The organism is Helicobacter saguini (genome assembly GCF_000762875.2).
Classification (GTDB): domain Bacteria; phylum Campylobacterota; class Campylobacteria; order Campylobacterales; family Helicobacteraceae; genus Helicobacter_A; species Helicobacter_A saguini.
Genome location: NZ_JRMP02000018.1, coordinates 1 through 57,671, shown reverse-complemented (window position 1 = coordinate 57,671; position 57,671 = coordinate 1). Strand labels below are relative to the sequence as shown.

Below are 57,671 nucleotides of genomic sequence, written 5' to 3'. Positions count from 1 at the left end.
GCTATACAGGCTACTGCGATTGTGGCGATGTTGCTTTCTATGGTTATATTTTCTTCGCTTTTTGAGCAGTTTTATACGCCGCCTAGTGAATCTAAAATGATAGAATCTAGGTTAGATTCTAAAGATTCTAATGTGTCAAATGCTTTACAGAATCTAGATTCTAATCAAACGCCCACCCACCACCCTATTGAAGAAAATTCGCCTACCGCACAAGATTCTAATATAGAATCTAATTCACCCACCACCCAAATGCCCACCCACCACCCTATTGATGAGACGTCGCCCGCCCACCACCCTATTAATGATAGTGCTGGAGAGATTCTAAACTCAGTTAGCTTCCTAGCCGTAATTTTACTAATTTTTGCCATTTTAGAATTTGTCCTAAGTTTCCGCCTGCCAACCTTAAAACCTATACAAAAAATAACTTTTGATAGACAAAAATATCTAAAATTGCAACTTTTAAAAGAGAATCTAAAGCTAATAAAATCTCGCAAAATGATATTTTTACCTGTCATATTTGTCGCTATTTTTTGGAGTATTTCACAGCTTCTTGTCGATATTTTCCCCGTTTATGTAAAGCACACTTTAGGCATATTAGATACACGATTTGTAAATATCGCACTTGGCTGCACCGGGCTTGGCGTTATTTGTGGCTCAATTATAGCTGGGCGATATTCTAAAAACTATATTGAGACAGGCTTAATCCCGCTTGGTGCGTGTTTTATGTTTTTTTCTTTGCTTTTTATTACGAGTTTTGAATCTTTATTTATGCTATCCACGCTTTTCTTTCTTTTTGGACTTGGTGGTGGATTCTATATCGTGCCGCTGAATGCCTTAATGCAGTTTTATAGCAATGACAAAGATTTAGGCAAGATTCTAGCTGGGAATAATTTTATACAAAATATAGGAATGCTTTTAAGCTTAATTGTAGCTAGTATTTGCGCCCTGTGGCTACATGAAGTAGAGTGGCTTTTTTATTTAGTGATTTTCTTAGGCTTTATAGCGATGATTTATATGCTAAAACTTATGCCTTTTTCACTTGTGCGATTTCTTGTTAGCCTTGCGATTTTGCAGAGATACCGCTTAATTGTTGAAGGGTTTAATAACATTCCGCAGAAAAAATGTGGCGTGTTATTGCTTGGCAATCACATTTCATTTATTGACTGGGCGATTGTGCAAATGGCGTTACCTAAAAAAGTGTATTTTGTAATGGAGAGAAGCATTTATTCGCGTTGGTATATCCGCGTTTTCCTTGATTTCTTTGGCGTTATTCCTGTATCAAATATCGCTAGCAAGGGTGCAATAGAGCAGATTCAAAAGCGATTAAATGATGGTGAAATGGTCTGTCTTTTCCCTGAGGGCGTAATAAGTCGTCATGGACATTTAAATGAGTTTAAGTCTGGCTTTGAAAAGATTGCTATGGGCGTGGATAAAGATAAGGCTGTAATTTTGCCCTTTTATATTTGTGGTATGTGGGGGAGCGTTTTTAGCCGAAGTAATGAGCAATTTAGGGAGCGAAAACGAAGCTTTACAAAGCGAAGTGTTAGCATTGCCTTTGGCGAACCTTTAGATATTCACACGCAAAAGGATAAGCTAAAAGCAAAAGTCTTTGAGATGAGTTTTAAGGCGTGGGAGCATCAGTGTCAAAATTCGCCTACTTTGGCTGGTGGATTTATAGAATCTTGTAAACGCGGAGGCGGCGATATTGCCATTGTGGATACGCAAAGTGGCTCGATGTCTTATCGTAGGCTGCTTACGCTTTGCATTATGCTAAGTCAAGATATGAAAGAAATGAGTTTTAAGCCCTTGCCACCAAAAAAGGATTTTTGCTCACTCCCAAATGACTGCGTTGGTATCTTTTTGCCTAGTTCTACCGCGTCTGTGATATGCAATATTGCCACGACTATGGCTGGTAAAATTATGGTAAATCTTAACTTTACCGCTGGTGTAAAGGCAGTGAGAGCCGCGATAGATTCTGTAAATATTTCGCATATTTATACATCTCGCAAGTTTTTAGAAAAAATGAAAGATAGGGGGTTAGAGTTTGATTTTGGTGACGCGGTAATTCATTATATGGAAGATATAGTTGCGGATATTAAAAAGGCAAAGTTTGCGTTTTTAGCAAATCTAGTCTTTATGAGTGTTATGCCTACTTGGCTTTTGAAACTTTTATTTGCTAAAGATAGCAATATAGATTCAGTATGTGCGATACTTTTTAGTAGCGGAAGTGAGGGTAATCCTAAAGGTGTAATGCTAACTAATTTAAATATTATGAGTAATATCGCACAAATCGCGGATGTTATTCACGCACGCAACGATGATTGTATCTTAGCGAGTTTGCCGCCATTTCACGCATTTGGGCTAACCGTTACAACCCTTATGCCACTAATAGAAAATATGACAATGATAGCTCACGCTGACCCAACTGACGCTGTAGGTATAGCCAAAGCTATCGCGTTAAATAAGGTAACGATAATGTGTGCGACATCAACCCTACTTGGAATCTATGCTAGGAATAATAAGCTAGATAAGGTTATGTTTGATTCTTTGCGACTTACCGTAGCCGGGGCTGAAAAGCTTAAAGCTGAAGTGCGTGAAGCATATACGATGAAATTTAATAAGCCTATATATGAAGGCTATGGCGCGACTGAAACTACACCTGTTGCGTCTGTGAATCTGCCTGATGAGTTTGACGCGATAAACTGGGAAATCCATAGAGCTAGTAAAGTAGGCACGGTAGGAATGCCCTTGCCAGGCACTGCGGTGCGAATTGTAGAGCCAGATTCTATGGAAACTTTGCCTACAGGAGAGCAAGGGCTAATTTTAATCGGCGGACATCAAATAATGCGCGGATATTTAAATGATATGGAACGCACAAATGAAGTAATTGTCGAGCTAGAGGGCATTCGCTGGTATAAAAGCGGTGATAAAGGCTTTTTAGATTCTGATGGCTTTTTACATATCACTGATAGATACTCACGCTTTGTCAAAATCGGCGGTGAAATGGTAGGCTTAAGTAGCCTTGAAGATGAAATCGCAAAAGTGTTGAAGCTACAAGAAATAAACACAGATTCTAAAATATGCGCTGTTGGCTTAGAAGATTCTAAAAAAGGCGAAAAAATCGTATTGTTAATAGAATCTAAAGATGGCAAACACGAGGAAATAATCGAAGCAGTTAAATCATCTAATATTATCCCATTAAAAAAACCAAGTAGCTATTTTGTAGTAGAATCTATCCCAGTGCTCGGCAGTGGCAAAATCGATTTAAAAAACGCAAAAACCTTAGCCGAAACAATGGATAGAAGCTAGATTCTACCCCTTTATAGAATCTACCACAAATATTTCGCGGCGATGGTGAAAAGATGTAGCTGACCAAAGCCATTTCGCGACACAATAAAGCTTTTGCGATTGTCTTTCAGTGCTAAAGAATAGCCAAAGCCCAAATCTAGTTTATTACTAAAAAACCTCTTGCGACCGCCAAAGCCCACCATATACGCATTTGCATCTGGTATGCCAAACTTGCCTTGAGGTGCTGGTGTCTCATCATAGGCTAAGGAAGCCATCAACTTATAGCTTTTCCCAAAATATGTATAGCCCAAACGATACGCAGAAGCATCCTTCCAGCCATTGCCATAAGCCACCGCTGAGTAGTCGGCTGCACCCAGCATAGATTCTGGATTTACTTGATTTAGGGCGGTTTGGCTGCCTGTTAGATTGCTTTTATCAAATGTTTGATTTTTATAGCCAAACTCAAAGATTTGCGCACTGCCAAAAAATGTCCGCTCATACACAAACTCAATGCGATTATTACCAAAATCCTGTGCAATCCCCACATTTAAAATCGGTGGCAAATCCGCATAAAGCTCCAAATCCGCATTCATACCGATATAGCCCTCAACAAGCGTCAAACCGCTGCCTTGATAAATATACGACTTGGCTGAGAGACTGCCTTGCATATCCATATGCACATTACTCCTAAAAGTCGCGCTAAATGTCGTGCTTTTAAGGAAATTATCAAGCCCAGCAAAGGGCTTTACACTCAAAGCCAGATTATACCCAAAGCCCCACGCACTAGCATTTGAGGTCTGCTCCACACGCGTAGTGCCTTGCGTTTGCACGCTACCTAGCAAACCGCCCATATTAAGGCTCGTGGAATACGGCACATAAAGCGTATTATTAAAACTCCCAAAAGAATAAATCGCCCGAAATCCCGCACCAAAGCCGACATAATCGCCCCACGCAATGCTTACCACAGGATTAAACTCAAGCATAGCGATGCTTACATCATCCAAAAAGCCACCACCTTGCCCATCCCAGTCCATACTTAAGCCAGAAGGCGTGGTGAAACTAAAGCCATAATTCATTCGCAAATTTAGCGGCAGAGAATATGAACGCGATTTAAAAAAAATCTTTGGCACAGGCTGCAAGGTCGTGTTTGCCTTGCCGCTTACACTTTGGCTGTAGCAAGGAGTGTTAGGCTGTGCGGTATTATTGACTTTATTTGACTTAGCATTTAATTCACAAAAATGCCCATTGCCAAGTGCGGAAAGCCCCGTGCCTGTCACATTTATACCCATATCCCTATTTTGCGTGTCAAACTCAAATTGCGGTATAAAAATAAGCGTGCCATTTAGCTCAAACTCGTAATGTTCATTATCTCGCATTAGGCTCATATTCGCAGGATTATAATATGTAGAATCTGCACCATACGCACCAGCGATGTAGGCTGAGTTTAAAGCAGTGCCATTTAGGCTTTGCTCTGGCAGGCGAAAGCCAGAGGCGTAAATGCTAGTTGTTAGCATCGATAACAACATAAAGGTTTTGAAGATAGAATCTAATTTTTGGAATTTAGATTCTATCTTAGAATCTATTTTTATGATGTTAGAATCTAAACTAGAATTTATCATTGATGATTTAGATTCTATGTTGGAATCTATTTTTGTGATTTTAGATTCTATGTTTAGATTTATTGTAGTTCTAGTATTTTTTCTGTTTTTAGATTCTATATTAGAATCTATTTTCACATTAATATTCTTAGAATCTTTAGATTCTATATTATAAGATTCTATATTAGAAAGCCCCATAAACTTAGTATGTCCCACAAAACACCCCCAAAAATTAAAAAGATTCTTACATTGTAGCATAAAAGTTAGGGAAAGTGACATAAATATTACAATTTAACACGCAATAAAGCACAAATATTTAGACAATTTATCTATTGTAGATTGAGTTTTTTTATGTTCTTTAAATTCACTCCACTTCAAACTCTCCAAAGATACCAGCAAAGATTGCCATTTCAAAGATTCTATAAGATTGTATAAGCTTAAAATCAAGGTTAATATCTTTCGCATTTAGCGTAAAAGAATTTTCAAAAGTATCATCAAGCGTCCAAAGTAGCGAGTCCTCATTACTCAAAGCAAATTGCGCGATTTTATTATCACTATTGCCGATATACCACAAGCCATAACGCCTGTACGACATACCCAAAACATCGCTAAGTGCGCCATTATCGCCATCTACTAGCAAATTTTCAAGGTTTTTATCAAAATTATAAATTGGGATAAACGGACGCTCTTTGTCCTTATCATTAATTTTGCTAAGCACATAGTCCTTAAACCACGCACGTTTGCTATCCGTGCATATCAAAAAGCTACCTTCATTAAGAATGAAAGATACAGCGCGCATCACAAGGTGCGTCCAAGTATCCCGCATAATCTCAAGCCAATGCAGGGGCATAGAGCTAAGGCTTTCAGCATCTCGCCGCAATGTGTGTAGCATCCATTCGTTTATACTTTGCATATTTGTCCCTAAAAGTTTTGTGTGATTATAGTGTGATAATATGTGGATTTGGATACTATGTAGTGAGTGCATTTTCGAAATGTTGGACAAGATACTATCTTGTTCAACAATAATTATACAAATATCATTGCTTTATTTTAAGAATCATGCAAGTTATTTAAGATTCTATAAAACCTTTATTACTCTGCACTTTCCACTACGCGACCATTTAGCGGCTGAGGCTCTCTTGCGTTATCATGCAATATTGCGTGAAGTGCGTCAATTTGCTCTTTACTTGCATCAAGGGCATTTTTTAGCACGACAAACTGCACTTGCTCGCTACAAGGAGGCGTAGTAAGCGACCCGCTAAATGTGTAATACGCATGGCTTTTTGGCACAAGCGCACTCACATTCAAATTTTTCAGTGCATTAGTGCCATTAACCTCGCTAGGAGCGGTATTTACGACTTCTTGCAAGATAGGATTTGCTTTTCCTTCGTCAAAAAAGACCGCTACAACGACAAATTTATTATCACTACTTGCATGCACTAGGTGCATCTCAAGCGGATAAGCCTTGCCATCGACTTGGTTTTCACTAGGTGTGTGAAAGTGCAGCTGGACTAGATTGTATTTTGTTTTTTTGAAAGTAATGCTGCCTTGCTTGTCAAAATTCACCTGCACGCTATGCCCGTTATTTATAATGTCTTTAGAATCTGATTTATAGGCGAAACTTATCGCATTTTTGCCCTTTTTTGTGTCCTTTACGATGATGTTAATGGGCGATTGCGACTTGCCTTTTTGGCAGGTTTCAAAGCCTAGTTTGCCCCAGTTTTTAGGACCATTATCCTCGCCATAGCCCCAGTGTGCGCCATGTCCATCGTGAGCAAAGCTCACACCCACTAGAAACGCACTTAAAGCCACACTTTTTAGCACAAATTTTCGAACATTTGAAAACATATTTTCTCCTTAAAATAAAAATTACAAATGGAATGATAGCGAAATAATAATTTACTTTGATAAAATTATATGAATTATATAATTATCTTTGTTCTTCTATTATAAAAACTAGAATATATTAGCATTATATATTTAAATCCCAAATTCTTTTTCCACATCCATTTTACTTACAAATTCTTGTCCAAAAAGCGTTGTTTTTTGGCAGTGTAGCATTAATCTTTTTTTTATTTTAGAATCTTTGTTATAAATCACATCGCCCAAAATAGCGTGGTTTATACTTGCTAAATGCACGCGTATTTGGTGCGTTGCCCCGGTTAGAATCTGCACTTCTACTAATGTGTTTGCGCCGATTAAACGTAGGGGTTTTATTATGCTTATGGCAACTTTTGATTCTATATTTTCTAATTTTTTAGAATCTAAGTTAGGATTTTTAGAATCTTGTTTAGATTTAGGATTTTTAGATTCTATAAAACTCCTAGCTTTAGAATCTTTTTTGGTTAAAATTCTATTTTTTATAACTATTTCATCAATAATCTTACCCTGAACCAACGCCAAATATATTTTTTCAACATTTCTTGCCTTAAATTCTTTAATGGCTAAGTTACGAATTCCATCATTTTTTGCCAAAAAAATTAGCCCACTTGTATCCCTATCAAGCCGATTTATTAGTCTAAAAGGCTTGAAACGTGTCTCTAAGGCATAACTCTCAACGCCCACGCCCTTATCAAGAATAAGCAAATCGCTATCCTCAAACACAATTTCAAAGCTAGATTCTATAATATGAAATCGCGTATTTTGCGGCATTAGAGCCCGGGCAATCATCACACGTTCATTCTTCACACTCACCACGCCACTATCAATTAGCCTTTTTGCGTGATTTAGCGAAATATTTTCCTGTCTAGCTAGTAAAATAAAGGCTTTTTCTCCATTTTTTATATTAGATTCTAACTTATTAATATTAGAACTTTTATTATTTTTAATTAGCTTATTTGAAATTATTTTTTTAGAATCTCGCATAGATTTTTTAGTATCTTTAAAAGGGCTTTTAGAATCTTTAATTGCACCTTTAGAATCTTTAATTACGCCTTTAGAATCTTTTGCCACAAACTTAGAATCTCTTCCCGCGAACTTAGAATCTTTCAAGGCACGTTTAGTATCTAACTTTAAATTTTTCCTCCTTTTAGATTCTATAACTTTACTATTATTTTTTTTAGATTTTTTATAACTCATTCCACCACCTTTGATTGTATTTCTATGACATCTTCTGTGTGGTTTATCATATATTCTAGCGTGTGCATTTCAAGTAAAAAGTGCGTGATTATCAGCATTTGCCACACTAGCAAAAAGAGATTTAAAATGGGAATGTATAGCGGAATGAATATCAATAAATTTAGCGTGGATAATGGAATCTTGTAGTTTGAAATGATGTCACGTGCGGCATTTAGCGGCATTATGTTTAGGGCGATTTCATAATTTAGATTCACACTAAAAAAGCGAAAATACACAAAAATGCTTAAAATTAGCCCGATAAAGCCTAGCCCAACAAAGCTTAAAAGGTAGCAAAGAGCGCTCCACAGGGCAAATGGAATGAATGTTTTAAACAAAATTAGGCTTGAAATTTTGATAGATTCTATAAAATTTGGCGGGTTTAAGGGCGGAAAAGCATAGTGATTTTTATGCACAAAAGAGACGACAAATGGCGCAAGGCACGCAGAAATCAGCACATTGCACACGCCAAAAATGATGATTCCATAAAAAATCATCGTAACTATCGCAAAAAAATACAGCAAATAATACGATATTTTTGCGAAAAAAGTTTCAAAATTCATAGCATAATCAACCCAAATGTTAGGGAACTGCCCGATATAAAAACTAAAATTTGTGATTGAAAAAATAAAAAAAATCGCCCAAATTACAAGCGACAAACCCACAGGCAAAAGGCTTAAAAATATCATTTGCGGTCGTTTTAAATCGTTAAATGCTAATTTAAAATATTTTGTGATAAAAGTTAGGATTTTACTATCAGTAAAAACACGCATTTTTTTCCTTTAAAGTTATGAAATTTGTAAGTTTTTAAGGATTTAAGTTTTCTTATTTTTCATAAAACCTTTTTTTATTTTTTGTGTGTTATTACTATCTCTAGAGTTTTTCTTCTTGTGTAATTTATCCTTTTTAGAGTCTCGTGTATTTTTAGAATCTTTCCTATCCCTTGCCTTGTATGGCTTTTTGCTATGAGATTTCTCAACCTTTTTTGTGCGCTCATCACTCACAATCTCAATAAACAAGCGCGTGTCAATCGACTTAATCTTGCTAGTAGATTCTATCATATCAGCGATTTCATCCGCGCTTTTCTTAGATATAGAATCTAGCACGCCATTTACAAGCTTTGCAGCATCGCCGACATTAAATGTGCGCGTTAGCTCAATTGCCTCATTTATCACTACCGCATTATCCAAATTGCTCTCCAAAAGCTCATAGATTCCAAGCATTAGCACGCATTTCTCAACCACGCCAAGCCGCGTAATATCCCAGCTTTTCAAAAAACTAGCCATAACCTGCACCAAAATCTTCTCACGCTCCAAAACGCCGTGATACAGGCTCATCGCAAACTCGCCATGCTTATCCTTTAGCTTAAAATCATCTAGCACAATCTCACTTAGCTTTTCCATACTATCACAACCCATCTCACGCGCGTAAAGTAGCTGTATCACGGCTTCGCGCGCTTGCGTTCGTGTCGCCATTTTCTGCCCTTTCTGTCTTGAAAATGTTATAGAATCCTTAAAATCTAATCAAGCTGCCGATACACATCAAGCAGCTCAATCAAACTACTCATCGCCTCAAAGCCCTTATTACCAACCTTTAGCCCCGCTCTATCAAGTGCTTGCTCTATGCTATCAGTCGTCAAAATGCCAAAGCTTACCGCGCCGCCATATTTCAAAGTCACATTTGCTACGCCCTTAGTCGCCTCTGCTGCTACATAATCAAAATGCGGCGTCCCACCGCGGATAATCGCACCCAAGACACACACACCATCAAAGTCGCTATTACTTAGAATCTTCTCAAGCACAAAAGGCAGCTCAAATGCGCCCGGGACCTTTATCACGCTAAGATTCTCACTCTTACCACCATGTCGCAAGTAGCAATCACTCGCCCCCTCAATAAGCCTATCAGTCACCATACTATTAAACCGCGAACACAAAATCGCAATCCGCTCACTACCACTAAGGGCGATTTTTCCTTCGATAATTTTCATATTTTTACCTTTAGATTCTATAAAAATAAGCGAAATTGTAGCATTAAAATGTTTAGATTCTGTGATTTTCTTAATATTGTGGTAGCTCTTTTTGCAGTAGCTCCCTTAATTCCTTACTAAACTTCGTAGAATCGGGCAGTTTTGCATTCACTCGCAAGATTATATCGCCCTTTTTCCCACTTTTTAAATCCCTAAAGCCCATTTCTGGCAGTCGCATTTTCTTGCCATTTTGCATATTTTGTGGAATCTTTATGCTAACCTTTTTTGCCAAGGTCTCAATCTCGCATGTCCCACCAAAAAGCATATATTTTAGCGGCACTTCCACATCTTGGATAAGATTTAGCCCATCGATTTCGAAGCCCTCCATAGGAGCGATTTTAATCTCGATAATGGCATCCCCTTGCATCCCTTGCAACTTGCGTCCTTTGCCTTTGGCACGCAGTTTTGTCCCACTTGTGACCCCCTGTGGAATCTTTAGCTCAAAAGTGGAATTATTCAAATTTAGCTGAATAGTCCCACCAAGTAACGCCGTCTTAAGCGGAATGCTAGTAGTCGCTTTAATATCTAAATCAATATCCTCGCCGCCAAAGCCGCCAAAGCCGCTATTTCCGCCCATACCGCCGCCAAAAAAGCTATCAAATCCGCCAAATCCTCCACTGCTACGCGTGCGGCTGGAGCGATTAAAGCCCCCACTACGCCCAAAAATGCTATTTAAAATATCATTTAAATCGCTTTGGCTGCCAAATCCGCGTGAAAAGTCGCTAAAATTTTGCCCATTAAACATACTATCGCCGTAGGTATCGTATTCTTTCTTTTTTTTCTCGTCACTCAAAATCTCATAAGCAGCGTTAATTTCCTTAAATTTCGCCTCCGCTTCTGGCGTCTTATTAATATCTGGGTGATATTGACGCGCGAGCTTTCGGTAGGCTTTTTTGATTTCATCCGCGCTTGCATTTTCGCTAACATTGAGTGTCTTATATAAACTTTTTGACATCTTAAACCCTTTAAATTGTGGAATCTTTTAAAACTTTTAGTGTTATTATATCATAAAATATTAGCTTAACACTATAAACCTTTTGTAATAAAAAAAATATTATAATACGTTTAGAATCTTGTTTTTGGTTGAAGTTATGCGTGTTTTGATTTTTATTTTTTTGTGTGTTGTTGAGCTGAGTGCTATCGAGCTTACAAAGGGCGGATATAGTGCGGATTCTAAGCAGTTTGTGGATTCTAAGATTCAAAAAGAGCAGTTTTATGCGTGTGTGGAAAATGATGTGAGAGCCTGTGAAAATCTCGCAAATAGCGACATTTTAAGCGTGGATGAGTGTGAGAAAATGGCGTGTCTTGGCGTGGCACAGATTTTTGTGAAAGCGGGGAAGTTGCAAGATTCTATTGCGTATTATGAAAAGGCGTGTGGGGCGGACATTTTGCAGGCGTGCTTTGAGCTAGGAAATGTGATGGAGCATTTGGGCGATTTTAAGGGGGCGATGATGCGATACAACTTGGGCTGCCATTTTGGCTACTTGTCGGCGTGCAGGGCGATGGGCTTGATGTATGCGGATGGCGTGGGCGTTAAGGCGAATGAGCCAAAGGCGCGGCGAATTTTAAATGATAGCTGTCTAAATGGCGATGCAGCTTCGTGTTTTGAGCTAGGGAAAATGTATCGCGCAAATAATCGTTTGAAGGCAATGCAGCTTTTTAAACGCGGCTGTGAGCTAGGCGAATCTAGCTCGTGCAAGGAATTTAAACTGCTAGATTCAGCAAATTTTAACGTTCGAATTGAGGATTATGTGAAAGATAGTAAAAAAGATTCTAAATAACGAGTTTAAATGGTGGCTCGAGGCAGAATCGAACTGCCGACACAAGGATTTTCAGTCCTTTGCTCTACCGACTGAGCTATCGAGCCAAAATATACGGAGATTCAAAAAAGTGTTATTATATAGAATCTAAGATTAAATTTAGCTTAAAATAAACTTTTTTAAATATTTTTTTTATAAGAATTTAATCAATTAAAATCTTATGTTAAGATTCTGCAAAATTTTAACTTTTAAAGGGCGTGAATGTTAGTTGTGCGGCTTGATGGCGGACTTGGTAATCAAATGTTTCAATACGCATTTGCTAAAAAGTTGGAATCTTTGGGCTATAAAGTCGCCCTTGATGCGAGTTGGTATAATGATTCTAAAAATACAAATCCTGTAATTAATTTTACAAAAAGTTCTAAAAATACTAATAATATAGAATCTAATATTACAGAATCTAGTAAAAATATAAAAACTATTCGCAACTTAGAAATTGCATCTTATGACTTAGATTTGCCTTTGCTAAAGGATTTTAATGAAAAAGAATTTTTTGCAAAGCATGATAGATTCTATAATTTTAAACAAAAAATTAACAAAATTTTGCCACGACCACTTAGGTTTAAAGATTATAAATTTCGTAACTTTGATGATAAAAAGTTATATGAAAAAATGCGTGATATAAATACTAAAAGTTATGAAAATAATAACTTAAAAAATTTTAAAGTTCAAAATGATTCTAAAAGTAGTGTTATAGAATCTAAAAGCCTTGAAAATAACGATAGATTCAATGATTTTTCTTTTTTTTCTGGCTTTTTTCAAACCTTGGAGCATATTAGTATTAATGGGAAAATTTTTAGTGATTTTAGGCTTAAAGGAAGCTTAAATAAAGAAAATCAAAGACTTAAAAATGAGATTTTAGAATCTACAAATAGCGTATTTTTGCATATTAGACGCGGAGATTATTTAGCATTTTCGCGTTATATAAATTTAGATTCTATATATTATAATGAAGCCTTAAATATTATAAAAAATAGAATTAATAATCCAAAAATATACATTTTTAGTAATGATATAGCTTGGTGTAAGAGCGAGTTTTTAAACACTTTAGATTCTAAAATTATTCAAAATTTAGAGTTTAAATTTGTAGAAAATAATGATGAAGGAAATGCTATAAATGATATGGAATTAATGCGAAGCTGCAATCATGCAATTATTGCAAATTCTACCTTTAGCCTTTGGGCTGCATACTTGATAGAATCTAAAGAAAGTTATAAAATTCATAACTTAGAAAAAAGTGAAATTCAAAACATAGAATCTAAAAAAGATTCTAAGCATATAATTATCGCCCCACAACGCTTTTTCTACGACTCCACAACAAAGCGTATGCAAATGCTATATCCTAAATCTTGGAATATTATACAAGAGAGTTAAAAATCTTGTTTTGTAATTATTGTATCAATTAAAATACTCAAAATACAATCTATACATTTCCCTTAAAATACGCTTTTCTCACATAAAACATCAAAATCACCAACGCGCACAAGCTAAAAATTGCCGCGGTGAGCCCATTGAAATTCACATTTATCCCATGCATTACAAGTCCGCCGATGAAACTTGCAAGGGCAATGCCGACATTGAATGCGCCCTCATTCACTGCTATTGTGTCATTTTGCGTTTTGGGTGTGAAAGTTCGCGCAAGGTGGGAGCAGAGCATTTTCAAAGGCGAAATGCTTGAAAAGCCAAAAAATCCAAACAACATCACATTCGCAATTATCACATAATATGAGAAAATATGCGTGACGCTCATTAGTGTGTAGCACACGATTTGCGAGACTAAAATGATGACCAAAGCGTAGTATGAGCCTTTGTTGTCGGTTAATTTTCCACCAAAAAGATTGCCCAAAATCGCGGCGATGCCATAGTATAAATACACGCGTTTGATTTCAGCCGATGAAAAGCCATGCTGCTCTAAGAAAACACGCAAGTATAAATATATCACAAACATCGAGCCGCAGGTGAATGCGGTGATTAAAAAGCCCTGAATTAATGGCGGGAATTTGAATGCGATTAGCAAGTTTTTAAGATTGCCCTGCACGCCCTCAATGCGTGGCATAATGACTAGGGCTAAGGCGGCGACAAAAAAGCTCACAGCCGCGATAAATGCGAATGGGAAAAGCAATCCATAAGATTCTGAAAGGAAGATTCCAAGTGGGATTCCCGTTACTAATGCAATTGTAAGACCGCTTACCATAAGGCTTAGACAGGTGCTAACCTTCTCTTTTGGCGAGACTTTCAAGGCGACAAGCGTGGCGACCACGAAAAATAGTCCGTGCATTAGCCCTGAAATAAAGCGTGAAATAAGGGCTAGTGCGAAGCTATCAAATAAAAAAATGCTAAAATTTGCCGCGCAAAAGACTAAAAGTGTGAATGCGAGTTGAATCTTGTAAGTCCAGCGCGAGATTAAAACGCTTATGATGGGCGCGCCGATTACTACGCCTAGTGCGTAAAGTGTGGCTAGATTGCCCGCTTCGGCTTCTAAGACGCCATAGTGCAGGCTTAAGGCAGGTAAGATTCCAGAAACGATAAATTCCGCCACACCCATACAAAATGACGAAAAAGCTAGTAATATTATAACTTTCATATAGCCTTGCATTATGGATTTCCTAAGTTTTTGTTTTTACAATGAAATTATAGAATCTAATTTAAAATATTTAATCTTTTTTCAAGCAATAAATGTCATTATGGCGAAAATTTAGTAGCAGTGCAAAAAACGCAATGTGAATAAGCTGAATAGAAATATACCCCCACTGCTCAAGCAAACTAGAGCCAAAAATAAGCGAAATCATCGTCCCACAGCCAAGCAGCAGAGCAAAACGCACCCACAAACCAAGCAGCAGCATCACCCCAACAAGCAGCTCAACGCAAGGCAGAATATACCCAAAAGTAAGCGTAAAATAGCTAGGCAAAATGGTAGATTCAAAGTTTTTAGCCATCGCTTCTGCAAAGATAGTAAGTTTTGGCAGCCGCACAAATCCATGCCCAAACATACTCATCCCAACAGCCAGCCGCACCATTAAAAGCGAAATCGCATTCATTTTTTATCCTTAAATCTTAAGTTTAGATTCTAACATTATAGAATCTAATTTAAAATCGACTTTAAATTTTTGTTTTAGAAATATATTTTAGGTAAAATTTTGCACATTGTAGATTACAGAATTTATTATTTGAATTTTTGTGCTAAAAGTTTTAAAATATTTGTCTATAATTATTTGCAAACTTATTAGGAGTAATTTTGAAATTAAGAAGTGTATTATTTGTGTGCATGGGCAATATTTGTCGCTCTCCATTAGCAGAAGGAATAGCAACTAGCATTAGCAATAAAAATCAATGGAATTTAAAAATAGACTCTTGTGGTATTAGTGGCTTTCATAGTGGAGAGTCGCCAGATTCTCGTTCTATAAAAGTTGCAAAAATTCATGGCATTGATATTAGTAGGCAAAAAAGTCGCCAAATAAATAATAATGACAAAGAATTTGATTTGATAATAGCAATGGATTCTAATAACAAACGTGATATTTTAGCATTAGGTTTTCCAAAAGAAAAAGTTTTTAAATTAGGTGAATTTGGTAATAATGAAGATATCATAGATCCATATTATGACTCTATAGATAGCTTTTTTAAAGCTTATGAGTTAATAGAATCTTTACTAAAAAAAATGTTTGAGAAATATGAAGATTAATTAAAACATTAATTAAACAATACTTCTTGCTCAGTTATTTTAGATTCCGTAAGAATTCTACGCAGGAGCGAACACCTGCGCCACTTGCCCCGTGTGGATTTACCCCCCACTCTTTTTCCACGAACGCAGGACCTGCGATGTCGATATGTAGCCACTTTTGCTTATATTCTTCCCTTATAAATTCGCTCAAAAATAGCCCAGCTGTGATTGCCCCGCCATAACGTGAGCTAGACGTGTTAGAAACATCCGCGATTTTAGATTCTATAAGTTTTTTCAAATGCGAGTTAAAGGGCAGTGTGTGTGCTAACTCGCCGCTACGCAAAGCAGATTCTACAAACTGCGATTTTAAAGCCTCATTAAAGCCCATAACGCCACTTGTATATTCGCCCAAAGCGACCACACACGCACCTGTCAATGTCGCAAAATCGATAATATAATCCACATCCAAATCTTGCGCGTAGCTTAAGCAATCAGCCAACACTAGCCGACCCTCCGCATCAGTATTTTTCACCTCAATGCTTTTCTTTTCACGCGAAATAAGAATATCATCTGGGCGATACGCGCTTTTGCCTATCGCATTATCCGTGATACCCATAATGGCGTGCAGCTCGATATTTAGCCCTAACTCCACCGCACTTAAAAACGCACCCAAAACCGCGCACGCACCGCCCTTATCCGCTTTCATCGTAGTCATATAATCAGCTGGTTTAAGGCTCAAGCCGCCTGTATCATACACCAAACCCTTGCCAACGATAGCGACTTTTGGAATCTTCTTAGCCTTAGACTTAGATGTAGCCTTAAATTCTAATGGTTTATAACTCAAATGCGCTAGGAAAGCCGGGAAATTTGACGCCTGATTTACCGCCAAAAATGCACCCATTTTTTGCTCTTCTAAATATGAATTACTACGCAAAACTGCCTTTATATCAGCATTTTTAAACTTACGCGAGATTGCCACTACGCTATTTTGAGCTAGGCTTGATAGATACTCGCTATTTGCGATATTTGGCGGAGTATTTACAATGTCGCGGACAAAATTCACATTTTTACAAATAATCTGTGTAGATTGCAGAATCTTAGAATCTAGATTCAGCGCATTTATCGTAGCTGTAAGCTTTTCTGCGGAATCTTTTGAGTGCTTATACCCGCTAAACTCATAGCTCCCAAGCAAAAATCCTTGCAAAATCTGCTCTGTTTTAGCCAAATCAAAGCCCTTAAAATCAAAATAAGATTCTATAATTTTTAGCCCTTTTAACGCCCTTGCAGCGTGTGCGGCGGCGTGTGCGTAAGTGTCAATATCGCTAAACTCTTTAGAATCTTTTTTAACGCCGACATATAGAATCTTACTATTTTGCGCGTAAAAACTACCCTTAGCCTCAGCCCAAAGCTCCTTTAAAAGCTTAGAATCTTTAATACTTTTCTTACCCAAATCATCTTTGCTGACGAATAGAATCTGCGTCCCGCTCGGGGCTTTGGCTAGTCGAATATTCAAATTATCCATTTTTTTCCTTTAATAATGAGTTTTGCCTTTTGCGTTTGAGATATAAAAATAAGGCGATAAAACATAGAATTATAACCGATAAAATCGCAAATAACGCAGGATTTTGCTTTAAAGTGGCAAAAAATTTCGCTAAAAACTCTAAAATCTGCTCGCCAAAATACCACGCTGGCACAATCGTAATCGCCGCCCACACCCACGCAGATATAAGGTTTATAATGGCAAATTTTATCGCAGAATATCGCGTCAAACCGATACTTATAGGAATAATGGTGCGAAGTCCATACATATATCGTTGCACAAAAATTATAGGCCATCCATACTTTTGCATAAGTCTTGACGCCAACGCAAATTTGCGACGTTGTTTGCGAAATTTTTTCTGCACATAGCCCTTATTTAGCCGCCCGATGTAAAAGTAAATCTGGTCGCCTGTAAAGCCGCCAAGCCCAGCAATAAAAATGCAAAATCCAACATGCAAATACCCTTGATGTGAAGCGATACCAGCCAAGAGCAGCCCCCATTCACCCTCCAAAATGCTCCATAAAAATAAAATCAAATATCCCCAGTCTTCAACATGATTTTCCCACGCTTCTTTTATCGCTTTTTCAAATGAAATGTTAGAATTTTTTAGGTAAAAATAAAGGCAAAGTATTACGCACAGGACAATAATAGCGATTATGATATATTTAATCTTGCTAGATTTATCTTGCGTATCCATTTTCGGCCTTTTAGATTCTATAATTTGCGTATTTTATAGAATCTTTTTGAATTTAAGAAATTTTTTTTGTAATTTTAATAAAGTTATTAGTTACAATGTAATATTTATCAACGTTATAGTTTGTGTGGTTAGCTGCGGAGGGATTCTAAGCGTTCGTGGCGTGAGCCGATTTCTGTGATTTGTATGGCGAAGTTTCCATCCACTACTACTACTTCGCCCTTGCCTATGATTTTGTCATTGACTAGGATTTCTAGCGGGTCGCTTGCTAGTTGGTTTAGCTCGACTACGCTTCCTATATCCATTGAGATTACATCTTTCAACAACATTCGCTTTTGCCCGATGCGTACTTTCACATTTAAGCCGATGTCAAGTAGCATTCCTATGTTTCGCATTTCTTTAGCACTAAAGTCGGCTTTGCCACCGCCACCGCCGCCTGCGTGGGCTTCGGCTTTAGAATCTGCTTTCGCTCCATGCGTTAGTAGGTCGTTTGTGGTAAGCATTATTAGCTGTGATTCTACTGAATCTATTTTGACATCAAAGTGGCTTGCTTTTTGATATTCGGTTAATGCGCCACCTGATTCGACATTTTTTACTTCGGCTATGGAAAAGGCGAAATGCGGTAAGTTGCTGCTGCCCCCAAGTGCCGTAGATAGCGCACCTGTGATAGATTGAAAGACCTCTTTCAAGCCATCTTTATCATCATCATCCATCAAGTCCTTGCCTGTGTTGCCCTCACCCCCCATCATTAAGTCAGGCAAGGCGGTAGCGAGTAGTTCTGGCATAATAAAGCCTATGGAGCTGACTTTAGAGCCATTTAGCGTAACATCCACGCTTACCATACCAAAGGGATTTGGGAGCAAATCATCGCTTACATTGCCGTCCTCCTTGTGCGTAACGACCGCTGTGCGACCCATCATACCATCGATTGTGGCTTGCATTTCTTGTATGAAAAGCTGTATAAAATCATTCATTTTGTTTTCCTTTTGCTAGATTCTATTTTTGTAATTATAGAATCTAGATTCTAAGTTTTTTAAATGGCTATTAGTATTAAACAATTTTTATACCTTTTTGTAAGATAATTATAGAATCTAGATTCTATAAAAAATATGGTGGTGGGTGGGCGATTAGGAAAATCGCAAAGCGAAATAATAAAATCTAGATTCTATATTTTTTAAAATCTAATTTTTTATAGAATCTAGATTCTATATTTGCTAAAGATTCTAAAAAGTTTAGCTTTTTATTTTCCTATCATCCACCGCCCTTTTTAAGAATAGTTTATAGAATCTAAATTTAATTTTTAAATATTTTCTTTTATCTATTCCCGCCCAACCACCCTTAAGGTGAGATTATAAAATCTAGTCTCCGCCGCCGCCTTCATCGGCTAGGTCGGCTACGCGGCTTTTGCGTTGTGCTTCTAGCATTTCTATCATTTCTTTGACTTGGTCTTTTTCAGTTTTGATTTCATCAATTATTTGTATTGTCTTACGGAATCTTTGCAAACCGATTTTAGCGCGATACTTATCACGTCCATCTACACTCACGGTAACGCAATCATCAGCGACCCTATCTAGCATTATCACATCGCCAACTTTCAAATCTAGTATCTCTTTAAGCCCTAGCTCTGTGCTACCTAGCATAGCGGCAATATGCACGTCAGCGCCCCCGATTAATGCTTGTAATTCCCTATTACGAGATTTCTTACCGCTTGTTTCACTCATCATTAAATCGCGACTCGCCAAGCGGTTTAATATCGTCTCAAGCGAAATAACAGGATAGCAAATATTCATCATACCGCTACTATGCCCGATAACAATTTCCATAACAACCATTACGACAACTTCGTTTTGTGCCACGATTTGCACGACATTTGGGCTAGATTCCTTAGCATCAATGCTAGGGAAAATCTCTGCTACCGCCGACCAAGACTCTTTTAGATTCTGCATAATTTGTCGTAAAATCGTATCAAGCAAGTTCAATTCAATATTAGAAAACTCGCGCGTATCATCATACTGGTCACCCCGACCACCTAAAAGTCTATCTATCATAGGAAAGGCAATGCTAGGATTTATCTCTAAAACTCCTGCGCCATCAAGTGGCTTCATAGAAAAGACGTTAAAGCTAGTAGGCGTAGGCAATGACATCAAAAACTCACCATAAGTCATCTGGTCTACGCTATGTAGCTGAATCTCAACGATTGAACGCATAACTGATGAGATTTGATTAGCAAGGTTTCTAGCCATTTTATCATGTATGGAGCGAAAGCTTCTTAGCTGTTCGCGGCTCACACGATTAGGGCGGCGAAAGTCATAGACTATGATTTGCTTCTCAGGGGCAATATCGGCTTGCTCGGCGTCTTCTACCGCACCCTCTTCATCAACGACATTTAATAAAGAGTCAATTTCCTCTTGACTTAGAATCTTAGCCATTTGCTTCTCCTATTTCCTTGCGGATTTTTTTAATCACTTCTTTTGAGATTTGGGAGATTCTAGATTCTGTAATGTTTAGAATCTCGCTAATCTCATTTAAACTTAACTCCTCTAAATAATAAAGCTGGATTACTAGCTGGTCTCGCTCTGGCAATTTATGCAAGACTTTGTGGATTAAATCAACTAGCTCTTTTTGCTCGCAATACTGCAGTATATCGCCATCTTCTAACGCATTAAACTGCTCATCTAAGGGGACTACCGCATAAATATCTACGGCTAATTTTGCTTGTGCGATTTTTTCAATATCTTCATTCAAAACTTTTGCAAGATATTCATCGCTTGGCTCTTCTTCGTATTCATTAAAGTATTTTGAGACTTCAACTTCTATTTGCTTTATTAGCTTTCGGCTACTTCGTGAGACGACATCAAGGCTACGCAAATAATCTAGCATAGCGCCATTTACACGCGTTTTGGCATATCCCCAAAAGGAGTCATTTATACTAGCGTCATATCGCCTTGCAAGTTTGATTAGCTCCTCAGTGCCGATTGAGACTAAGTCATTCATATCAATGGAGCTAGGCAGCCGCTCTTTTAAGCGAAACGCCATAGCTTTTACCGCTGGTAAATACTGCAAGGCAAGCTCATCTTGTGAATTTTTCAAATACTCGCCATAAGCGCCCTGTGCTTTTACTTGTGTATTTAAAGCCTGTTGCATTAATATCCTTTGACTTTTTCTCTCAATTTATAGAATCTAAGATTCTAATCCGTGCTTTGCATACTTTTAATAAAGTTTCTAATGCTTTGAGCTTCCTGCTCTTTTCTATCAAATTCTTTACGATAATGCTCTAGGCTCTCTTCTAACTTCGCCTTATGCAAGATAGAATCATCATCGTTAGAAAACTTGTAGAAAATCGAAACACACACCTGAGTGATTAAGTAAATCCCCATAGTCGATAAAATCGTCCAAAGGACCATAAGCTCTGGCTCATCAAACTTAACCACACCAAACATAAGCCCTAAAAAGAAACCTACAACGATAGCAAAGCTAACATAATTATCTTGCCGTAACATTTTATAAATCCTTTTAAAAAAGATTCGTCTTCGCTTATCCTTCACAAAAACTTTTCGCCCACTCGCTGCGACAGACGTTTAGTCTAGTCTCGCATCGTGGGCAAAAAGGTTTTTGCAAAATATAGTCAAAATACTAGAATCTACAAAACCCCTAACTTTAGATTTTCCTAACTTTAGATTCTATAAATTCTAATATTTTGACTATACAAAAGAGAATCTACAAATATCCTATCATTCGCTTAAAGAAACTCTTAAAGCCACGCGACTCTAAAAGCATATTGTGTTCCATATCACTAACATCATGCACCAAAAGCGCGGCAATATCGCCAATGCCAACCGAAAAACTATTATAAGGCTCTGTCTTAGAAATTAACGCACGATTTCGTGTAGCCTTATTTACCGCAGGGCTATTTTCCAAGCCGCCCAAGTATTTTAACGTCAAATTTGGTATATGTTTTTTTGTAATAGATTCCATTCGCTCAAAGACTGCTAAGGCTTCCTTTTGACTTTTACACATATTTATTATCATAAAAATGGGCTGTTTTGAGTTCGCATTTAGCTTTATAGTCGCGTAAGCATCCGTGATGGCGGAAGGGTCAGGCATCGTAACCACGATAATATACTCACTAGCCTGCAAAATCGACTGATTTAGCGCACCAATCCCAGCGCCCGTATCAATCACAAAAAAATCAAGCGTATCCAAAATGCTACTCTCCTGCAGCACTTTCTCAATCACATTCATATTACTACCAGCATACTTTAGAATCTCTTCACCACTATCACCAGGTATCAAATACAAGTTTGGCTCAATCTCATACACCACATCATCAATGCTAACTTCGCCCTTTAACGCGTGCAGGATATTTTTATCAACCTTGATTCCAAAAATTAAATCAAGGTTAGCAAGACCAATATCCGCATCAAAGATTCCAACTTTAAAGCCTAGCTTATTAAGCTTATACGCCAAGTTCGCACTAATCGTGCTTTTACCCACGCCACCTTTGCCAGATGTCACCGCGATATACTTCGTATTCGCCTTAGTTTTCATCATAGATTCTAATTTTTTAGCTTGATTATCCACCATACTTTTTCCACATTTTGTTACATATTTTATAACTTTTTCCCTAAATATATAGCCCCAACTTCCTAGCTACAATAAAACTACAATTTTAACATATTTTTGCATAGAAAATCGTTAATTATGTAAAGTTTATAGAATCTAGATTCTGTATTTTTAGGTTAATAAATTTTACCATTTACAATTATATTTTATTTTAAACGATATTTTATAATTAAATGCTAACATTTTGCAATCGATTTTAGGAATGAAAATGATACAGCCAGCGCATTTACAAAATCTAATTAGCCAAATGGCGACCACAAAGGGCAAGGAGCTAAATGCCAACCTGCCGATGCTGCTTCGCATCCTTGATAAAAAGGGCGCGGACAAATATCTAGTCCAGCTTGGCAAGCTAATCATTGAGACGCAGAGCAATAAGGAGCTGAAAATCGGCACGAATTATTGGGCGAATGTCAAACAGGGCAAGGATGGGCTTATCATTAGCGACCTTATAAAGCAGCCAAAAATGCTTGAAACATTGAGTAATGCGCGGCTGAAACTCACTTCGAGCGATTTAAAAGAGCTAATGAGTGAAACGCAAAAGGGCGGGCGCGCTTTAGAGAGCGTATTTAAGGAGTTTTTGCTAGAGCGGCTGCCTTTGGCTACTTCTAAGCAGGAGTTTTTGGAGCTTTCAAACCTGCTTGTGGCGCTGCAAAATGGCGTATTTAGCATGGTGATACAAGATGAAAATGGCAAGGATAGCTTGGTGCAGCTTAAAAAGCAGGTTGATTTTTTAGAGTTTTATAGTTTGTTTCCGCACTTAGGCGAGATTAGCGGGGTGGTGTCGCGTGGGGATTTTACTTTTGATTCTACGGATTCTGCGAGTTTAGATTCTGAAAAATTGCCTGATTCTATAGAATCTAGCGATATAAATCTGCGAATGCAAGTGATGAGCAATCAAGTAAAAAATTTGCTATTAAAAAATATAGATTCACTAAAAGGCTTTAATGAAGTAAGAATTGACGTGGGCGAAACCACGCCACTATGGGATTTAAGCGCATTTGAGCCATCATATATTTTGAATTTGAAGGGGTAGGATTTTGGGGATTTTTGTTGCGATTTTAGCGCTAAGCTTTATCATTTTTTTTCACGAATTAGGTCATTTTTTAGCCGCTAGAATCTTTGGTGTAAAGGTGCTAATTTTCTCGCTTGGCTTTGGTAAAAAGATTTTTTCATTTGATTTTAAAGGGACGGAATATCGGCTCTCATTCATTCCTTTGGGTGGTTATGTAAAGCTTAAAGGTGAGATAGAAAATTCTAAAGATTCTAATTTTAGTGAATCTAAGTTAGGAAATTTGAAAGATTCTAAAATAGATTCTAATGTTACGCAAAATCTTTGCCAAAATATAGAATCTAGTTTGCAAGATTCTAAAGATACTAAGAATATAGAATCTAACTCGCAAGATTCACTAACAAAAAAGCACCCACTGCAAAGGATTGTTATTTTTTTATGCGGTCCTTTGTTTAATATTATTTTGGCGTTTTTGATTTATTTTTTCTTATTTGCAAATAATGGCGTTAGAATCTATAGCGAAGCTCCTGTTATAGATTCTGTAAGTAAAGATTATCTAGCATTTGGAATCTTAGAACAATATGATAAAATAATTAGCATAAATGATATTGAAGTAAAAAAATTTGAAGATATTACTAAGATTTTAAATTCAAAAGATTTGAAAGATTCTAAAGTGGCAAAAGTGAAAGTAAAAATTTTACGTCCAAAAGATTCTAAAGATTTTAAAATTTATTTTAATAAAAGTTGTGAAATTTCTAACTTAGAATCTTGTTATAAGTTAGATTCTACAAAGTTTCAAATTTTAGAAGTTTTTGTGCCTTTAAGTTCTATTGAATCTGGCGAAATGATAGAATCTAATTCGCAAGATTCTAATAAAGATTCTAAAAATATAGAATCTAACAAAAATTCTAATATTTCTAACTCTAAAAAAATAATACTTGGAATAACTGCATTTAATTATACTAAAAAGTTAGATTTTTCAGAATCTATAAAATATGCTACTAACACCACAATAGATTCTAGCCTTTTAATCTATGAAAGCCTAAAAAAGCTAATAATTGGCGCGATAGGCATTGAAAATCTAAGCGGAATCATCGGCATTACCGATGTTAGCGCGAAAGCGTATCAAAATAATTTCACAAGCTTCCTACTTATGCTATCCTTAATTTCCATAAATCTTGGCGTGATAAATCTCCTGCCACTGCCCATGCTAGATGGTGGGCAAATTATTTTCACACTTTATGAATGGCTTTTCCGTAAGCCGATAAATTATAAAGTTGCAAATATCCTAATTATTTTTGGTATAAGTTTCATAATTTGTATTATGGCAATTGGAATCTTTAATGATATTGTAAGAATTTTAACACAAAATTAAGCCTTTAACAAAATGAAAAATTATGCTAAAATACAAGATTTATTTTGCAAGTTAATCTAACAAAAAGTTTTTGATAAAAGTTGCAAAAATCCTAATAAAATGAAAGAAAAGTTATGAAAATCAGCCCACGATATGTCCTGCCAAATCTCTTTACTGCCGCTAGCATTTTTATGGGAATCTTAGCCATTTTTATGGCACATAAAGGTTTAATGAATGCCGATTCTAAGGCATTTACGACGGCTTGTTGGTATATTTTGTTTTCGATGGTTTTGGATGGACTTGATGGGCGTGTGGCACGCCTTACAAATACGGCTAGTAAGTTTGGCGTGGAGTTTGACTCTCTTGCCGACGTAGTGGCCTTTGGTGTCGCTCCTGCCGTGCTTGTTTTTTTTTATGTGGGGCATGAGTATGGGCGATATGGTATGGCAATTAGTGGGCTTTTTGTCGTGCTGGGCGCGATTCGCCTTGCGCGTTTTAACATTACTACAAGTCCAGAGACCAACTCGTTTATCGGGCTTCCTATTCCCTCTGCTGCGGCGATTATTTGCCTTTGGATTTTGGTGATTGAGTATAAAAGGCTTGAGTTTTGGGGGGTTTCTAGCTTTGTTAGTTCTCATAATTATCTCTTTTTAATTCTCACTTTTCTAGTGGCAATACTAATGGTAAGCAATATCCGCTATCCAAGTTTTAAAAAAATCAAGTGGAATTTGAAATATTTTGTGCTGCTTTTGCTAGTTCTAACCTGCGTGATAGTCCAGCCTAGCCTTAGTTTGTGCCTTATTTTTAGTGCGTATATTTTGTATGGAATCTTGCGCTGGTTTTTCATCGTGGTTTTTAAGATTATTTTTAAGAGAAAAATTAGCAATGAAAGTTAATTTTTTGCTATAATTCTTAGCTTATTTGTAATTGAAAGGTGGTGATGCGTATGCCGGGTGTTAAGTCAAAAGATAGCGAGAGCTTTGATGAAATGTATCGAAGATTCAAAAAACAAGCAGATAGAAACTTGATTGTGACAGAATGTCGTGCTAGACGCTTTTTTGAGTCTGCGACTGAAAGACGTAAGAAAAATAAAATTAATGCTAAGAAAAAAATGCTTAAACGTCTTTATATGCTTAGACGATATGAATCAAGATTATAGAATCTAGATTCTGTAACTTTTCGTAGCTTAGAATTATAAATATTCTAAGTTTTTTACTTCCGATTTATTCGTAATTGATATTTTATTTACAATCTTAACATTTAGATTCTAAAATATATACTTTTATCAAAGGGTAAGTTATGAAAATAGGTATTGTAAAAGAGATTATGAATCACGAGCATCGTGTGGGGCTTATCCCTAGCGATGTTAGGGCGTTAAAAGATTCTAATAAAAAAAATGAGATTATGGTGGAGAGCGGCTTAGGGGCTACTATCGGCTACAGCGATAAGGACTACGAAAAGGCTGGTGCGACAATCATAAAGGAAGCCAAAAAAGTGTGGCAAAACGCCGAAATGATAGTCAAATGCAAAGAGCCGCTTGAGTGCGAGTTTAAATATTTGCACAAAGATTTGATTTTGTATAGCTTTTTGGACTTGGCGTATAGCAAGGAGTTGGCGACTGCGTTAGTAGATTCTAAAGTGACATCCATTTGCGGTGAGACGATAGCTGGGGCGCGGGGCGATTATCCCATTTTAAGTGCGATGAGTGAAATCACAGGGAAATTCGCCTCACAACACGCCGCGACACTGCTTAGTATAAACTACGGCGGACGCGGGATTTTGCTCGGTGGATGTGTAGGCATCGCCCCTGCTCGTGCGGTCGTGGTAGGCGGTGGCGTGGTAGGGATGAATGCCGCGCGTGTGCTAGCTGGGATGGGCGCTGATGTGAGCGTGCTTGATATAAATGTCGCAAAACTTGCCACGCATCCGCTAGTAATCGACAATCGCGTTAAGGTTTTATATTGCGATGAAATCTCGTTAAATACGGCGTTGAGCGGCGCTGACATTTTAATCGGTGCGGTTTTAGTCACCGCAAATGCCACGCCAAAAGTGGTAAAATCTCGCCACTTAAAAGCGATGAATAAAGGCGGCGTGGTGCTTGATGTAAGCGTGGATTTGGGCGGCTGCGTGGAAGGCGCTCGTCAAACTACACACGATAAGCCAACTTATGAGCTAAATGGGCTGACTTTTTATGGTGTGCCAAATATCCCGGGCGTTGTGGCGCGCACTTCTAGCATTAGCTATTCTAGGGAATCTTTGCCTTATGTAATTGAAATTGCCAAAAATGGCTTTAAATCAATGCTTAAACTACCCGGGGCAATCGGGGGCTTAAACGCATTTAATGGCTACATCACACTAGAATCCATTGCAAAAGCTTTCAAGTTGCCATATAAAAACTCGTTTGAGATTATGGAAAGCTAATATGATTAAAATATTGTAAAATAACATTATTGGAATCTAAATTCTTAGATTCTATTGCTATAATTAAATCTTTATAAATTCTATAGGATTTTAGAATACACAATTTAAGGAGATTTTATGCTTGAAATAGGTATTTTTGGTGCGACTGGCAAGGTTGGCAAGGTGCTGGTGCAAGAGATTTTGCAGGATAAAAGTGCGCGTCTTGCGAGCGTTTATGTGCGTAACGAGCTTGATTACAATGTGCCGCCTGAAACGATGGTGACTGAGGATATGAATACTTTTGTGGAGAGTAGCAAGGTCATCATTGATTTTTCAAGCAAGGAGGCGGCACAAAAACTGCTAGAGCACGCCGCAGAACACCCTATACCGCTTGTGATAGGCACGACTGGGCTTGATAAGACGCACTTTGAGCTAATGGAAAAATGCGCGAAAAAAATGCCTGTGCTTTACGCGGCGAATATGAGCGAGGGCGTGGCGATTTTGAATGAAATCGTGGCGATGGTGAGTAAAAAATTACGCGATTATGACATTGAGATTTGCGAGATGCACCATCGCTTGAAAAAGGATGCGCCAAGTGGCACGGCACTGCATTTGGCGGAGTCTGCGGCCTCCGCGCGTGGGCTAGATTCTAGCGTGTTTAAGATAGGGCGAGATTCTAAGGACTGCGAGCGTAAAAAGGATGAAATCGGCATTTTGAGTATGCGTGGCGGCGATATTGTGGGCAAGCACACGATAGGATTCTATGCGGATGGCGAGTTTTTGGAATTTACACATACGGCGACTTCGCGTGTGACCTTTGCAAAAGGTGCGCTGCGTGCGGCTGAGTGGCTTATTAAAAAGGAAAATGGACTTTACAATATGCAGGATATTTTTAGGTTGTAATTCATTTTACATTGCGATATTACTATAAAAAGTGACAAAATATTCAATTTAAACTCATTGAATATTTATAGATTATAAAACTTGTTAAAATAGACTCTATGCTTTGTTTAAAATTTGCTTAAAATATTTATTTTTGGTAGATTTTTGTAAAAATAGATTCCATAAAGTAAAAATTTGTTTATTTTTAGAATCTAAATAGCATTGCTTAATTATTTTTAGTTAGAATACGCATTTTAGTTTATTAACGAAAGGGAGAGATGAGTAAGCAGGGCAAGGTCATAGCGATTACTTCTGGTAAGGGTGGCGTGGGTAAAAGCACGGCTACGGCAAATATCGGCGTTGGTTTGTCACAGCGCGGGAAAAAGACTATTGCCATTGATTTTGACATTGGGCTGCGTAATCTTGATATGATACTAGGCTTGGAGCGGCGGATTGTGTATGATGTAATCGATGTTATGGAGGGCAAGTGCAATCTGGCTCAAGCGATTATCAATCACAAAAAGGCGAAAAATCTCTACTTTATCCCCGCGTCTCAAACTAAGGATAAGACGATTTTAGACAAGGATAAAGTGCGTGAGTTGCTTGAGAAGCTAAAGGGCGAGTTTGACTACATTTTGCTTGATAGTCCGGCTGGGATTGAGGGCGGATTTGAGCATACTATTTTTTGGAGTGATATGGCGTTAATTGTCGTTACGCCCGAGATTAGCTCTGTGCGTGATAGCGATAGGGTCATCGGTATCATTGATTCTAAAAGTGATAAGGCAAGGCAGGGGCAGGAAGTGGAAAAATTTATCATTGTAAATCGCTTTAATCCCGAGCTAGTCGCGCGTGGCGAGATGCTAAGTGTGGATGATGTGTTAGAGATTTTGGCGTTGCCGCTAATCGGTATTGTGCCTGAAGATTCTAATGTAATTAAAGCCACGAATAGCGGCGAACCAGCGATATTTTCAAGAAGTAGTAGTGGTTTGGCGTATGAGCGAATCGCAGGGAGAATCGTGGGTGAAGATATTCCTTTTAAAGAATTTAGCACACAAAGTGGCTTTATGTCAAGCATTAAAAAGATATTAGGAATGAAAGGATAAGCAATGAAAAGTTATAAAATATGGAATTTTTTTATAGAATCTGGGTTGTTGTTAAAACTAGATTCTAAACGTTGTGGAGATTCTAAAAATATTATAGATTCTATAATTATAAAAATAAAAAATTATATATTATGGAAGTTTATAGAATCTAAATTTATAAGATATAAAGGTTATGGAATATGGAAGTTAGATTCTAAAGATTTTATAAAATCTGCGAATTTACAGAATCTAGATTCTAAAAATGCGATAAATTCTAAAAGCATTAAAGATTCTAAAGAAATTACAGAATCTATAACTATAAATTTTCAAACATTACAGAATCTAAAACAATTACAAAGGTAAAATTATGTTTTTTCTAAGATTTAAAGATAAGGGAACTGCGAGCACCGCAAAAAAGCGATTGCAAGAAACACTCGCAAATGATAGGAATGCGAATATCGCCTACCTTGATGATTTGAAAAATGATATTATCACGCTCATTCGCAAGTATTCGCCAAACTCCTGCGTGGATGTGAATGCGTGTGCGAATCGCAATAATACGCTAGATATTAAGGTAAATATCAAAAATATATAGATTCTCATTTTCAAAGGAAAGTATTTTAAAACGATAATAAATATTAGAAATTTTTTAAAATATTGTAACAAAAATGCTAATTTTAATGTAAAATATAAGACTAAGTTTTAGGATAAAAGGGACAAATTTATGAGTTTTTATAGAAATCTTTCGTTAAAAGTTAAGATTTTATTGTTTGCGAATGGGACGATATTTTCGCTATTTGTGCTAATGATTATCTTGTATCTTAGCAATAGGACTATTCAAGATTTAACCACGATTGAGACTTACAACATTCTAAAGACAGAGACAAGTGAGAAAATCCAGCTAGCAACGGATTCTACGGCGAGTATGCTAGGCGATTTGATAAAAGATTTGGATAATGAGCAAGATAAAATCGCTGTGATTGCTAAGGCGATTGAGAATTTTAGATTTGAAGATGATAAGTCAGGCTATTATTTCGCTTATAAGGCACACGTCCCTGTGGCGCATCCTACGCGAAAGGACTTGCTAGGCAAGGATTTAAGTGGCGCAAAGGATAAAAATGGCGTGGCGTATGTCGCAGAGCTTTATAAACGCGCACAGGCTGGGGGCGGCTTTGTTGAGTTTGTCTTTACAAAGCCCACGCCCAAGGGCTTGGTAGATACTGATAAACTTGCCTACGCAACTTTCATTCCAAATACTGATAATATTTGGATTAGCACGGGGACTTATATTGATAATTTGAGCGCGGATGCTAAGGTTGTAAGTAGCAAGATTGATGATATGCTAGAGCATGAAAACTACACGGCGATGGGCATTTCTTTCCTTGTGTTTTTGGCGATTTTCACCCCACTTTCTTTCCTATTTTACTTTAATCTTACAAATAGTATGAAAAGTATTTTGGAAGGGCTAACTAGCTTTTTTAAATTTTTAAATTACGAGACAAAAAGTGTGGAATTAATCCCGCTAGATTCTAAAGATGAGTTTGGACAACTTGCAAAACGCGTAAATGACAGCATTAATAAGACGCATAAAAGTTTGGAGAAAGATTCTATATTCTTAAATGAAATAGGTAGTATTGTCAAAGATATAAATAATGGGAATCTAGCCCAAGAGATTAAAGAAGTGCCGATTTCACCGCAGCTAAACGAGCTAAAAACGATGATAAATGAGATGCTTTTGTATTTTCAAAGCAATATAGGAAAGAATCTTAATGATGTAATGAGAATCTTTGAATCTTACACTGCCCTAGATTTTACGACTAATATTGCAGATTCTAAAGGAAAGCTAGAAATCGCCGCAAATGCTTTGGGTGCTGAAATTCGCAAAATGCTAACCGACTCAGCCCACATCGCAAATGACTTAAGCAATAGCTCGCAACTATTAGAAGAAGCCGTGCAAAATCTTACAAGTAGCTCACAAGAGCAGGCTAGCTCTGTCGCTCAAACCGCGCAAGCCACGCTAGAAATCACATCCACAATGCAAAATGTCAATGACAAAACGCACCAAATGACCGCTCAAAGCGAAGATATAAAAAATGTGATAGGCATAATAAGAGATATTGCGGAGCAGACAAACTTACTGGCCTTGAATGCAGCAATCGAAGCCGCAAGGGCTGGAGAACATGGACGTGGCTTTGCCGTAGTCGCTGATGAAGTAAGGAAACTAGCCGAACGCACACAGAAGTCTTTAGGCGAAATTGAAGCAAACACAAACATCTTAGTGCAGTCAATAAATGATATGGCAGAATCTATAAAAGAGCAAACAATAGGCATTGAGCAGGTAAATGGCACGATAAATCTAATCGAAAATAACACGCAAAGTAACCTTGCCATCGCCACCAAGTCCCAAGACATCGCCCAAGATGTCCGCAACATCGCCAAATCAATCCTTGATGACACTAATAAGAAAAAGTTTTAGAAACTTATAGAATCTAGATTCTAAAAGACTCCTTAAAACCTAAAAACTAAAATATTCCTAATAAAAAATGTTTTGGAAAAATTAAGAGAATGGAGTATCATAAATATGCAATTAAACTATTTGGCTTTGATGTTGGGAGACTAGATTCTAAAAATATCACTAAAAAGCCTTTTATTGCAAGGAAAAACTATGATATTACTTTGGCTAGGATTCTAAAAGGAGCGTTTAATAATAAAGAGTTTTTGGACGCTTTAAAAGAGTGTAGCAAAAAAGAGTATTTTTTAAACTTAGAATCTAGCTATGAAAATTGCCTAAAAGGTGAGCTAGATTCTACGCTTAGCGAAATTATTTTTAATAATGATTTAATTTTAGATTATAAAGATATAAATGAGTTTTTAATGGATTTATCAAGTCTTAAAGACTTTTATAGCGAATTAGAAATGCAAGAATATTTAAAAAATGAAAATATTAGCTTGGCTGAAAAAATCGCTTATATAGAATCTTATAGCGTTTTTTAGAATTTTTTGCCGATATTTAGCTATAATTTAGTATTTAAAGGTTGTTTGATTTATGTTTTCTTTAACTATTAGTGAAGTTGTTAGTCTTATGGGTGTTACTATTGCAGGGATAGGAGTATGTGCTACTTTAATTACAATCGGTGTAAGTTTATATGCGATAATAACGCAAAGAGCTTTAAGCAAAAGGCTTGAGAGCGAGTTTAAAACAAAATTTGATGATATGTTAATGAAAATTGCTGATGACCCTGTCAAATTAGAGCAATTTATAGAAATGGTTGTTAGTAAAGAGCAATTTAAAGAAAGATTTTTAGGATTAATGCAAATAGAGATAGAAAATATTTTAGATTCTAGAGAAAACTTTAAGCAGGATAAAAATGACGATAAAGAAACAAAAGAGTTATTTCAAGCAAAGGAGCTAAAATGAATATAGAGAGTTTAAATGCTATTCTTTTAGGTAAAGATGCTAGTGATTTACTGAAATATCTTAATATTGATTGCGCTCCTATTGATATAAAAACAATATTACGAAAAGATTTAAATATCGTTATAAAAGATGATATAGAGTGGGATAAATTAGCACTTGATGGTTCAGTGTATTTGAAAAATGGATACCCTGAAATATGGATTAATATTACTATGCCTGAATATAGACAAAATTTTACTTTAGCCCACGAGTTAGGACACATTATAAATGATATATTACCAAATATAGAATATTACGCAAATAGTGCTATTAAAGATAATTATGCAACACTTTATCGTGGTAAGAATATTAATTTTATGGAAAAAAGAGCAAATAATTTTGCTGTAAATTTTCTTATGCCAACAAAACTTATTGCCAAAGAAGCAAAGGAATTAAGCAAGACGAGTGCATTTAAAGAACTTACATTGCAACAAGTTATACAAAGAATGGCTGATAGATTCCGCGTTTCTTTTGAAGCGATGAAATGGCGATTAATCAATCTAGGATATATTCGAAATACAATAAAAAACTAATTTTTTGCTTTTAATTCCTTTCTATTACAAATACCGATATTTACTTTTTTTGCTTTATTTTATAAGATTTTGCAATTTTAAAAGGTTAAGTTATGAATGATTTAAGGGAATTAGATTTTAGTGTTGAAAAAGCAGTGTTAAAGTCTGCTTATGGCAGTGAAATTTGCACTTATGAAAATGTAAGTGAGCTGCCTATCAACACAAATCGCGATTATTACGAAACTAATTTAGGAATTCTTTACATTCATAAAGGCGAGGGTAAGTTGCCGCTAGAACTTGCTAGAAAACCTTTACTTTATCTAAAACAAGCCCTTTTACACGAAAATTTTCTAAAAGAGCTTGATAAAGCGTTAGTGGGGGATAATTATGATAGATATTTTACTAATGCGGTAAAAGAATTTGAGTTAATCAATGATTATGACAAAAAAATTAAACATAGCGAGTTTAACGAAGTAATTTCGCAGTTTTTGGCAAAAATATCTTAATTTAAAGGATTAATATGGCTGATTTAATAAAAGAAGATTCTATAGAATCTAAAGTCGAAACTAAGGCTGAAGCTAAGGCAGATTCTAAAGTCGAAACGCAAAAAGATTCTAAAAAAATAGAATCTAAAAAGCAAACTAAGGTAGAAGCTAAGGCAGATTCTAATACTTTAAGCGAAAAGCATAAAAACTTAGAATCTTTTATTGCAAGTTTGTCTCCCCAAGAAGCAAAAGCTATAAAAACATTCATAAATTCAAGCGTTTATGATACTTTTATGACTTATTTAGAAGGTATTTTTAGGGAAAAAGATACGCTAATTCATCGTATAAATTGCTATTGTTTTAGGGCGATTGATGATGTTAGCATTCGCATTTTAGGCAAGGTTTATAGCATAAAAAAGGGCGAAATTATCTATATTCAAAAAGATGCTTATGGTAATTCGCTTTTAAAAAATAATAAACTAGAAAGGATAATGTAATGGATGAGTTATTAGCACAACAAACACAAGCACAAGAGCCACAAACGCAAGATACGCCGCCGCCGCCACAAGATGCAGGACAAAATGCCCTGCAAGAGCAAGGAAATCCATTTGATACAAGCACGCAAGAGCAAGAGCTAGGCGCGCTGCAAGCGGAGCTAGACCAAAGCATTAGCGCTATTGATAGCGATTTTGCTACATATTATGCGGAAAATATGCCAGAAGAGGTAGAAGAGCTATTTTTTGAGGATAGAGTAGCCTTTTTACTTGAAGTGGAAAAGGAAAAGCAGCGATATGTCGAGGAAAAAATCGCGCCACTTAAGGCAAAAAGTGATGAATTAACACAATCTATCGAACAAAACAAGGCAAGTGGGGCGATTTGGGAAGCACAAAGTGAGTTTATAAAGAAATATCCGCAGGCTGATTTAGATGAGATTCTAAGATTTTATAACGAAGAATTAAGCCCAAAGCAAAAGCAAAGTTTAGAATCTGAAGGGAATTTATTAAAAATGTATGAAAAAATCTACTCATATATGCAAGGTGGCGGGGAGCAAGAATCTAAACCACAAAAGAAACTCCCAAAACAAACAAACTCACAATTTGGCACAATCGGCGGCTTAGAAATCGACTTAAGCAATAGCGACTTACCGATTAATCGCCGCTAATCTTACAGCTTAAACATTCAGCCATTATATCCGCACCAACTACATCTTTATAATCTTTTAAAGATTTTAGAATCTTTTGTAATTTATGTATATCAATTTTTAGATAAACACTTAAGAAATTCTCCATACTTATATCTTTATTGTAATCTTTTAAAGCTCGTTGAATATAACTATATTGCCACAAAATATTTTTACATAGAATCTCTTGTGGAGTTTGATTATTTTTTATAGCAGTTTTTATCTGCTCACTTATCTTTTTTGGAAATAACATATACTTCTCTCCCAAACTCTAAAATATCTTGCGGATATTTATACCCACCTGTAAGCTCAAAAAACTCTGCATCTAAAATACACTCTAAAATATGTTTAGTAGCACACAAATAATATAATAAATTCTTATCACAATCTAGATTCCTTAATATGATTCTAGCTTCGGCTTCGGTTATACACATTTCCACTACATTAAAAAAATCTTTTAAACTTTCTTTTCTATCATTATCTACTGAATCTAGTTTGCAGATTTGAAAAAGAAAAAAGTCTAAACTTTTAATCACTTTATTTGTAAGTAACTCATAATCTTTCTTTTTAGAATCTTTGTTTGTGTTATCCCATACGTGAATAGTTCTTTTGCTACTATCAATATTCACATTAAAATTCATAGATTCTATCGTGTCAATTACCGCTAATTCATTTGACATTGCCCTTTTCCTTTTTACTTTAAAATAGCGTATTATAGCACATTTTAGAATACCGATATTTACTTTTTTTGTGATTATTAATAAGATACGCTAATTAAAATTTGATATGAATTTTAGGGCAAAACATCGTATCAAGTGATAAAGATAGAAACTTATTCAAACAAAATTAACATAATTGTTTTGGAAGACGATATTAATAGAAACTTGCTTATAATAACGAAAAAATTCCCAAAAGAAGTGCCAAATCATTATATAAGAGCTAATGATATAAAGGTAGTAATTTTTCTTAAAATTTTGTGCGATTTCATATTTTTTTGTGCAAACAAAAAAGCTCCCCCTTTATTTCATTTAGTCCTTTATTTTCCACAAAATAAAAATTATTTTTAGAATCTAACTTTAAATCAAATTAGCAAGCCAAATTCCTAACATCAAGCTAAAATCACTAAAATGCTTTGCATATTTGAGGATAGTTTGCAGGGCGAGAGAATGAGCGATGAAGAATTTGACGCATTTTTAGAACGTCACGGGATTAATGCAAAGGAATTCCGTGAATGGTAATGATAAAGATTTAAACGATTTCTTTCAGTTATATAGTGTTTTTTTGACAATAGATAGCGTAGATTCTATAATCTATGGTCGCAATAGAGAATTAATACAATCTTTTTATAATTTCTATCTGCGAATTATTAATAAAGAAAATATTATAGAATCTAGAAAGAAATTAAGAGATGAATGTAAAAGGTATATGGAATTAAAAAGAGATAGTCGAATTGATTTAAAAATACCTACAATACAAGATTCTAAATATATAAACATTATTAAAAATCCTAATATTACAGAATCTTTTAAGGAATTATCCATTGCTGTTGCTACTTATAGAAGTTGGCGTGACTGCCTAAATAACGAACAAATCAAAACAATTTACATTGCAAATTTAAAAGATAGACAAAAATATTATTTTAGTGTGAACAAAATAATAAAATTCTAAAACAAACACTCATAGAATTTCATAATGCAATTTCACATTTAACCGAAGTGTATCTAGGTCGGCAACAACAAAAAGAGCAAGATTCTAACAAACAAAGAGCAATTAATCATTTTAAAAGGGGTGCGCTAGATTCTTATAAAGCAATTATAAAAGATTATTTCTGCCTAAAAAACACGATAAATACTGATATTTTAAATGATATTAAAGAAATAAGGCAATATGAGTATGATAGTATAGGTGATGACGAAAAAAGAAAATATATTTTTAAAAAATATAATCAAGTGGCAAATAAAATTATTTTATCTTTGAAAATTTAGAATCTTATGGTGAAAAATCTTAGAAATTTCGATATGTTGTAAGAATATGTCGAAAATTAGCTTATTTTTGGATATGCTCAATATTTTTAAGCTTAACGCCCCGCCGCTTGCTCGCTATGGCAATCTAGCAATGCTAGGAATAACCTTTAGCGTGGTATCACTTCTTGTGTGGGGCGTATTTTTCTCACTCTCTAAACTTAACGCAAACGCCGTCTTTATCCCGGAAATTAGCCTTTTACTACCATTATTTATACTATTTATAATCAGTTGTAGATATTACAAAAGGATAAATAGAATCTAGATTCTAATCAAACAACGTCCTTTCCTTGCCTTTCAAATACCAAAGACCATTTTTCTTTTCTGCTAAGTCTTTTAGTATATCGCTGATTAGTTTTTCATTGACCTGCACGCCATTTTTAAGCAGTGGAATGATTTGCAAGCATAATTTATCAAAATCTAGCCCTGTGTTTTCTTTTTGCGCGTTTAGCAATTCGCCTTGTATATAATATCTAGCACGTTGCTCCACAGGTATAGCGTAGTTTAGGATACTTGCCTTATCGCGTATATGATAAAGTTTGCTTACGCTATCTAAGTCAAATCGCTCATTTATCAAATCAATCACACTTTGAAAATTCGCCATAAGCAAGTGATAACCGCCCTCTAGCGCGGCTTTGATTAAATATGCGTGTATCATTTCTAAACTCGCACCATTATTTTGCACAATCAAGCTCTCCACATCTTTATAAAGCTGCTCTAGAGATTCTAATCCTGCCTGCACTTTTGCCCTTGATTTAGGCGTATCAATTTTTTTAAAATAGAAAATTAGTTGCCCTTTTAGCACACTGCTAGGGTTTTGCACCTTTTTAAAACTTGCTATGCCTGTGTCTTCTTGACTTACAAATCCAGCGTATTCAAAGCCGACATTTTCAGCAGATTCTACAATTATTTGAAATAATTTTACATCTTGATGTTGGAAAACAAAGGCAAGCCAGCGATTATATTTCAAAACGCGATACATTTCTTTTAAACTTTTTTTCATTAAATCATAATAGTCATATTTTGTCTTTTCTAGGCTGCCTTTTTCAATGCACTCTTTTTCTTTTAGTTTAGAATCTACAGGAAAGTCAAGCCACGCATTCCACATAGTGCTTAAGTCAAGGTATGGAATCTTATCTCCATAAGGCGGGTCAGTGTAGATAAAATCTATACTATTAGATTCTATCTCTACTAAATTTGTCGCATCTGCTTGGAGTATTTTTTCGCCATTTGCTATTGTATTATCATTATTTATTACCTCGCGTCCTTGCATTAGGGCAGATTCTATGTTAAATTCTTTGACTACATTTTGGGTTTTATGGAAGTATGAATCATAAAAGTGTGGGGAATCTTCTAATTCTTGTTTTCCTTTTATAGCCCGAGCAATTCGTCGTTTAAACACATCATAAACATCTAGTTTTGTAGGCTTTTTTGCAATACGATAGCGATAGTAACGCATCACACCGCTATCACCGCCGCCTGTATCAGATTTATGATAAGTAAGATTCACATCATTTATCGTGTTATAAAACGCAAGTAATAAAGAATATCGCATAGCCCTTTTTGCATGTCGGTATTCTATAGTCCTGCTTGGCGTTGTGTATTTAAAAATTAATCGTCTTAAAATTGCTAATTCTACTAGTTGCTTTTTAGTAAAAAGTTTCAATACAGAATCTACATCGCTTCCCTTTGGTAAAATTTCTTTTTTAGGTATCCATAAAGTGCTTTCTTGCTCTTTGATTGTAGCGACTTGCCCAAATTCTTTATCAATAGCATTTGGATAATATTTTGCATTTTTTAGAATCTCTTTGGCTTCTTTTTCATTTTTTGGTCGCAAAGATTCAAATTCTTTTAGAATCTTTTCACTTAATTCATAAAATTCAGCTAAATCAACCTTAGCACACAACGCCTTAACCATAAATACACTTAAAGGATTTAAGTCGGTGTGAATACCAACTCGACCATTTATCATTGCCTCAATCGCAGTTACACCACTCCCACCAAATGAGTCCAAAACCACGTCGCCAACATCTGTAAAATTTAAAATATTTTTTGTAACTATATCCCAGCTCTGCCTTGTAAAATACGCAAGATTCCCAAAATGTCTAGCTTTTGCTCTTTTTTTAGGATTTGGTATTACTCCAGGCAAAGGGCGATTTAGATACCACTCATCACTTTTTTTCACCCTTTTAGAATCTTGGCTCAAAACCTGCCTTAAAGACTGCAGCGGCGTGGTCAAATATTGCTTTAAAAGCTTAAGGTTAGAATCTGCCTTATCATTAAAACTAGATTCTAAATCAATATCCATTAAAACTTCCTGCGTATCCGTCTTAAAAAGCATAAATTTATATCCATTACATAACGCGTAGTAGGGCGTTTTAAAGGCGATGGCATAACTTAGCGCTTGTTTTTCAGCCTTAGAATCTTTTTGTATATTTTTGTCTGGCGACTTAGCATCCAAAATACAATGCGTTTTAGAATCTACATAAAGTGTGTAATCTGGCGTTAAATCCGCTTTAATTTCTTTATTGCTACCAACGACAATCTTACTACTTTGCGTTTGTGATAACACAATTTCTAATTTGTGTTTAGAATCTTTATTAGATTCTATTGCATTAAAAGGGTGGTGGGTGGGCGATAGGGTAGAATCTTTTTTAGATTCCATATTTTCCATAGAATCTTGCATTGTTTTAGAATCTATTTTTATAGAATCTTGCTTTGTAGATTCCATATTTTTTTTAGAATCTTTACTCTTAGATTCCATAGAATCCTTAACGCCCTTTAAGCTAAAGCCAAAAGATTCTAAAATCTTATCAATAATAAAACTCCGCACAGAATCTTCTTTAAAATCATCATTTTTTAACATACTAAAATCAATCATTTCTAACCCAAAACATAGAATCTAGATTCTATAGAATCTACATCACCCCGTATTCTTTCAAAAGGTCGCCAATTAATGTGTGGTCGAGTTTTGCTAGGGCTGCTTTTTCGGCTAGTTTCACAAAGAAAGGCATTTTCATCTCAGTTGGCTTTTTACCATCCATTAACCGCACACTTGACGCCAAAAGAGCGCGAATATCAAAGCGAGAGCCAAAGACTTCAGGCACGCCCCTATCTACATTAAGTAGCGTATATACCGCCTCCATCGCGGTTCGCACACTATACTCAGTCGTAAAAATCGTATCCGCATAAGTTTGTGCAAACTGCCCTAAAAACGCGAAATTCACACACCCCTGCGGCACGACATCAGGTCTATCACCCTTTGTTCGCGGCATAAAAAACGCCGTGATATAAGGCATCATACAAGGCACACATTTCGCGTGTTTCTCGCTATACTCGACAATCTTATCAGTTGGCACGCCGATGTGATATAGCCACTCTTGCACGATTTCTCGCCCGGTGCATTCTTTCAGCGGCTTTTTAACAAAATCGCCTGGCACATCGGTAAATAGCCCATAAAACCAAATCACAAGCTGCTCTTTTGGCTGACTTTTAAAATGCGGCTGCCGATTGATTGTCCAGCTAAGTAGCCACTTAGAATCTCGCGCCGTGACAATGCCACCGGTTACGACTTTTCCACTAAAAGGGTCGCGTTTGCAAATCTTTTTAATATATTCAGGGATAACATTGTCTAATGTCGTAATTGTCGCAGATTCCCAGTTTGTAGCCTTAATATTTGTGCAGAATTTCTCAGGGCGACCAAAGCTAGAATCTTGTTTGGCGATATTTTTCCACAAATGCCAGCACGCACCCTCGCTTGTGTTTAGCACGGGCGCGGTATTATCATCACCCAAAGTCGAATTTTCCGTGCAGCTACCATTTGTAACAAATACCAAATCATTTTCACTCAAAAGGATAGAATCTTCCTTGCCATCCTTTATCATTTCAATCTTTTTTGCCACCTTTTTGTTACCATTTTTCTCAAATATCACATTTGTCACACGCGTATTGTAGATAAAATTCACATTATGCTTTTTTAGAAACTCAACCATAGGCATAATTAGCGATTCATATTGATTATATTTCGTAAATTTTAACGCAGACAAGTCAGGCAGCCCATCTACGTGATGGATAAATCGCTGCAAATATAATCGCATCTCAAGGGCAGAATGCCAGTTTTCAAACGCAAACATAGTCCGCCAGTAAAGCCAAAAGTTAGAATCTAGCACTTCATTACTAAAAACATCCTCGATTTTTTTGTCATACAAGTCCTCATCACGCGTAAAAAATAGCTTTAAAATCTCCATTAAACCCTTGTCGCTTAAGCCAAATTTTTTGTCCGTGTGAGCGTCCTGCCCTTGATTTTGCGTTACGCGCATAAGTGAAAAATTCGGGTCGCGTTTATTTAGCCAGTAAAATTCATCTAGCACACTAGCATTCTCCACTTCAAGTGATGGAATGGAGCGAAACAAGTCCCACAGGCACTCAAAGTGATTTTCCATCTCACGTCCACCGCGGATAACAAAGCCCTTTTTGCTATCATTATAGATTCCATCACACGCACCACCGGGCAAAGCTAGCTCTTCTAAAATGTGGATTTTTTCACCCTTCATCTGCCCATCGCGTATAAGAAAGCAAGCCGCCGCAAGACTAGCTAGTCCGCTACCTACCAAATACGCACTTTTTTTATCTACGCCCTCTGGCTTCAAAGGTCGCGCAAATGCCTCATAATTCCCGTTACTATAATACATCGTTTCTCCTTTTAAAGATAAAATTTGTGAAATTTTAAAGACTAATTATTAATTTTTGATTTATAAATTATAAATTTTGTGTGTTTCTAACCAGAATCTTAGGAATGTAGGTGTTTTTGGTGTGGTTTAGAATCTAGATTTTAGATTTAATCTATAAATACTTTATTAAATCTCTAGAATCTTATCTATAAATATTTGGTAATTTTTTTTGCAAAAATGTATTTAATTTTTATAGAATCTAAACAAACAACAAACAAAGATTCTATAAATTGTAATAAATAAGTTATAAATAAGATAATTTTTGATAGAATCTAGCTTTTATCCATTTGTTAAAATAGGATGGTAAATGGCGAATTTAGATTCTATAATAAATTTAGATTCTATAATAAATTTAGATTCTATATTAAATCACAAAACCTTTCGCCCACCCACCACCCTATTTTTAAAAAGATTTTAAAACGGCAAAAGCAAGGAGCAAATATGTATAAAATCCAACGTCTCATTCGGCAGTATAGCATTTGTGTCGTCATTGTTTTTGTCATTTATGGCTTATCGATTAATGAGCAGCTTGGCAAACTTTGCGCTGGGATTGCCATTTTGCTTTTTGGTATGCTATTTCTTAGCGATGGGTTTAAGAGTTTTTCTGGTGGATTTTTAGAAAAGATTCTAACAAATTATACCAAAACGCCCATTCGCTCCATTATCTTTGGCACGATTGTAACTAGCCTTATGCAAAGCTCTAGCCTTGTTTCTGTGCTTTCCATTTCATTTGTGTCAGCGTCTTTAATCACGCTAGTGCAAGGTATCGGTGTTATGTTTGGAGCAAATCTTGGTAATACCACAGGCTCATGGCTCATTGCAGGGGCAAGTTCCATTAATATTTCATCATTAGCACTACCGCTAATTGTGGGCGGACTGCTTTTCAACTTTCAAAGTAATAATATTTACAAAGGCATAGGCAAGATTCTAGCGGGCTTGGGCTTTTTCTTTTTAGGCGTGTTTTATATCAAGGCTGGGTTTGAGAGCTTTCAGGGTGTGATGGATTTGTCGCAATACAAACTTGAAGGATACAAGGCTATCTTTGGCTTTTTACTTATCGGGGCGTTAGTCACATCCATTATCCAAAGCTCACACGCCACTTTAGCCATAATAATTTCTGCATTTATGGAAAATCAAATCGGCTATACTGAGGCGTTGGCGGCGACTTTAGGGACAAGTGTAGGCGGCGTTGTTACCGCACTTGTAGCAAGTCTTAGTGCGAATATGCAAGGGAGAAAGCTAGCCATTGCAAACTGCATTTTTAACTTTACCACCGTGCTTATCGTAGCAATTTTTTTCACATATTTTATGCGCTTAAATGATTTTATAGCCGATGCTTTAGGCTTTGATTCAGATTCTATACTTCGACTTGCGATATTTCACACGCTTTTTAATCTTTTTGGCGTTATTCTTTTAACGCCCTTTATCCCCAAAATCGCGGCACTTTTAAATAGAATCTTTAAGGAGAAAAGTAGCGAAGAAACCACGCCACTTTTCATAAATGACGCCCTTTTGCCTTATAAAGAGACGGCTATTGAAGCCCTTGATAACGAAGTAAAACACCTTTATGATAACGCATTTGGCATTATCGCCCACACGACAGGCTTTTCACGCGAGGACATCCGCTCAAATAAGCCCATAAAAGAGCTGCTAGACAAACGCGAATGGTTTAAGCAGGATTTTAGCGTAAATGACTTGTATAACGCGCAAATTAAGGTGCTTTTTAACGCGATAATGGACTTTAGCACGAAGCTGCAAACTTTTGTTAGCGAAGATTCTTACACACAACGAATCGTCTCACTGCAAATTGCATCGCGTAAAATCGCGGAGGCTACCAAAAATATCGCTATGCTGCAAAATAATATGAAAAAATTTGAGCTAGGCGATAACGCCGCATTGAAAAAAGAGTATGATGATATGCGGTATGATTTAGGCAATCTTTTGCGTATGATAGAATCTATAAAGTCCCAGCCACGCGATACTTTGCAAGATTCTAAAGCGGCACTTAAAAAGCAAAAAAAGTTTTTTAAAGATGAGGATAAACAAGCCTTTGTTGTGGTAGAAAAGCTAATCTCGCAAAATGCGATAAACGCACAGGAAGGCACTTCTTTGCTAAATGATTTATCATTTGTGCATAGCGTGGCAAAGGAGCTAATAATCGCTGCAAACCACATCTACGCCCTTGTGAATATCAAATCACTAGGAAAAGACTCCCCTGAATAATTAATTTGATTCTACAAATCCAAATTATTTCCCGCCAAAAATGCCAAAGTAAAAAATTGTAAGAATGATTAACGGCACGATGAATTTAACATAATAAAACCAGATTCTAACAAAAATGTTACGCAGGTTTCCGCGATTTGTGATTTCTTTAATGGCAAGAGATTTCATCACAAAGCCCACATAAATGCAACAAAAAAACGCGGTAAGCACGAAAAAAACATTACCAGAAATAAAATCAAAACTATCAAAAATATTCTTATCACCCACGATTGTCACATCACGCAAAGGTCCATACGTAAGGATACAAGGCAGATTCCCAAAGATAAAAATCACTCCCAAAGTGATATTAATGGCAGCCATTTTGCTGAATCTAAACTTTTCTTCTAGCACAGAAATAATGACCTGATATATCGGCAGGCTCGTAGTCAAAGCCGCCACAAGTAGCAGCAGTAAAAAAAACACACAAATTATAGAGCCAAAAGCGATATTTGAAAAGGCAATCGGCAGCGTCTTAAACACAAGCGAACTACCAGAATCAGGCGATAAACCAGCACTAAACAACGCAGGGAAAATCATAAAGCCCGCCAAAAATGCAATAAGAGTGTTTAAAATGCCCGTGTAGCACGCGGTTTTAGGCAGATTCTCATTTTTACTCAAATGTGATGAAAGCGTAATCATCACGCCAAAGCCAAGCGATAACGCAAAAAAAACTTGCCCCAAAACATCGATAAAAAGCTTAGAATCTAGCTTACTAAAATTAGGCTCAAGATAGAATCTAACGCCCTCCATTGCCCCATCCAAAAATAGATTCCGCACCACAACGACAATCAAACACAAAAATAAAAAGGGCATAAGCCATTTCACAGAACGTTCGATACCATCGATTATTCCGCGTTTCAAAATCACCCAATTTATCGCGACAAAAATGAGCGTAAAAATGCCAAGCAGTAGCGGATTATTCTCAATATTTGCAGCATAAAAAGATTCTGTGTAAGCCTTGTCAATGGGCTGTGCAAGGGAAAAATCGCCACTTAGAATCTTAAAAATATAAATCATCACAAAACCGCCCAAAACCATATAATACGCCATAATGCCAAAGCTGCCAAGAAGTCCCATGTAGCCGACAAATCGCCACTTTTTAGCGAAGCAATCCACGCTATTTTTCGCGCCATTTTGCCCGATAACATTTTCGACCAAAATCACAGGAATGCCCACAAAAATCATCGCCAAAATAAACATCAAAAGGTAAGCCCCACCGCCATTTTCACCCACCAAGTAGGGAAATCGCCAAGTCGCCCCAAAGCCTATTGTAGCGCCAGCAACCGTTAGAATGTAGGTTATGGTGTTGCTCCAAGTTTCGCGCTCTTTAGTAGTTATAGAATCTTGTTTATTAGAATCTTTATTAGAATTTTGCGTTTTAGTAGCCTTATTTTGCATTATTTACCTTTTTAAAAAGCCTTAATTTTATCATAAATTTTCATTAATTTTCACATATAAATTTTACATAAATTTTACAAAATGTGATTTTAGATTTTATACATATTATTTAGAATCTTGCGAAATAGACGCGATAAGGAGCGAAAAATGAGTGCGAATATCAATGTAAATGTGGAAGATTCTATAAAATCTGCAGCGAGTGATTTTAGTGCGATTAGGCAGGAAAATGCTAGTGAAAAGCCTACTTTATCCAAAAAGCAAAATGTGGATAATACGCTTAATTCGCTTGATAGGGAAAATGTAATCAAGGCTCTCAATTCTCTTGATAAAGACAATGTGATGAAAGTCGCCTTTGGCATTAGCTTTGTGGCTTTTTGTCTTGCCATAGCCCTTGTTGGCTCTTTACACCTTGGGTGGTAGAAACAAGATTCTATATCATCTAGTTTTATTTATAGATTGCAAGTAACTATTGCGGATTATTCGCGGCGTTTTGCACTTGCTGTTGCTGATTTTGCAGTTTTAGCATTTTTAGCTCATTTACGACATTTAAAATCGCAATTAACGCCAAATGATAGCTAAGCGGACCAAAGCCAGAAATAATACCAACGCTTACCGCACCTGTCACGCTCACACGCCGCTCAGGCTCACGCGCGTGAATGTTACTCAAATGCGCCTCAATCACAGGCACACCACTTGCCACAATCGCATCCGCAATGGAAATGCTAGTGTGGCTTAGCCCGCCCGGATTCATAATCACACCATCAAACTCGCCACCAATGCACTCCTGCAGCTTATCGATAATCTCGCCCTCAAAATTGCTTTGAAAAAACTCAAGCTCCAAATTCTCGCCATTTGGACCTTTTTGCTGGCTAGCAAAAGTTTTCATATTATTATGGATTTGCTCTAGCGTCATAGTGCCGTAAAGTCGCGGGTCGCGATGCCCTAAAATGTTAAGATTTGGTCCTTGAATCACTAAGATTTTCATACTTTCTCCTTAAAATTTGTGTGAAAAATAGCTTAGATTCTATCTTAAAATATTGTGTTTGTGGTAAATTTTTGTGGAATTTAGAACTAGATTCTAAAATATTGTTTTATTTTTTATAGAATCTAGTTTTGGATTCTATAACAATGTGGGGAAGGAAAAATGGGAGTGGATTTTTTAAAAAAACTAAGTGTCCTGTATATCGAGGATGAGGATAGTAGTAGGGAGCTTTTGAGCGAGATTTTACGAGATTTTGTCGGCGAGATTGATAGCGCAGTGGATGGGCAAGATGGCTTTGATAAGTTTAAGAAAAAAACTTATGACATCGTTATTAGCGATATTTTGATGCCGCGTATGGATGGCTTGGAATTTGTGCGAAATGTGCGTGAGGGCGACTTTAACGCGGATGTCCCGCTAATCCTTGCGACCGCATTTACTGAAACGAAATACTTGCTAGATTCTATCAAACTCAAATGCGATGGTTACATTTTGAAACCTATTGATTTGGACGAGCTGCTAGAGACGATGAAAAAGGCGTATTTACCGCGACTTCATAGCAAAAATTTGGAGGTGCAAAATCGCCTTTTGAAGACTTTGAGCGAGTTTTATGGTGGCAAAAAAATCGAGATTATTCAGTATTTGATTGAAAATTGTGATAACGAGCAGATTTATCACGGCAGTATTGAAAATATCGCTGATAGCCTTGATATAAGCCGCCAAACGATTGCAAAAGCCTTTAGCGAGCTAAGTGAAGCTGGGCTAATAAAAAAGATAAAAAATAAAACTTATAAACTTTGCGAGTATAAATAATGATAACTTTTAAGCTTAGAAAATTATGTATTTTGATATTTTTGATTTTTACTAATTTGGGGGCAGATTCTATAGAATCTAATTTGGGATATTTTAATCAAAATTTAGAATCTAGATTCTATAAAAGTATTGAATCTAATAATTTAAATTCAATAAAGTTAGTAAAATTAGATTCTAAAACAGATTCTAATAACAACCTATCACCCACCCACCACCCTATTAATGATGTAGATTCTATAGAATCTAAAGACACTAATAATACACAAGAAAAAGTTACAGAATCTAAAACAAAAGAGCAACTAAAAGAAGAAAAAAAGTTACAAAAATTAGAACAAAAACAAGAAAAAGTTGCAATAAAAGCACAAAAAAAACAAGCAAAAATAGATAGGATTGACAAGCGAAATAATCGCCGATATATCGTATCTTCTGGTCCTTTTTCTATTCCACTTCCCTTTTTCTATACGCAGTTTGGTGCTGGATTTATGCTTGGCAGTAGTGTCTCTAGTGCGTTTGGTCAAAATGTGAATGCGACTTTTAACTCAAGTGCACCTAATTTTGGCGTGGCTTTAGGATTTAATCAGCAAATTGATATATGGATTCTAAATATCGGTTTTAAAGTGCAAATGCAGTATGAAGTCGCACTAAAAGGTATCGCTGACAATACTAACTCATTTCAATTTTTAGGTATTCACTCTAGTTTGTATGCTGGGATTTATCGTTTTGTGGCACATTTTGATTGTGGATATGAAATGTTGTATTATACTGTTAGAGCGAGAGCTGATGTTAATGATATTAGCAAGGGATATGTGATGGCAAAAGGCGAAGATGATGGCTTTAGTGTGGGTGGTGGCATAGGATTTATCATATCAAAAAATAGTGCGATTGACTTATCATATAAAACATTGATAGGGAATAATCAAAACATTTCATACAATAGAGTTATGTTTTTTTATGAGTTTAGGTTTTAGCTACCTAAAAGTTTCAATCAACCTTTGCGTGTCAATGTAAATATTTAGCATTTGCTGGTGGGCGAAAGTGTTGTCTGCGAAATGTCCTATAAGGCTAAAGCGCGCCCTTAAATACGCATTTTTGTATTCATAATAGGCTTCCAAGCGGTCGTAAAATCGTGCCTGATAAAAGGGCAGCCCCCAGTAAATGCTTTCGCCATATTCGTCAAAATATTTGTATTGCCCCTGCCCGAAATACGCGCTATTTGCGATGCCAAAGCCTTTGAAATTTAGCTCAAAATTTAGCTCGCCGCCGATTTTGTGTGCGAAGGCTTCCGGTCCGCTGCTCTCAAATCGCTTTCTATCCACGCCGCCAAGGGCATTTATCCACATACTAAACTTATTAAAATTTGGGATTAAGCTAGTAAAATCCGCACCAAAATAAAGATTATAATAGAATCTATCAAGCAAAAAAACATCTAAATTTGTCGAGTTTGGGTTCAAAATATTAGAATTTTTTGTATGGAAAAGTTGGGCTTGTGCGCCGTAAAATAAAATATTTTGATTTTGTTTAGAATCTTTATTTTTGTGTTGCAAAAAGTCGTGCTGCATGGCGATTTGCACCATAAATTCATCAATTCTTTTAGCCAGATTCCCACCATACCAATCTAGCATAAATTCACTTTTAAAGTTATTATTTTTAGAACTTTTTTGCAATAAAATTCCATTAATAACGGGATTAAAAAACAAAAAATCATCCCTATAAAAAAATCGCGGATAATTAATAAGCCAAAATTTACGCGAAAAAATGCCAAAAAATCCATGAAATCCGCTATGCTGAATGTCATAAAAAAGGCTTAAGCCGATGTTTAAATCGCCCCTATTTAGCAGCTTTTCGCCCATATTATAGATAATAAAAGTGCCAACTCGTATATTTTGATTGTAAAAACTCGCACCAATTTCAGGGAAAATGCTAGCGGCAAATAGCGTGCGTGTGGGCGTGTAAGCAAAGGAATCCTCCAAATTATCCGCGAAAAAGCCAAAGTCAAAACCATAAATAAATTTTAGTTTGCTGTTTTGATTATTATTGTGAATAGTCGGTGTATAGGGAAAAGTTTTTTGTTTTTTGGTAGAATCTTGCTTATTAGAATCTTGTGTAATATGTTGTGTAAAATCTATTTTAGAATCTAAGTTAGAATCCGCTTTAGAATCTACTTTGGAATCTAGGGCAGATTCTATATTATTAGAATCTTTTTTAGAATCTAATATATTAGATTCTATGCGTTCCGCCCATAAGTTTATAAAATTTAATATTATAAAATATAGAATTATTTTTTTCAAAAAATGTCCTTTTTGTAATGTTATAGAATCTAAAGTTATAATAAACTAGCTAAATTTCCCACCCAAAAATTTTGTTACAATTCGCTCAAACAACACAAAAAATGTATAAATAATATAGCCTAAAATCCCTATAAGAAACATTCCTACGATTACTTCAGCCGTCTCTAGTGTGTTTCGCCCATTTTGCACGATGTAGCCTAGCCCACTTTGTGGTCCTAGCATTTCACCTGCGACAAGGTGTATCCACGCTACGCTAGCAGCTAGTTTTAGCCCACTTGAAAGATGCAAAAATGTGCTGGGTAAAATAATATTAAAAAAGATTCTAAAAGGACTTGCACCGAAATTTTTTGCCATTAGAATATAGTCGTGATTGACCTGCCGCACCCCCGTTATACAAAGGGATAGCACAGGGAAAAATACGGCATAAGCAATAATAAGAATACAAGGCATTTCTCCAATGCCAACCCAAAGCAAAAGCAATGGAATCCACGCCACAGGCGAAATAGGACGCAAAAGCTGGATAAGTGGCTCAAGCAAAATCTCAAGATTTTTAATCATTCCCAAAATAAATCCGCAAAAAATCGCAAGAACAGCCCCAATGCTAAAGCCAATAGCAAATCGCTGTAAAGAGACTTCCATGCTAGATAGCAAATTATTTTGCGACATTTCAATAAATGTATCCCACACCATACTAGGTGCTGGTAAGAGCTGAGTATTCGCATATTTCATCGCAAAAAACTGCCATAAGAATAATAAAACCACAATTAAAACTAGCGAATTTACCCGCCAAAACCATTTTTTATTTAGCATAAAAAGCCTTAGAATGTATTCTAGAATCTAACAAGTCTTAAGATTCTATCAATAAAATTTCAAGAAATACAATACACAAAGTATTCCAAACAACATAAAACTTAGAATGAATGTATGGCAATAATTTTATGAATAATATGGGAATCTTTATAATTTTGAAAATTCTAAAGATTTTATGGATATAATTAAAGCCGTTAAAAACAATATCAATAATAAAGAGAAAACATGGTCAATAAAATCCTATGCGCTACACAAGATGGGCTAGATTCCAAAGTCGTGGAAGTCGAGGCTACTTTCACGCGTGGGCTGCCTGCCTTTAACATCACAGGACTTGCTTCTAGCTCCATAAAAGAGGCGCAGTATCGCGTTAGCAGCGCACTTGTCAATCTAGGATTTGAATTTCCCGCATTAAAACTAAACATTAATTTATCCCCCAGCGACTTGCCAAAAAATGGCAGTCAATTTGATTTACCCATCGCCCTTTTAATCGCCGCTAGTAAGGAGTGTTTGGCGTTAAATGAGTGGTTTGCATTTGGCGAAGTAGGGCTAAATGGCGACATCAAAAATGTCACGTTAATCTATCCTATGCTCCTTGACATCGCCTTAAAATTCCCAAATGCAAAAGTGATACTCCCAGCCGAAGCAAGAGAGCTTTTTAGCAAGATTCCAAATTTAGAAATGGCGTTTGCATCTTCTATCACACAAGCCCTTGAAATCCTGCGTGGCAAGGCACTTCCAACGCGTCAAAGCAAAGATTTTGACTTTAAAAGTATTGAGATAGATTCTAAAAAATATTATTTTAGCGATGATTTTGAGAGTGATTTTAGCGAGGTGAAAAATCAGCCGGGTGCGATTTATGCGGCATTGATTTCTGCTTGTGGATTCCATAATATTTTGTTTGAGGGAAGTCCTGGGTGTGGTAAAAGTATGATTGCAAAGCGAATGCAGGATATTTTGCCCCCGCTTAGTCTAACCGAAATGATAGAATCTGTCAAGCTCCAAGCCTTTAACGAGCAGACGTTGGAATATCAGCCAAAGCGGAGTTTTCGTGCCCCACATCAAAGTGCGTCAAAAGCTAGTATTTTAGGCTCTGCATCGCAGTTTAAGGTTAGCCCGGGCGAGATTGCCCTTGCCCATAATGGAATGATTTTTTTTGATGAGTTGCCTTACTTTAAACGCGATATTTTGGAGTCGCTTCGTGAGCCGCTGGAGAATAATAAACTCGCCATTTCGCGCGTTAGTAGCAAGATTATTTATGATACTTCGTTTTTGTTTGTCGCGGCGATGAATCCCTGTCCGTGTGGGAATCTTCTCTCGCTTACAAAGGAGTGTCGGTGCAAGGAGGCTGAGATTCGCACTTATCGAAATCATTTAAGTGAGCCGTTTTTGGATAGAATTGACTTGTATATCCAAATGCAAGAGCAGGTTAGCGAAAGTGGAACTTTTAAAGAGCAAAATTCTAAATTTAGCAATCTAGATTCTAAAAAAATGCAAGATATAGTATTTTGCGTATTTGAAAAGCAGGTAAAGCGTGGGCAGTTTGATAGCAAGGGTCGCGTGGTGTTTAATGGGAAGCTAAATGAAATGCAAGTGGATAAATTTTGCGAGTTAGATTCTAATTGCAAGGAGCTGCTAGAGCAAGCACGCACGCGTTTTTCGCTATCTTATCGTGGGGAGCAAAAGGTGCGGAAAGTGGCGCGAACCATTGCTGATATGCAAGATTCTACGCATATACAAAAGGCGCACATACTAGAGGCACTTAGCTACCGCAGGACGTAGATTTTAGGGTAAAAGTTATGAAAGATAATATTTTTACACAAGATTATAATGAAAAATTTGAGTTTAATGAGCTTGTGGCAAGTGTGTTTGATGATATGATTGAACGTTCTATCCCTTTTTATGATGAGATTCTAAACATTGCTATTTTTTTTATTTTACAGGATCTAAATTCTAAAAATGCTAACTTAGATTCTAAAGAAGTTATAGAATCTAGTATTATTTATGATTTAGGTTGCAGCACGGGGAATCTTTTATTAAAACTTATTGAAAGTTTAAAAACAGATTCTAAAAATTCACAGGACTTTATAGAATCTAGTAAAAGAGAAAATTCTAAAAATCATAACTTTGAAGATTCTAAAACACAGCCTAAAAAGTTACAAAATTTAGAACTTATAGGCATTGATAATTCGCCTGCTATGCTAACTCGCGCTAGACTTAAAGCAAAGGCAATGAGTGCAAATATTGAGTTTAAAAATGCGGATTTTTTAAGTTTTAATTTTAAAAAAGCGGACATAATTTGTGCGTTTTATACCTTGCAATTTGTGCGACCACTGCAGCGACAAGATTTGATAAAAAAAATTTATGATGCCCTAAAAAGCGGTGGAGTTTTTTTATTTGCCGAGAAAGTTATCACCACAGATTCTAAGTTAGAATCTCAAATGATTTCGCTTTATTATGAATATAAAAAAAAACAAGGCTACACACAAGGCGAGATTTATAAGAAGCGAGAAGCCTTAGAAAATGTGCTAGTGCCTTATAGCGTGGCTGAAAATATTTCGCTACTTAAAACTGCTGGTTTCACGCACATTGAGATTCTATTTAAATGGGTAAATTTCACCCTATTTTTCGCAAAAAAATAATTTTCACTCCAAAGTTAGTTCTAATTTGCCATTTGTGTTGTTTATCACTTTCACTTGGATTTTAGAATCTAGCTCTAAAGGAGATTGCAAAAGGGCTAGTTTTTCGGTGCGGATTAAGCCTTCGATTTCAGGGGCTATTTCCACAAATACGCCAAAATCAGTGATTTTTTTCACCACGCCAAGATAGATGCTATCAATCTTAAAAGTAGATTCTATATTTTCGCGTTTCTCCTTTTTACGCAACGAAGACTCCACGATAGAATCTATGTGCTCTTTAGCCGCCTTAACCCCCGCAAAATCCGCACCACTAAGCGTTACGATATGCTTGTCCTTATCCAAATTCACACTCACATTAAAGCGGCTAATGATGTCCTTTATCACGCGCCCGCCCTGCCCGATAATATCGCTTAAACTGCCCTGCGGCACGGCAAAACTCTCACTTTTGGGTAAAATCGAAACATTTGGCACAATTTTGACCTTTTCCATAATATCCAAAATATGAGAAATCCCGCTGCTGCCGCGCTCCAAGCACTCACCTAAAATCTTAAGACTTATAGAATCTAGCTTAATGTCAAGCTGCAGCGCACTAAAACCAGCGCGCGTCCCAGCGATTTTAAAATCCATATCGCCATCAAAATCTTCTAGCCCCATAATATCGCTCAAAATCGCGTATCGCGTATCGCTTTCAAAGACCAAGCCGATGGCGATTCCAGCGACCATTTCACGCATTTCAACCCCAGCGCCTTTCAGTGCCAAAGACGCCCCGCACACGCTAGCCATCGAGCTTGAGCCATTTGAGCTTAGCACTTCGCTTACGAAACGCAAGGTATTTGGGAGCTTTGGGATGCTAGATTCTATCGCTCTTAACGCAAGGTTGCCATGCCCTAATTCACGCCTTGATTGCGCTAAAATGGGAAAGGCTTCACCAACGCAAAAGGGCGGAAAATTGTAGTGGAACATAACGTTACTTTTTGTTACATTTGATAGCGAATCGCCCTTTTGCGCTTCATTTTCGCTACCCAAAGTGCAAGTGACAAGGACTTGCGTTTGCCCACGCGTGAAAACCGCGCTGCCATGGGCGTGTGGCAGGATGTTAGATTCTATATTTATAGGGCGGATAGAATCTAGTTTGCGATTATCAGCGCGTTTGCCCTTGCTTAAAATCATCTCACGCATAATGTCTTTTTTAAGGGCGTAGATGTGCGTTGCGGTGATTTGGGGGTCTATGTTTTCGGCGTTTGCAATAGATTCTATTAAGGCTTTCATTTGCGTTTGCCTTTCACTTTTGCTAAGTGAAATTAGCGCGGTTTTTATGGATTTTGTGTATTTTTTACTCAAAGTTTGCAAAAGGTTAGAATCTATTTTGTTACAATTTGTAATTTTATGCTTTGGTTTGGCAAATTTTTTAAAGGCTTTTGTGTAGATTTTGCTTTTAGATTCTATATCTTTGATGGCGTATTTTAGGGCTTTTAGTAGGTTTTCTTTGGTGATTATGGCGGGGTTAGATTCTGTTGTTTTAGAATCTTTTTTGGAATCTGTTTTAGAATCTTTGGTAGGGTTTTTAGAATCTGGCGTGTTTTTAGATTCTATAGAGTCTTTAGAATCCTTTGTTGTGCGGAGTTTCTGCATTTCAATCATACTAATTTTATTATCAAATCCACTCACAAATAAATCGAGTGTGGAATTTTTCAAATCATTAATATCACTTGTGGCAACGATTTTAGAATCTAGTTGCAAAATGCGACTAGCACATAGTAGTTTTTTATTTTTTATCGGCACAGATGAGAGAAAAAGTGAAATACTTGCAAGATTTAACGCATCTTGTTGCAAATCGCTCTTATTGTCATAGCTTAAAACCATAAGCGTCACCTGCAGTGTATAAGGGAAATCCTTTGGCATAATCGCCCTTAGAGAGCGGTCAATAAGACGCGAAGTTAGAATCTCACTATCGCTAGGCTTTCCTTCGCGCTTAATGAAACCCGCTGGAATCTTACCTACCGCATACATTTTCTCAATATATTGAACGCTTAAGGGCAAAAAATCTTCTTTATTCTCACTTTCATAATCGATACAAATCGTGCATAAAATCACGCTACCACCGACCTTTTGCAGCACCGCCACATCGCACAACCCAGCATATTTTTGCAGTGTATAAGTCTCATCTTTCCCATTAATTTGTAATGTTATGTCCATAAAAGTCCTTGAAATAAAGGCTTATTATACCCTAAAAAGTTTTAGAATCTAAAATATGCGGAGACTTTGATAAGGGCGGTGACTACATAGTAGCTTAGGTTGTATGAAACTTGTGCGTTGCCCTTAATTACAAAATGGCGAGACGCAGCCATTTCTATGCCAAAATCTACATTTAAATTTGTGGATTTTTGCCCTAAATAAAGCGCGTTATTTTGGATAGGCATAATAAGAAAAATGCCGCCACTAGGGCGTAAAAAATCGCGTGAAATGCTTACTGCAAGGTTACCTGTGGTTTTTTTATGGATATAAAAAGTATTAAAACCAAGATAGCCATTAATGCCGCCAAGTAGCCCACTTTTTAGGCTATCCATATTAAAAAAATAAAAAACACTGCCTAAATATGGGCGAAAAACAAAGTCATTATACACAAAATCAACGCCCGCAAAGCCATTAATCTCATTTATAGCACTCCCATCAATACCAGTGCTATAATTACCGATGCCATACTCACCGCCCAAAACAGCGTGTGCTACGACAAACTTACGCGTTAGTGGAATACTTAGTTGTGCACCGCCATTTGCACTAAAATATTGAGATTGTATACTTATATCCTGCAAAGTCATATCAGCTTTTCCCCAGCTTGCGCCACCATAGATATTTAGGGCAAAAATGCGAAGATTCAAAGGGAGCTGCGCATTTGCAAAAGCCGCATTAAAAATTAGCGTCTGCGTATCGCCAAGTGCTAGCATCGCGTGGTATCCGCCGCCTATTTGCGCCCTTTGAGCCGTAAAAAGCGGGTCTAAATCTAGCCGTTTTTTGATTTCCACATCGTGCTTTTCAATGGCAAGTTGCTCGTCATATTCTTGCTGGTCGATTTGGAGTGCTTCATCTTGGCTTTGTGCGGGGTTTTGCGTGATTTCTACATTTTCTGGGTTTGCTTCTTTGTTAATATTAAAATCATCGCGGAAATCGCGGATGTTTGGGGTTGTTTTTTGCTGTGGGTTTTTGGTGTTTTTAGATTCTATGTTTTTTTTAGAATCTTGCGTTTTAGATTCTGTGTTTTGGTTTATAGAATCTTGTTTTTTAGAATCTCCTTTATTTTCGTGGTTTTTTACCCGCCCCCCTAGCCCCCCTCCGCAAGGGAGGGGGGAATCATCCTTGCATTCCATATTTTGCAAATTAGATTCTAAATTTTGCCTTTGTGTTTGTGGAATGTTAGAATCTTTTAAAGGCGTTACATTTTTTATAGTTGGGATATATGGAGCTTTTTGTATTTCACTAGAATCTGCAAGTTTTATGCTTTCAAAGTTATTAGATTTAGTATTTTTATAGAATCTAGATTCTATATTTTGCAAGTTTTTAGATTCTATGTTGCTTGATTTTGGCACGTGGATTTCTGGGATATTTATATTTGGGACTTCTATGCTTGGGACGTTTATGCTATCTTGCTTTTTAGATTCTATCTTTTTAGATTCTATTTTGGGTGGCGTTGTGGGTGTTACTTTTGGTAACTTTGTCGGGGCGACTTTTGGCATTTCTACACTTTTTGTAACATTAGAATCTTTTTTAGATTCCATAGAATTTGGATTGCCACGCTCACTATCTTTCGCTCGCAATGACGGATTATTTTTAGATTCTATATCTTTCATTAATTTTTGCGCTGCTTTTGTAGAATCTTGCAAAATCTCGCCCCAAGAAGCATCGCTAGATTCAGCATTTAACGCACTAAAACATATCAAAAATAATATAATTTTTTTCATATTTTTCCCCACTTTATAACTTGTATAAACGCAAATTTTATTCCATAAATCTACTCTTGCCATAAATCTACTCACCATAAATTCTACTCGCGCCACCAAAAATAAAACGCGCTAAATGGCGAAGAATAGGGCGGATAAAGCAACTCACCCTTAGAATCTGTTGGAATCTTAACATCACTTTTTACCGCAATGCGAAAATTTGGCGAGTAAAAATGCGGCACAACATAAAATTGCCAAAGCAAGATTCTATCCATCGCCCTTAAAATCGCCACACGTGTCGGCAAATCCTGCGTTTTATTAAGTCTATCAATTAGCAAGTCAATGCTTTTCAAATTTACACCTGAAAAATTTCGCGACCCATTCATATCGCGGCTATGGCTAGAAAAGAAAAAATCTTGCTCATTTCCTGGGAACAAACTTTGCGGCACAACGCCTACGATTATGTCAAAATCAAAGTTTTTTACGCGATTTTCATACTGCGTAGAATCTACCAAAATGATTTGCAACGGAATGCCTAAAATGGCTAGATTTTTTTTAAATGGCAGGACGATGCGCTCAAAAAGTGGCGAATTTAGCAAAATGCTAAAACTTATCGGCTCATGTTGAGAGTTATAAAGTTGATTATTTTTTATGTAAAAACCTCTATCTTTTAGAAGTTTCATTGCATATTTTAGATTCTCTCTTTTGCTATGTGGTGGATTTGTTTGGGGTGGCGTATAAATTTGGCTTAAGATTCTAGAATCTAGCTCGTTAATGTAGGGCGTGGCAATAGTTAGATTCTGTGTTTTTATAGAATCTATATTAAAACCTAGATTTTTTAAATTTGTAGAATCTATGCAAGTGATAGATTCTATATTTTTAGATTCTATATTTTTTATAGAATCTTTTTTGTTTTCTAAGTTTTTTGTTTCGCTTCGCGAATTGACAAAGTCGCTAGATTCTTTAATATTTTTTGATAATCCTTTACTTTCTAATTCTACACGTTCGCAAGGGGGGGCAAGGGGGGCGTGAATTGCGAGGTTGCTCCCCCTTACCCCCCCTTGCAACCCCCCCAAC

57 protein-coding genes and 1 tRNA gene (1 of these 58 running past the window's edge) are annotated in these 57,671 nt (G+C 36.5%); 29 read left to right on the top strand and 29 right to left on the bottom strand.

Annotated features, from left to right (window positions below):
- A protein-coding gene (locus LS64_RS10010; RefSeq protein ID WP_034573822.1) for an acyl-[ACP]--phospholipid O-acyltransferase crosses the window boundary here: on the top strand, positions 1 to 3,309 show its 3' portion. It extends 423 nt beyond the left edge of the window; 3,309 of the gene's 3,732 nt are visible here — the last part of the coding sequence; the start codon falls outside the window, past its left edge; its stop codon occupies positions 3,307 to 3,309.
- 20 nt (positions 3,310 to 3,329) lie between these two features.
- On the opposite strand, the gene LS64_RS10005 is transcribed toward LS64_RS10010, so the two are convergent.
- The 8 genes from LS64_RS10005 to LS64_RS09970 form a co-directional block, all read right to left on the bottom strand.
- Positions 3,330 to 5,102 (bottom strand): OmpP1/FadL family transporter, encoded by a 1,773-nt coding sequence (locus LS64_RS10005; protein ID WP_034573819.1) that lies wholly within the window; start codon positions 5,100 to 5,102, stop codon positions 3,330 to 3,332.
- Between the two features lie 148 nt (positions 5,103 to 5,250).
- Positions 5,251 to 5,799, bottom strand: coding sequence for a HobA family DNA replication regulator (locus LS64_RS10000; RefSeq protein WP_034573816.1), 549 nt, complete (start codon positions 5,797 to 5,799; stop codon positions 5,251 to 5,253).
- A 179-nt stretch (positions 5,800 to 5,978) separates the two neighbouring features.
- Complete coding sequence (locus LS64_RS09995; RefSeq protein ID WP_034573811.1) at positions 5,979 to 6,734, bottom strand: carbonic anhydrase; 756 nt, start codon at positions 6,732 to 6,734, stop codon at positions 5,979 to 5,981.
- Between the two features lie 132 nt (positions 6,735 to 6,866).
- On the bottom strand, positions 6,867 to 7,964 hold the full coding sequence (locus tag LS64_RS09990; RefSeq protein ID WP_052062714.1) for an RluA family pseudouridine synthase: 1,098 nt from the start codon (positions 7,962 to 7,964) through the stop codon (positions 6,867 to 6,869).
- On the bottom strand, positions 7,961 to 8,773 hold the full coding sequence (locus tag LS64_RS09985) for an EI24 domain-containing protein (protein WP_034573808.1): 813 nt from the start codon (positions 8,771 to 8,773) through the stop codon (positions 7,961 to 7,963). Before LS64_RS09985 ends, LS64_RS09990 begins: the two co-directional genes overlap by 4 nt.
- Before the next feature lie 42 nt (positions 8,774 to 8,815).
- Complete coding sequence (gene nusB / locus LS64_RS09980; protein ID WP_052062713.1) at positions 8,816 to 9,475, bottom strand: transcription antitermination factor NusB; 660 nt, start codon at positions 9,473 to 9,475, stop codon at positions 8,816 to 8,818.
- Between the two features lie 44 nt (positions 9,476 to 9,519).
- Complete coding sequence (gene ribH, locus LS64_RS09975) at positions 9,520 to 9,987, bottom strand: 6,7-dimethyl-8-ribityllumazine synthase (RefSeq protein ID WP_034573805.1); 468 nt, start codon at positions 9,985 to 9,987, stop codon at positions 9,520 to 9,522.
- Positions 9,988 to 10,057: 70 nt separating this feature from the next.
- Complete coding sequence (locus tag LS64_RS09970) at positions 10,058 to 10,981, bottom strand: DnaJ family protein (RefSeq protein ID WP_034573801.1); 924 nt, start codon at positions 10,979 to 10,981, stop codon at positions 10,058 to 10,060.
- A 136-nt stretch (positions 10,982 to 11,117) separates the two neighbouring features.
- Here LS64_RS09970 and LS64_RS09965 point away from each other — a divergent pair, with 136 nt between their 5' ends.
- A complete protein-coding gene (locus LS64_RS09965; protein WP_052062712.1) occupies positions 11,118 to 11,807 on the top strand; it encodes a tetratricopeptide repeat protein in 690 nt (229 codons plus the stop codon).
- Between the two features lie 10 nt (positions 11,808 to 11,817).
- Here LS64_RS09965 and LS64_RS09960 read toward each other — a convergent pair.
- Positions 11,818 to 11,893 (bottom strand) — tRNA-Phe (locus LS64_RS09960).
- Positions 11,894 to 12,047: 154 nt separating this feature from the next.
- On the opposite strand from LS64_RS09960, the gene LS64_RS09955 reads away from it, so the two are divergent.
- On the top strand, positions 12,048 to 13,217 hold the full coding sequence (locus LS64_RS09955) for an alpha-1,2-fucosyltransferase (protein WP_052062711.1): 1,170 nt from the start codon (positions 12,048 to 12,050) through the stop codon (positions 13,215 to 13,217).
- Between the two features lie 49 nt (positions 13,218 to 13,266).
- Here the strand turns inward: LS64_RS09955 and LS64_RS09950 are convergent, their stop codons facing one another.
- Both LS64_RS09950 and LS64_RS09945 read right to left on the bottom strand, forming a co-directional pair.
- Positions 13,267 to 14,427: an MFS transporter gene (locus tag LS64_RS09950; RefSeq protein WP_237416266.1), complete on the bottom strand. Its 1,161-nt coding sequence runs from the start codon at positions 14,425 to 14,427 to the stop codon at positions 13,267 to 13,269.
- Between the two features lie 70 nt (positions 14,428 to 14,497).
- The gene (locus LS64_RS09945) at positions 14,498 to 14,881 is read right to left on the bottom strand and encodes a DoxX family membrane protein (RefSeq protein ID WP_034573796.1); all 384 of its coding nucleotides are present in this window, start codon (positions 14,879 to 14,881) and stop codon (positions 14,498 to 14,500) included.
- A 197-nt stretch (positions 14,882 to 15,078) separates the two neighbouring features.
- Between LS64_RS09945 and LS64_RS09940 the strand changes: the two genes are divergently transcribed.
- Entirely contained in the window at positions 15,079 to 15,525 is a 447-nt protein-coding gene (locus tag LS64_RS09940; protein WP_052062710.1) for a low molecular weight protein-tyrosine-phosphatase, read from the top strand.
- Between the two features lie 34 nt (positions 15,526 to 15,559).
- Here the strand turns inward: LS64_RS09940 and LS64_RS09935 are convergent, their stop codons facing one another.
- The 7 genes from LS64_RS09935 to LS64_RS09905 all read right to left on the bottom strand — a co-directional run bounded on the left by LS64_RS09935 (position 15,560) and on the right by LS64_RS09905 (position 22,322).
- Positions 15,560 to 17,026, bottom strand: a complete 1,467-nt coding sequence (locus LS64_RS09935) for a leucyl aminopeptidase (protein WP_052062709.1) — start codon at positions 17,024 to 17,026, stop codon at positions 15,560 to 15,562.
- Positions 17,019 to 17,741 carry a DedA family protein gene (locus LS64_RS09930; protein ID WP_118988442.1) on the bottom strand — a complete coding sequence of 241 codons (723 nt, stop codon included), beginning with the start codon at positions 17,739 to 17,741 and terminating at the stop codon, positions 17,019 to 17,021. Before LS64_RS09930 ends, LS64_RS09935 begins: the two co-directional genes overlap by 8 nt.
- A 128-nt stretch (positions 17,742 to 17,869) precedes the next feature.
- Entirely contained in the window at positions 17,870 to 18,712 is an 843-nt protein-coding gene (gene fliY, locus LS64_RS09925; RefSeq protein WP_034573640.1) for a flagellar motor switch protein FliY, read from the bottom strand.
- Between the two features lie 384 nt (positions 18,713 to 19,096).
- A complete protein-coding gene (gene fliM / locus LS64_RS09920) occupies positions 19,097 to 20,167 on the bottom strand; it encodes a flagellar motor switch protein FliM (protein WP_118962087.1) in 1,071 nt (356 codons plus the stop codon).
- A complete protein-coding gene (locus tag LS64_RS09915; protein WP_034572454.1) occupies positions 20,160 to 20,882 on the bottom strand; it encodes an RNA polymerase sigma factor FliA in 723 nt (240 codons plus the stop codon). The genes fliM and LS64_RS09915 overlap by 8 nt, the downstream gene beginning before the upstream one ends.
- A 44-nt stretch (positions 20,883 to 20,926) precedes the next feature.
- Positions 20,927 to 21,238: a hypothetical protein gene (locus LS64_RS09910; RefSeq protein ID WP_034572451.1), complete on the bottom strand. Its 312-nt coding sequence runs from the start codon at positions 21,236 to 21,238 to the stop codon at positions 20,927 to 20,929.
- A gap of 217 nt (positions 21,239 to 21,455) precedes the next feature.
- Positions 21,456 to 22,322, bottom strand: a complete 867-nt coding sequence (locus LS64_RS09905; RefSeq protein WP_034572449.1) for a P-loop NTPase — start codon at positions 22,320 to 22,322, stop codon at positions 21,456 to 21,458.
- Between the two features lie 247 nt (positions 22,323 to 22,569).
- Between LS64_RS09905 and LS64_RS09900 the strand changes: the two genes are divergently transcribed.
- From LS64_RS09900 to LS64_RS09825, 16 genes are all read left to right on the top strand, one after another.
- The gene (locus tag LS64_RS09900; RefSeq protein ID WP_034572446.1) at positions 22,570 to 23,394 is read left to right on the top strand and encodes a hypothetical protein; all 825 of its coding nucleotides are present in this window, start codon (positions 22,570 to 22,572) and stop codon (positions 23,392 to 23,394) included.
- Positions 23,395 to 23,398: 4 nt separating this feature from the next.
- Complete coding sequence (rseP, locus tag LS64_RS09895; RefSeq protein WP_034572444.1) at positions 23,399 to 24,745, top strand: RIP metalloprotease RseP; 1,347 nt, start codon at positions 23,399 to 23,401, stop codon at positions 24,743 to 24,745.
- A gap of 113 nt (positions 24,746 to 24,858) precedes the next feature.
- Positions 24,859 to 25,620 (top strand): CDP-diacylglycerol--serine O-phosphatidyltransferase, encoded by a 762-nt coding sequence (pssA, locus tag LS64_RS09890; RefSeq protein ID WP_034572442.1) that lies wholly within the window; start codon positions 24,859 to 24,861, stop codon positions 25,618 to 25,620.
- Between the two features lie 50 nt (positions 25,621 to 25,670).
- Complete coding sequence (gene rpsU, locus LS64_RS09885) at positions 25,671 to 25,883, top strand: 30S ribosomal protein S21 (protein WP_034574578.1); 213 nt, start codon at positions 25,671 to 25,673, stop codon at positions 25,881 to 25,883.
- A 140-nt stretch (positions 25,884 to 26,023) separates the two neighbouring features.
- Positions 26,024 to 27,145: an alanine dehydrogenase gene (locus LS64_RS09880; RefSeq protein ID WP_034572440.1), complete on the top strand. Its 1,122-nt coding sequence runs from the start codon at positions 26,024 to 26,026 to the stop codon at positions 27,143 to 27,145.
- A gap of 117 nt (positions 27,146 to 27,262) precedes the next feature.
- Positions 27,263 to 28,027 (top strand): 4-hydroxy-tetrahydrodipicolinate reductase, encoded by a 765-nt coding sequence (gene dapB, locus LS64_RS09875; protein ID WP_118949309.1) that lies wholly within the window; start codon positions 27,263 to 27,265, stop codon positions 28,025 to 28,027.
- Positions 28,028 to 28,284: 257 nt separating this feature from the next.
- The gene (gene minD, locus LS64_RS09870; protein ID WP_034573119.1) at positions 28,285 to 29,109 is read left to right on the top strand and encodes a septum site-determining protein MinD; all 825 of its coding nucleotides are present in this window, start codon (positions 28,285 to 28,287) and stop codon (positions 29,107 to 29,109) included.
- A gap of 3 nt (positions 29,110 to 29,112) precedes the next feature.
- Positions 29,113 to 29,451, top strand: a complete 339-nt coding sequence (locus tag LS64_RS09865) for a hypothetical protein (RefSeq protein ID WP_034573117.1) — start codon at positions 29,113 to 29,115, stop codon at positions 29,449 to 29,451.
- Positions 29,452 to 29,455: 4 nt separating this feature from the next.
- On the top strand, positions 29,456 to 29,683 hold the full coding sequence (locus LS64_RS09860; RefSeq protein WP_052062625.1) for a cell division topological specificity factor MinE: 228 nt from the start codon (positions 29,456 to 29,458) through the stop codon (positions 29,681 to 29,683).
- 129 nt (positions 29,684 to 29,812) lie between these two features.
- Positions 29,813 to 31,564: a methyl-accepting chemotaxis protein gene (locus tag LS64_RS09855; RefSeq protein WP_118988443.1), complete on the top strand. Its 1,752-nt coding sequence runs from the start codon at positions 29,813 to 29,815 to the stop codon at positions 31,562 to 31,564.
- A gap of 89 nt (positions 31,565 to 31,653) precedes the next feature.
- Entirely contained in the window at positions 31,654 to 32,082 is a 429-nt protein-coding gene (locus LS64_RS09850; protein WP_034573535.1) for a hypothetical protein, read from the top strand.
- Positions 32,083 to 32,134: 52 nt separating this feature from the next.
- On the top strand, positions 32,135 to 32,506 hold the full coding sequence (locus LS64_RS09845) for a hypothetical protein (RefSeq protein ID WP_034573532.1): 372 nt from the start codon (positions 32,135 to 32,137) through the stop codon (positions 32,504 to 32,506).
- Positions 32,503 to 33,078: an ImmA/IrrE family metallo-endopeptidase gene (locus LS64_RS09840; protein ID WP_034573529.1), complete on the top strand. Its 576-nt coding sequence runs from the start codon at positions 32,503 to 32,505 to the stop codon at positions 33,076 to 33,078. The genes LS64_RS09845 and LS64_RS09840 overlap by 4 nt, the downstream gene beginning before the upstream one ends.
- A 92-nt stretch (positions 33,079 to 33,170) precedes the next feature.
- Positions 33,171 to 33,563, top strand: coding sequence for a hypothetical protein (locus tag LS64_RS09835; protein ID WP_034573527.1), 393 nt, complete (start codon positions 33,171 to 33,173; stop codon positions 33,561 to 33,563).
- A 14-nt stretch (positions 33,564 to 33,577) separates the two neighbouring features.
- Positions 33,578 to 34,039: a hypothetical protein gene (locus LS64_RS09830; RefSeq protein WP_034573525.1), complete on the top strand. Its 462-nt coding sequence runs from the start codon at positions 33,578 to 33,580 to the stop codon at positions 34,037 to 34,039.
- On the top strand, positions 34,039 to 34,704 hold the full coding sequence (locus LS64_RS09825; protein ID WP_034573523.1) for a hypothetical protein: 666 nt from the start codon (positions 34,039 to 34,041) through the stop codon (positions 34,702 to 34,704). Before LS64_RS09830 ends, LS64_RS09825 begins: the two co-directional genes overlap by 1 nt.
- On the opposite strand, the gene LS64_RS09820 is transcribed toward LS64_RS09825, so the two are convergent.
- Together LS64_RS09820 and LS64_RS09815 are read right to left on the bottom strand one after the other, a co-directional pair.
- Positions 34,691 to 34,975: a hypothetical protein gene (locus LS64_RS09820; protein WP_034573520.1), complete on the bottom strand. Its 285-nt coding sequence runs from the start codon at positions 34,973 to 34,975 to the stop codon at positions 34,691 to 34,693. The genes LS64_RS09825 and LS64_RS09820 overlap by 14 nt on opposite strands.
- Positions 34,950 to 35,402: a hypothetical protein gene (locus LS64_RS09815; protein WP_034573517.1), complete on the bottom strand. Its 453-nt coding sequence runs from the start codon at positions 35,400 to 35,402 to the stop codon at positions 34,950 to 34,952. Before LS64_RS09815 ends, LS64_RS09820 begins: the two co-directional genes overlap by 26 nt.
- 547 nt (positions 35,403 to 35,949) lie before the next feature.
- On the opposite strand from LS64_RS09815, the gene LS64_RS09810 reads away from it, so the two are divergent.
- The 3 genes from LS64_RS09810 to LS64_RS09800 are packed head-to-tail and all read left to right on the top strand — an operon-like array spanning position 35,950 to position 37,008.
- Positions 35,950 to 36,390, top strand: coding sequence for a hypothetical protein (locus LS64_RS09810; RefSeq protein WP_034573513.1), 441 nt, complete (start codon positions 35,950 to 35,952; stop codon positions 36,388 to 36,390).
- Between the two features lie 47 nt (positions 36,391 to 36,437).
- Entirely contained in the window at positions 36,438 to 36,707 is a 270-nt protein-coding gene (locus LS64_RS09805; RefSeq protein ID WP_052062671.1) for a hypothetical protein, read from the top strand.
- Positions 36,708 to 36,753: 46 nt separating this feature from the next.
- A complete protein-coding gene (locus tag LS64_RS09800; RefSeq protein WP_237416265.1) occupies positions 36,754 to 37,008 on the top strand; it encodes a hypothetical protein in 255 nt (84 codons plus the stop codon).
- 3 nt (positions 37,009 to 37,011) lie between these two features.
- Here the strand turns inward: LS64_RS09800 and LS64_RS09795 are convergent, their stop codons facing one another.
- Together LS64_RS09795 and LS64_RS09790 are read right to left on the bottom strand one after the other, a co-directional pair.
- A complete protein-coding gene (locus tag LS64_RS09795) occupies positions 37,012 to 39,624 on the bottom strand; it encodes a DNA methyltransferase (RefSeq protein WP_034573508.1) in 2,613 nt (870 codons plus the stop codon).
- A 37-nt stretch (positions 39,625 to 39,661) separates the two neighbouring features.
- Positions 39,662 to 41,434 (bottom strand): oleate hydratase, encoded by a 1,773-nt coding sequence (locus LS64_RS09790; RefSeq protein WP_118949306.1) that lies wholly within the window; start codon positions 41,432 to 41,434, stop codon positions 39,662 to 39,664.
- Positions 41,435 to 41,914: 480 nt separating this feature from the next.
- On the opposite strand from LS64_RS09790, the gene LS64_RS09785 reads away from it, so the two are divergent.
- Positions 41,915 to 43,696 carry a Na/Pi cotransporter family protein gene (locus tag LS64_RS09785; protein ID WP_034572376.1) on the top strand — a complete coding sequence of 594 codons (1,782 nt, stop codon included), beginning with the start codon at positions 41,915 to 41,917 and terminating at the stop codon, positions 43,694 to 43,696.
- 24 nt (positions 43,697 to 43,720) lie between these two features.
- On the opposite strand, the gene LS64_RS09780 is transcribed toward LS64_RS09785, so the two are convergent.
- A complete protein-coding gene (locus tag LS64_RS09780) occupies positions 43,721 to 45,133 on the bottom strand; it encodes a sodium-dependent transporter (RefSeq protein WP_081948336.1) in 1,413 nt (470 codons plus the stop codon).
- Between the two features lie 147 nt (positions 45,134 to 45,280).
- Here LS64_RS09780 and LS64_RS09775 point away from each other — a divergent pair, with 147 nt between their 5' ends.
- Entirely contained in the window at positions 45,281 to 45,553 is a 273-nt protein-coding gene (locus LS64_RS09775) for a hypothetical protein (protein ID WP_034572373.1), read from the top strand.
- A 46-nt stretch (positions 45,554 to 45,599) separates the two neighbouring features.
- Here LS64_RS09775 and aroQ read toward each other — a convergent pair whose 3' ends face one another.
- The gene (aroQ, locus tag LS64_RS09770) at positions 45,600 to 46,118 is read right to left on the bottom strand and encodes a type II 3-dehydroquinate dehydratase (protein WP_034572371.1); all 519 of its coding nucleotides are present in this window, start codon (positions 46,116 to 46,118) and stop codon (positions 45,600 to 45,602) included.
- A 165-nt stretch (positions 46,119 to 46,283) separates the two neighbouring features.
- Here aroQ and LS64_RS09765 point away from each other — a divergent pair, with 165 nt between their 5' ends.
- Complete coding sequence (locus LS64_RS09765; RefSeq protein WP_160659341.1) at positions 46,284 to 46,925, top strand: response regulator; 642 nt, start codon at positions 46,284 to 46,286, stop codon at positions 46,923 to 46,925.
- Complete coding sequence (locus LS64_RS09760) at positions 46,925 to 47,893, top strand: hypothetical protein (RefSeq protein WP_034572367.1); 969 nt, start codon at positions 46,925 to 46,927, stop codon at positions 47,891 to 47,893. The genes LS64_RS09765 and LS64_RS09760 overlap by 1 nt, the downstream gene beginning before the upstream one ends.
- Here the strand turns inward: LS64_RS09760 and LS64_RS09755 are convergent, their stop codons facing one another.
- Positions 47,894 to 49,213 (bottom strand): hypothetical protein, encoded by a 1,320-nt coding sequence (locus tag LS64_RS09755; RefSeq protein WP_034572365.1) that lies wholly within the window; start codon positions 49,211 to 49,213, stop codon positions 47,894 to 47,896.
- 45 nt (positions 49,214 to 49,258) lie between these two features.
- On the bottom strand, positions 49,259 to 50,023 hold the full coding sequence (locus LS64_RS09750; RefSeq protein WP_118949305.1) for an ABC transporter permease: 765 nt from the start codon (positions 50,021 to 50,023) through the stop codon (positions 49,259 to 49,261).
- A 225-nt stretch (positions 50,024 to 50,248) separates the two neighbouring features.
- Here LS64_RS09750 and LS64_RS09745 point away from each other — a divergent pair, with 225 nt between their 5' ends.
- Together LS64_RS09745 and LS64_RS09740 are read left to right on the top strand one after the other, a co-directional pair.
- Positions 50,249 to 51,802, top strand: coding sequence for a YifB family Mg chelatase-like AAA ATPase (locus LS64_RS09745; protein ID WP_034571541.1), 1,554 nt, complete (start codon positions 50,249 to 50,251; stop codon positions 51,800 to 51,802).
- Between the two features lie 17 nt (positions 51,803 to 51,819).
- Positions 51,820 to 52,662 (top strand): methyltransferase domain-containing protein, encoded by an 843-nt coding sequence (locus LS64_RS09740; protein WP_034571538.1) that lies wholly within the window; start codon positions 51,820 to 51,822, stop codon positions 52,660 to 52,662.
- A gap of 3 nt (positions 52,663 to 52,665) precedes the next feature.
- Here LS64_RS09740 and LS64_RS09735 read toward each other — a convergent pair whose 3' ends face one another.
- From LS64_RS09735 to LS64_RS09725, 3 genes are all read right to left on the bottom strand, one after another.
- On the bottom strand, positions 52,666 to 54,855 hold the full coding sequence (locus LS64_RS09735; protein WP_034571535.1) for a polyribonucleotide nucleotidyltransferase: 2,190 nt from the start codon (positions 54,853 to 54,855) through the stop codon (positions 52,666 to 52,668).
- A 41-nt stretch (positions 54,856 to 54,896) separates the two neighbouring features.
- Entirely contained in the window at positions 54,897 to 56,678 is a 1,782-nt protein-coding gene (locus LS64_RS09730) for a ring-infected erythrocyte surface antigen domain-containing protein (RefSeq protein WP_034571533.1), read from the bottom strand.
- 20 nt (positions 56,679 to 56,698) lie between these two features.
- Positions 56,699 to 57,671 (bottom strand): periplasmic substrate-binding domain-containing protein (locus LS64_RS09725; RefSeq protein ID WP_238699483.1); only part of this gene is annotated, 973 nt, incomplete at its 5' end.

Bases quoted from the DNA above. Each gene is read 5' to 3' on its own strand.
- LS64_RS10000 (WP_034573816.1), bottom strand. From the start codon at position 5,799: ATGCAAAGTATAAACGAATGGATGCTACACACATTGCGGCGAGATGCT.
- LS64_RS09995 (WP_034573811.1), bottom strand. From the start codon at position 6,734: ATGTTTTCAAATGTTCGAAAATTTGTGCTAAAAAGTGTGGCTTTAAGT.
- LS64_RS09990 (WP_052062714.1), bottom strand. From the start codon at position 7,964: ATGAGTTATAAAAAATCTAAAAAAAATAATAGTAAAGTTATAGAATCT.
- LS64_RS09985 (WP_034573808.1), bottom strand. From the start codon at position 8,773: ATGCGTGTTTTTACTGATAGTAAAATCCTAACTTTTATCACAAAATAT.
- nusB (WP_052062713.1), bottom strand. From the start codon at position 9,475: ATGGCGACACGAACGCAAGCGCGCGAAGCCGTGATACAGCTACTTTAC.
- ribH (WP_034573805.1), bottom strand. From the start codon at position 9,987: ATGAAAATTATCGAAGGAAAAATCGCCCTTAGTGGTAGTGAGCGGATT.
- LS64_RS09970 (WP_034573801.1), bottom strand. From the start codon at position 10,981: ATGTCAAAAAGTTTATATAAGACACTCAATGTTAGCGAAAATGCAAGC.
- LS64_RS09965 (WP_052062712.1), top strand. From the start codon at position 11,118: ATGCGTGTTTTGATTTTTATTTTTTTGTGTGTTGTTGAGCTGAGTGCT.
- LS64_RS09955 (WP_052062711.1), top strand. From the start codon at position 12,048: ATGTTAGTTGTGCGGCTTGATGGCGGACTTGGTAATCAAATGTTTCAA.
- LS64_RS09950 (WP_237416266.1), bottom strand. From the start codon at position 14,427: ATGAAAGTTATAATATTACTAGCTTTTTCGTCATTTTGTATGGGTGTG.
- LS64_RS09945 (WP_034573796.1), bottom strand. From the start codon at position 14,881: ATGAATGCGATTTCGCTTTTAATGGTGCGGCTGGCTGTTGGGATGAGT.
- LS64_RS09935 (WP_052062709.1), bottom strand. From the start codon at position 17,026: ATGGATAATTTGAATATTCGACTAGCCAAAGCCCCGAGCGGGACGCAG.
- LS64_RS09930 (WP_118988442.1), bottom strand. From the start codon at position 17,741: ATGGATACGCAAGATAAATCTAGCAAGATTAAATATATCATAATCGCT.
- fliY (WP_034573640.1), bottom strand. From the start codon at position 18,712: ATGAATGATTTTATACAGCTTTTCATACAAGAAATGCAAGCCACAATC.
- fliM (WP_118962087.1), bottom strand. From the start codon at position 20,167: ATGGCTAAGATTCTAAGTCAAGAGGAAATTGACTCTTTATTAAATGTC.
- LS64_RS09915 (WP_034572454.1), bottom strand. From the start codon at position 20,882: ATGCAACAGGCTTTAAATACACAAGTAAAAGCACAGGGCGCTTATGGC.
- LS64_RS09910 (WP_034572451.1), bottom strand. From the start codon at position 21,238: ATGTTACGGCAAGATAATTATGTTAGCTTTGCTATCGTTGTAGGTTTC.
- LS64_RS09905 (WP_034572449.1), bottom strand. From the start codon at position 22,322: ATGGTGGATAATCAAGCTAAAAAATTAGAATCTATGATGAAAACTAAG.
- LS64_RS09900 (WP_034572446.1), top strand. From the start codon at position 22,570: ATGATACAGCCAGCGCATTTACAAAATCTAATTAGCCAAATGGCGACC.
- pssA (WP_034572442.1), top strand. From the start codon at position 24,859: ATGAAAATCAGCCCACGATATGTCCTGCCAAATCTCTTTACTGCCGCT.
- rpsU (WP_034574578.1), top strand. From the start codon at position 25,671: ATGCCGGGTGTTAAGTCAAAAGATAGCGAGAGCTTTGATGAAATGTAT.
- LS64_RS09880 (WP_034572440.1), top strand. From the start codon at position 26,024: ATGAAAATAGGTATTGTAAAAGAGATTATGAATCACGAGCATCGTGTG.
- dapB (WP_118949309.1), top strand. From the start codon at position 27,263: ATGCTTGAAATAGGTATTTTTGGTGCGACTGGCAAGGTTGGCAAGGTG.
- minD (WP_034573119.1), top strand. From the start codon at position 28,285: ATGAGTAAGCAGGGCAAGGTCATAGCGATTACTTCTGGTAAGGGTGGC.
- LS64_RS09865 (WP_034573117.1), top strand. From the start codon at position 29,113: ATGAAAAGTTATAAAATATGGAATTTTTTTATAGAATCTGGGTTGTTG.
- LS64_RS09860 (WP_052062625.1), top strand. From the start codon at position 29,456: ATGTTTTTTCTAAGATTTAAAGATAAGGGAACTGCGAGCACCGCAAAA.
- LS64_RS09855 (WP_118988443.1), top strand. From the start codon at position 29,813: ATGAGTTTTTATAGAAATCTTTCGTTAAAAGTTAAGATTTTATTGTTT.
- LS64_RS09850 (WP_034573535.1), top strand. From the start codon at position 31,654: ATGGAGTATCATAAATATGCAATTAAACTATTTGGCTTTGATGTTGGG.
- LS64_RS09845 (WP_034573532.1), top strand. From the start codon at position 32,135: ATGTTTTCTTTAACTATTAGTGAAGTTGTTAGTCTTATGGGTGTTACT.
- LS64_RS09840 (WP_034573529.1), top strand. From the start codon at position 32,503: ATGAATATAGAGAGTTTAAATGCTATTCTTTTAGGTAAAGATGCTAGT.
- LS64_RS09835 (WP_034573527.1), top strand. From the start codon at position 33,171: ATGAATGATTTAAGGGAATTAGATTTTAGTGTTGAAAAAGCAGTGTTA.
- LS64_RS09830 (WP_034573525.1), top strand. From the start codon at position 33,578: ATGGCTGATTTAATAAAAGAAGATTCTATAGAATCTAAAGTCGAAACT.
- LS64_RS09825 (WP_034573523.1), top strand. From the start codon at position 34,039: ATGGATGAGTTATTAGCACAACAAACACAAGCACAAGAGCCACAAACG.
- LS64_RS09820 (WP_034573520.1), bottom strand. From the start codon at position 34,975: ATGTTATTTCCAAAAAAGATAAGTGAGCAGATAAAAACTGCTATAAAA.
- LS64_RS09815 (WP_034573517.1), bottom strand. From the start codon at position 35,402: ATGTCAAATGAATTAGCGGTAATTGACACGATAGAATCTATGAATTTT.
- LS64_RS09800 (WP_237416265.1), top strand. From the start codon at position 36,754: ATGTCGAAAATTAGCTTATTTTTGGATATGCTCAATATTTTTAAGCTT.
- LS64_RS09795 (WP_034573508.1), bottom strand. From the start codon at position 39,624: ATGATTGATTTTAGTATGTTAAAAAATGATGATTTTAAAGAAGATTCT.
- LS64_RS09790 (WP_118949306.1), bottom strand. From the start codon at position 41,434: ATGTATTATAGTAACGGGAATTATGAGGCATTTGCGCGACCTTTGAAG.
- LS64_RS09785 (WP_034572376.1), top strand. From the start codon at position 41,915: ATGTATAAAATCCAACGTCTCATTCGGCAGTATAGCATTTGTGTCGTC.
- LS64_RS09780 (WP_081948336.1), bottom strand. From the start codon at position 45,133: ATGCAAAATAAGGCTACTAAAACGCAAAATTCTAATAAAGATTCTAAT.
- LS64_RS09775 (WP_034572373.1), top strand. From the start codon at position 45,281: ATGAGTGCGAATATCAATGTAAATGTGGAAGATTCTATAAAATCTGCA.
- aroQ (WP_034572371.1), bottom strand. From the start codon at position 46,118: ATGAAAATCTTAGTGATTCAAGGACCAAATCTTAACATTTTAGGGCAT.
- LS64_RS09760 (WP_034572367.1), top strand. From the start codon at position 46,925: ATGATAACTTTTAAGCTTAGAAAATTATGTATTTTGATATTTTTGATT.
- LS64_RS09750 (WP_118949305.1), bottom strand. From the start codon at position 50,023: ATGCTAAATAAAAAATGGTTTTGGCGGGTAAATTCGCTAGTTTTAATT.
- LS64_RS09745 (WP_034571541.1), top strand. From the start codon at position 50,249: ATGGTCAATAAAATCCTATGCGCTACACAAGATGGGCTAGATTCCAAA.
- LS64_RS09740 (WP_034571538.1), top strand. From the start codon at position 51,820: ATGAAAGATAATATTTTTACACAAGATTATAATGAAAAATTTGAGTTT.
- LS64_RS09735 (WP_034571535.1), bottom strand. From the start codon at position 54,855: ATGGACATAACATTACAAATTAATGGGAAAGATGAGACTTATACACTG.
- LS64_RS09730 (WP_034571533.1), bottom strand. From the start codon at position 56,678: ATGGCAAGAGTAGATTTATGGAATAAAATTTGCGTTTATACAAGTTAT.